Annotated in this window: 42 protein-coding genes (2 of these 42 cut by a window edge); 12 read left to right on the top strand and 30 right to left on the bottom strand. The window is 41.7% G+C overall.

Annotated elements, in window-relative coordinates; genetic code table 11:
* Positions 1-729: the 3' portion of an undecaprenyl-diphosphate phosphatase gene (locus ACFEL9_RS14395; RefSeq protein WP_385891256.1), read on the top strand. It extends 96 nt beyond the left edge of the window; only the last 729 of its 825 coding nucleotides appear in the window; the start codon falls outside the window, past its left edge; the stop codon is at positions 727-729.
* Positions 730-1,010: 281 nt separating this feature from the next.
* Here the strand turns inward: ACFEL9_RS14395 and ACFEL9_RS14390 are convergent, their stop codons facing one another.
* From ACFEL9_RS14390 to ACFEL9_RS14380, 3 genes are all read right to left on the bottom strand, one after another.
* Positions 1,011-1,340 carry a hypothetical protein gene (locus ACFEL9_RS14390; protein WP_385891254.1) on the bottom strand — a complete coding sequence of 110 codons (330 nt, stop codon included), beginning with the start codon at positions 1,338-1,340 and terminating at the stop codon, positions 1,011-1,013.
* Positions 1,341-1,471: 131 nt separating this feature from the next.
* On the bottom strand, positions 1,472-7,153 hold the full coding sequence (locus ACFEL9_RS14385; protein WP_385891252.1) for a beta strand repeat-containing protein: 5,682 nt from the start codon (positions 7,151-7,153) through the stop codon (positions 1,472-1,474).
* A gap of 39 nt (positions 7,154-7,192) precedes the next feature.
* Positions 7,193-7,717 carry a T9SS type A sorting domain-containing protein gene (locus tag ACFEL9_RS14380; protein WP_385891250.1) on the bottom strand — a complete coding sequence of 175 codons (525 nt, stop codon included), beginning with the start codon at positions 7,715-7,717 and terminating at the stop codon, positions 7,193-7,195.
* Between the two features lie 876 nt (positions 7,718-8,593).
* Between ACFEL9_RS14380 and ACFEL9_RS14375 the strand changes: the two genes are divergently transcribed.
* Entirely contained in the window at positions 8,594-10,036 is a 1,443-nt protein-coding gene (locus ACFEL9_RS14375) for an MFS transporter (protein ID WP_385891247.1), read from the top strand.
* A gap of 11 nt (positions 10,037-10,047) precedes the next feature.
* Complete coding sequence (locus ACFEL9_RS14370) at positions 10,048-10,911, top strand: MBL fold metallo-hydrolase (protein ID WP_385891245.1); 864 nt, start codon at positions 10,048-10,050, stop codon at positions 10,909-10,911.
* A 31-nt stretch (positions 10,912-10,942) separates the two neighbouring features.
* Here the strand turns inward: ACFEL9_RS14370 and ACFEL9_RS14365 are convergent, their stop codons facing one another.
* Positions 10,943-11,755 carry a DUF3108 domain-containing protein gene (locus tag ACFEL9_RS14365; protein WP_385891242.1) on the bottom strand — a complete coding sequence of 271 codons (813 nt, stop codon included), beginning with the start codon at positions 11,753-11,755 and terminating at the stop codon, positions 10,943-10,945.
* Between the two features lie 72 nt (positions 11,756-11,827).
* A complete protein-coding gene (locus ACFEL9_RS14360) occupies positions 11,828-12,847 on the bottom strand; it encodes a lysylphosphatidylglycerol synthase domain-containing protein (RefSeq protein WP_385891239.1) in 1,020 nt (339 codons plus the stop codon).
* A gap of 106 nt (positions 12,848-12,953) precedes the next feature.
* On the opposite strand from ACFEL9_RS14360, the gene ruvC reads away from it, so the two are divergent.
* The gene (ruvC, locus tag ACFEL9_RS14355) at positions 12,954-13,520 is read left to right on the top strand and encodes a crossover junction endodeoxyribonuclease RuvC (RefSeq protein ID WP_385891236.1); all 567 of its coding nucleotides are present in this window, start codon (positions 12,954-12,956) and stop codon (positions 13,518-13,520) included.
* A gap of 16 nt (positions 13,521-13,536) precedes the next feature.
* Here ruvC and ACFEL9_RS14350 read toward each other — a convergent pair whose 3' ends face one another.
* The 7 genes from ACFEL9_RS14350 to ACFEL9_RS14320 form a co-directional block, all read right to left on the bottom strand.
* Positions 13,537-13,932: an HIT family protein gene (locus ACFEL9_RS14350; protein WP_385891233.1), complete on the bottom strand. Its 396-nt coding sequence runs from the start codon at positions 13,930-13,932 to the stop codon at positions 13,537-13,539.
* Positions 13,933-14,076: 144 nt separating this feature from the next.
* Entirely contained in the window at positions 14,077-14,547 is a 471-nt protein-coding gene (gene greA, locus ACFEL9_RS14345; RefSeq protein ID WP_385891230.1) for a transcription elongation factor GreA, read from the bottom strand.
* A 142-nt stretch (positions 14,548-14,689) separates the two neighbouring features.
* Positions 14,690-15,694, bottom strand: coding sequence for an NAD(P)-dependent oxidoreductase (locus ACFEL9_RS14340; protein ID WP_385891227.1), 1,005 nt, complete (start codon positions 15,692-15,694; stop codon positions 14,690-14,692).
* A gap of 94 nt (positions 15,695-15,788) precedes the next feature.
* Positions 15,789-16,541 carry a 16S rRNA (adenine(1518)-N(6)/adenine(1519)-N(6))-dimethyltransferase RsmA gene (gene rsmA, locus ACFEL9_RS14335; protein WP_385891224.1) on the bottom strand — a complete coding sequence of 251 codons (753 nt, stop codon included), beginning with the start codon at positions 16,539-16,541 and terminating at the stop codon, positions 15,789-15,791.
* A 167-nt stretch (positions 16,542-16,708) separates the two neighbouring features.
* Positions 16,709-18,712 (bottom strand): T9SS type A sorting domain-containing protein, encoded by a 2,004-nt coding sequence (locus tag ACFEL9_RS14330; protein WP_385891222.1) that lies wholly within the window; start codon positions 18,710-18,712, stop codon positions 16,709-16,711.
* A gap of 94 nt (positions 18,713-18,806) precedes the next feature.
* Positions 18,807-19,229, bottom strand: a complete 423-nt coding sequence (locus ACFEL9_RS14325) for a hypothetical protein (RefSeq protein WP_385891219.1) — start codon at positions 19,227-19,229, stop codon at positions 18,807-18,809.
* A 228-nt stretch (positions 19,230-19,457) separates the two neighbouring features.
* Complete coding sequence (locus ACFEL9_RS14320) at positions 19,458-22,916, bottom strand: PQQ-dependent sugar dehydrogenase (RefSeq protein ID WP_385891216.1); 3,459 nt, start codon at positions 22,914-22,916, stop codon at positions 19,458-19,460.
* A 350-nt stretch (positions 22,917-23,266) separates the two neighbouring features.
* Here ACFEL9_RS14320 and ACFEL9_RS14315 point away from each other — a divergent pair, with 350 nt between their 5' ends.
* A complete protein-coding gene (locus ACFEL9_RS14315; RefSeq protein ID WP_385891213.1) occupies positions 23,267-26,410 on the top strand; it encodes a T9SS type A sorting domain-containing protein in 3,144 nt (1,047 codons plus the stop codon).
* A 92-nt stretch (positions 26,411-26,502) separates the two neighbouring features.
* Positions 26,503-27,591, top strand: a complete 1,089-nt coding sequence (pdxA, locus tag ACFEL9_RS14310) for a 4-hydroxythreonine-4-phosphate dehydrogenase PdxA (RefSeq protein WP_385891210.1) — start codon at positions 26,503-26,505, stop codon at positions 27,589-27,591.
* 128 nt (positions 27,592-27,719) lie between these two features.
* On the opposite strand, the gene ACFEL9_RS14305 is transcribed toward pdxA, so the two are convergent.
* Positions 27,720-30,599 carry a PQQ-dependent sugar dehydrogenase gene (locus ACFEL9_RS14305; RefSeq protein WP_385891207.1) on the bottom strand — a complete coding sequence of 960 codons (2,880 nt, stop codon included), beginning with the start codon at positions 30,597-30,599 and terminating at the stop codon, positions 27,720-27,722.
* 511 nt (positions 30,600-31,110) lie between these two features.
* Between ACFEL9_RS14305 and ACFEL9_RS14300 the strand changes: the two genes are divergently transcribed.
* Positions 31,111-31,494, top strand: coding sequence for a hypothetical protein (locus ACFEL9_RS14300; RefSeq protein ID WP_385891204.1), 384 nt, complete (start codon positions 31,111-31,113; stop codon positions 31,492-31,494).
* Between the two features lie 360 nt (positions 31,495-31,854).
* Here the strand turns inward: ACFEL9_RS14300 and ACFEL9_RS14295 are convergent, their stop codons facing one another.
* From ACFEL9_RS14295 to ACFEL9_RS14240, 12 genes are all read right to left on the bottom strand, one after another.
* Complete coding sequence (locus ACFEL9_RS14295) at positions 31,855-32,145, bottom strand: winged helix-turn-helix domain-containing protein (protein ID WP_385891201.1); 291 nt, start codon at positions 32,143-32,145, stop codon at positions 31,855-31,857.
* Positions 32,146-32,312: 167 nt separating this feature from the next.
* Positions 32,313-32,966: a hypothetical protein gene (locus ACFEL9_RS14290; RefSeq protein ID WP_385891198.1), complete on the bottom strand. Its 654-nt coding sequence runs from the start codon at positions 32,964-32,966 to the stop codon at positions 32,313-32,315.
* 34 nt (positions 32,967-33,000) lie between these two features.
* Positions 33,001-35,256 (bottom strand): TonB-dependent receptor, encoded by a 2,256-nt coding sequence (locus ACFEL9_RS14285; RefSeq protein WP_385891195.1) that lies wholly within the window; start codon positions 35,254-35,256, stop codon positions 33,001-33,003.
* Positions 35,257-35,372: 116 nt separating this feature from the next.
* The gene (locus ACFEL9_RS14280; protein ID WP_385891192.1) at positions 35,373-36,776 is read right to left on the bottom strand and encodes an Ig-like domain-containing protein; all 1,404 of its coding nucleotides are present in this window, start codon (positions 36,774-36,776) and stop codon (positions 35,373-35,375) included.
* A 398-nt stretch (positions 36,777-37,174) separates the two neighbouring features.
* Complete coding sequence (atpA, locus tag ACFEL9_RS14275) at positions 37,175-38,755, bottom strand: F0F1 ATP synthase subunit alpha (protein WP_385891190.1); 1,581 nt, start codon at positions 38,753-38,755, stop codon at positions 37,175-37,177.
* Positions 38,756-38,831: 76 nt separating this feature from the next.
* The gene (atpH, locus tag ACFEL9_RS14270) at positions 38,832-39,395 is read right to left on the bottom strand and encodes an ATP synthase F1 subunit delta (protein WP_385891187.1); all 564 of its coding nucleotides are present in this window, start codon (positions 39,393-39,395) and stop codon (positions 38,832-38,834) included.
* A 74-nt stretch (positions 39,396-39,469) separates the two neighbouring features.
* Positions 39,470-39,964, bottom strand: coding sequence for a F0F1 ATP synthase subunit B (gene atpF, locus ACFEL9_RS14265; RefSeq protein WP_385891184.1), 495 nt, complete (start codon positions 39,962-39,964; stop codon positions 39,470-39,472).
* Between the two features lie 96 nt (positions 39,965-40,060).
* Complete coding sequence (atpE, locus tag ACFEL9_RS14260) at positions 40,061-40,312, bottom strand: ATP synthase F0 subunit C (RefSeq protein ID WP_276503165.1); 252 nt, start codon at positions 40,310-40,312, stop codon at positions 40,061-40,063.
* A 36-nt stretch (positions 40,313-40,348) separates the two neighbouring features.
* Positions 40,349-41,440: a F0F1 ATP synthase subunit A gene (gene atpB / locus ACFEL9_RS14255; RefSeq protein ID WP_385891181.1), complete on the bottom strand. Its 1,092-nt coding sequence runs from the start codon at positions 41,438-41,440 to the stop codon at positions 40,349-40,351.
* A 64-nt stretch (positions 41,441-41,504) separates the two neighbouring features.
* Complete coding sequence (locus ACFEL9_RS14250) at positions 41,505-41,993, bottom strand: hypothetical protein (protein ID WP_385891178.1); 489 nt, start codon at positions 41,991-41,993, stop codon at positions 41,505-41,507.
* A gap of 253 nt (positions 41,994-42,246) precedes the next feature.
* Entirely contained in the window at positions 42,247-44,022 is a 1,776-nt protein-coding gene (locus ACFEL9_RS14245) for an ABC transporter ATP-binding protein (protein ID WP_385891175.1), read from the bottom strand.
* A gap of 100 nt (positions 44,023-44,122) precedes the next feature.
* On the bottom strand, positions 44,123-46,342 hold the full coding sequence (locus tag ACFEL9_RS14240; RefSeq protein WP_385891172.1) for a hypothetical protein: 2,220 nt from the start codon (positions 46,340-46,342) through the stop codon (positions 44,123-44,125).
* Positions 46,343-46,564: 222 nt separating this feature from the next.
* Here ACFEL9_RS14240 and ACFEL9_RS14235 point away from each other — a divergent pair, with 222 nt between their 5' ends.
* Positions 46,565-47,242 carry a response regulator transcription factor gene (locus tag ACFEL9_RS14235; protein WP_385891170.1) on the top strand — a complete coding sequence of 226 codons (678 nt, stop codon included), beginning with the start codon at positions 46,565-46,567 and terminating at the stop codon, positions 47,240-47,242.
* A 115-nt stretch (positions 47,243-47,357) separates the two neighbouring features.
* On the top strand, positions 47,358-48,407 hold the full coding sequence (locus ACFEL9_RS14230; RefSeq protein ID WP_385891168.1) for a sensor histidine kinase: 1,050 nt from the start codon (positions 47,358-47,360) through the stop codon (positions 48,405-48,407).
* 8 nt (positions 48,408-48,415) lie between these two features.
* Here ACFEL9_RS14230 and ACFEL9_RS14225 read toward each other — a convergent pair whose 3' ends face one another.
* Complete coding sequence (locus tag ACFEL9_RS14225) at positions 48,416-49,543, bottom strand: alkaline phosphatase family protein (protein WP_385891165.1); 1,128 nt, start codon at positions 49,541-49,543, stop codon at positions 48,416-48,418.
* 185 nt (positions 49,544-49,728) lie between these two features.
* Between ACFEL9_RS14225 and ACFEL9_RS14220 the strand changes: the two genes are divergently transcribed.
* The gene (locus ACFEL9_RS14220) at positions 49,729-50,580 is read left to right on the top strand and encodes a UDP-2,3-diacylglucosamine diphosphatase (RefSeq protein WP_385891162.1); all 852 of its coding nucleotides are present in this window, start codon (positions 49,729-49,731) and stop codon (positions 50,578-50,580) included.
* 10 nt (positions 50,581-50,590) lie between these two features.
* The gene (locus tag ACFEL9_RS14215; protein ID WP_385891160.1) at positions 50,591-51,613 is read left to right on the top strand and encodes a glycosyltransferase family protein; all 1,023 of its coding nucleotides are present in this window, start codon (positions 50,591-50,593) and stop codon (positions 51,611-51,613) included.
* A 10-nt stretch (positions 51,614-51,623) separates the two neighbouring features.
* On the opposite strand, the gene ACFEL9_RS14210 is transcribed toward ACFEL9_RS14215, so the two are convergent.
* Positions 51,624-51,794, bottom strand: a complete 171-nt coding sequence (locus ACFEL9_RS14210) for a hypothetical protein (RefSeq protein ID WP_385891157.1) — start codon at positions 51,792-51,794, stop codon at positions 51,624-51,626.
* A 276-nt stretch (positions 51,795-52,070) separates the two neighbouring features.
* Between ACFEL9_RS14210 and ACFEL9_RS14205 the strand changes: the two genes are divergently transcribed.
* Positions 52,071-52,337 carry a hypothetical protein gene (locus ACFEL9_RS14205; protein WP_385891154.1) on the top strand — a complete coding sequence of 89 codons (267 nt, stop codon included), beginning with the start codon at positions 52,071-52,073 and terminating at the stop codon, positions 52,335-52,337.
* A gap of 197 nt (positions 52,338-52,534) precedes the next feature.
* Here the strand turns inward: ACFEL9_RS14205 and ACFEL9_RS14200 are convergent, their stop codons facing one another.
* From ACFEL9_RS14200 to ACFEL9_RS14190, 3 genes are all read right to left on the bottom strand, one after another.
* Positions 52,535-54,568 carry a TonB-dependent receptor plug domain-containing protein gene (locus ACFEL9_RS14200; protein WP_385891151.1) on the bottom strand — a complete coding sequence of 678 codons (2,034 nt, stop codon included), beginning with the start codon at positions 54,566-54,568 and terminating at the stop codon, positions 52,535-52,537.
* Positions 54,569-54,574: 6 nt separating this feature from the next.
* Entirely contained in the window at positions 54,575-57,010 is a 2,436-nt protein-coding gene (locus ACFEL9_RS14195; RefSeq protein ID WP_385891149.1) for a bifunctional YncE family protein/alkaline phosphatase family protein, read from the bottom strand.
* Positions 57,011-57,297: 287 nt separating this feature from the next.
* On the bottom strand, positions 57,298-57,671 hold the end of the coding sequence (locus ACFEL9_RS14190; protein WP_385891146.1) for a SusD/RagB family nutrient-binding outer membrane lipoprotein. 1,204 nt of this gene lie beyond the right edge of the window; the window shows 374 of its 1,578 coding nt (coding positions 1,205-1,578); the start codon falls outside the window, past its right edge; it ends in the stop codon at positions 57,298-57,300.

The raw sequence follows: 57,671 nt of genomic DNA, 5'->3' as shown, positions 1-57,671 counted from the left end.
TTTTTAAGCATTCACAAGGAGGAGTTTACGAAACTATTTGAAGTAGCAATACAACTCGGGGCAATATTGGCCGTGGTTGTATTATACTGGAAAAAATTCTTTGACTTTAGCCGGTGGCAGTTTTATATCAAACTGATCATTGGGGTAGTACCTGCTTTGGTGTTGGGTTATATTTTTTCAGACCAGATAGATATCCTGCTCGAAAGCCCGATGATAGTTGCTATCACGATGTTGGCCGGAGGTCTTATTTTACTTTTTATAGACAAAGCATTCAACAAGCCCACCGTTGAATCAGATGATAAAATTACCTACGGCAAAGCTTTTATCACCGGCATCTGGCAAACCGTTGCTATGATCCCCGGGGTAAGCCGCAGCGCCGCTTCCATCATCGGTGGTATGCAGCAAAAATTCACCCGTAACCTCGCTGCAGAGTTTTCTTTTTTCCTGGCCGTACCTACCATGCTTGCCGCTACTGCCTATTCATTATTTATAAAAAAATGGGAGCAAACGGGTGTAGTAAAAAAAGGGTACGAAATCATAATCGCTTCAAAAGAAAACAGCACGGCATTTATAGTAGGAAATATCGTGGCCTTTGTAGTAGCCATTTTAGCGATCCGTTTTTTTATTACCTACCTGAAAGTTTATGGCTTTAAAGTATTTGGCTGGTACCGGATCATTGCCGGTATTATTTTGCTGATACTGCTGCTTACTGGCTTTATAGACAGATAAGCCGCTGAATCCTCCGTCGCAACCTTACTGTATTATAGTCCGGTAAATGGCTCCATCTAAGCTTACTCTTGTAACCCTATTTTCCGGGCATTCCCGCTATTACTTGATTAACGTGAGTTTGGGCCATGGTGAATGATTTGTGATGTGAAGCATTAATGGAAAAAGCACGAGGCGGACGCTGCTGCGGACGTCTCGTGCTTTTATCTATGAGTTGCCAATGAATTCCTGCGGAACGATTAGTAAACTTATTATCTGTGAAAGAGATCCAAAACCCATATTAATTATAACGATTTCTTTGGCGCTCTCATCACCTGTTGAGAAGGTTTTAAATTAGCTGGCACCTGGTTTGCTGCTGCCGGTGCGGAATTTGAAGCTGTGCCTGCGCCGGTATTTATATTCTGATCGGCTGGTCTTTGCGCCTGGTTTTCAGCCGGAGTTGATTGCCGAATTTTATTGATATAATTGTACCGTGCAGCTCTTTTTTCATTTACTTTTTTCATTTCTTCTTCAAATGTTACATCGCTTGCCTTTTTTTGCTGCGCATTAAGAGCTACAGTACCAGCAAGGATCATTGTAGTAAGAAGAAACCATATTTTGATCTGCTTTTTCATTAGTTTATTTTTTATTGTTTTTTACCCAAATGGAATCTTGCCTGTCGGCAGACAGGTTCGCCAAATAAACATCACGATTGGTGACAAGCATTATCATGGCCCATTTCATAAAAAATGATTGATAGTTAAAATTATTTTACGCTGACTAAAACTTTGATCTTTCCCGTTCCTTCACCGTTATAACCCTCCAATGCTTTTCCGATAATTTGCCCGGGTTTTACTTTATCAGGATCTGCTTTCATGGCAATGCCTTTGACAGAAGAAGTAACGATAAGGTCACCCCGTTTAATAGCACCACCTTCCAGGCAGACTTTTGTAGGAATCACACCAATCACACCCATTGGCACCATATCATCTAACCGGTTCTGTTCCGCATTTTTTTCTGTTAGCAGCAGCCCCGGTTTTGTTGCATATACACCTGCAACCAGTGTAGAATAGGCAGTCGACGATTTTTCCACGGTGCGGTCCGACGATTCGGAGATCACCAATACATCACCAGGCTCATATTCTTTTGCGTCACCTTCAACATCAAAATATTCCGCCACATCTGCTCCTCCGACCTGTGTTCCGCCGTTAAAAAATCCTTTACCGGTTTCATCAATCCGTGCCACATTCGCGCCATTTGCCATAAATACTGCAGGATTTCCCGCACCTGGTCCTTCAAGAGCGGCTACCAACGCATTACCGTTGACACGAAAACCACCAAAGCCATCAGGAACGTTAGCCATCGCCAGCACACCTGTTGCGCCATCTGCGTCACCGATGCCTTGTACACCACCAAATGTCCCGGTATTTCTGCCTACGACGGCTGCCGCAGTATTGCTGCCTGTCAGACCGACAATACCTTCACCGCCACCAAAATTATATCCCAACAGTCCGGCAGAAGTTGGACTATAAGTAATACCCCAAATACCGTGACCGTTTTCAGAAATAGCTGAAACACCGGTTCCGGTTCCTACATTATATGCGCTTAAGGCATCATATGAGCTCGAATAATTAGAAATATCAAAATACCCGGCTATATTGTTTGTGCTGGTTCCAAAAACTCCAACTCCATTGGTTGAATTTCCATACACGCCGTTTCCTGAAGTTGAAACGCCGTAGACGCCGTTGCCGGAACCATTGTGCGAGCCCCAGACACCCACGCCATTTACACCTGTTCCATTATTTATTCCGCGAAGACCAGCAGATGAGTTTCCTGCAGCAGCTGAAGATATTCTTCCGATAACGCCGATTGTGTTTGCACCTGTTGAGGTATTGTTACCTTCTAAAGCCGCACCGGCTCCCTGGTTTGATAACGCAAAAAGACTCGAAGCATTGGTGGCTGTGGCAGAATAAGGCAACGTAAGACCGGCATTATCAGCTGCAGGCGCCCATTGTGCGCCATTGTATTTTAATACCTGGCCGCTGGCTGGTGCAGTATTGCTGACTGTGACTCCTTGCAATTTATTTACCGATGGATTAGGATATGTTCCGGCTAAATCGCCGCCTGCGCTTCCATTCGGAGGCAGCGTTGTTGGTATGACACCGGCTGCAAGTTTTACGGAAGTAACAGATGCATCAATAATTTTTGATGTCGATACCGAATTGTCAGCAAGCTTTGCAGTTGTTATTACTCCTGTTCCAATAGTTGGATTAGGATAGGTTCCCGTAAGATCGCCTCCCGCTGCTCCATCTGGTGGTAATGATGTTGGAATAACTCCGGCTGCAAGCTTTGCTGAAGTAACAGATGCATCAACAATTTTCGACGTGCTGACAGAATTATCTGCAAGTTTCACAGAAGTCACCGAAGCATCAGCGATTTTCACTGTGGTGACAGCGTTATCGGCAAGTTTGCCATTGGTAACAGCTCCATTTGTAATAGTTGGGTTTGGATAGCTGCCTGTAAGATCGCCACCCGCTGTTCCGCTCGGTGGCAATGAGCTTGGTATAACGCCGGCTGCAAGCTTCGCTGAAGTGACAGATGCATCAATAATTTTTGATGTCGATACCGAATTATCTGCAAGCTTTGCAGTGGTTACCGCTCCGGATTCAATAGTTGGATTGGGATAAGTTCCCGCTAGATCACCGCCCGCAGTTCCGCTTGGTGGCAATGAGGTTGGAATAACCCCGGCCGCAAGTTTTGCTGATGTCACTGAAGCATCAACAATTTTCGACGTGCTGACAGAATTATCTGCAAGCTTCACAGAAGTCACCGAAGCGTCGGTGATTTTCACAGTTGTAACGGAGTTATCAGCAAGTTTGCCATTGGTTACAGCTCCATTTGTAATAGTAGGGCTTGGATAGCTGCCTGTTAGATCACCTCCCGCAGTTCCACTTGGTGGCAATGTTGTTGGAATAACCCCCACTGCAAGTTTTGCTGATGTCACCGAAGCATCAACAATTTTTGAAGTTGATACCGAATTATCGGCAAGCTTTGCACTTGTGACCGCTCCAGCCTCAATAGTTGGATTGGGATAAGTTCCCGTCAAATCACCACCTGCAGTTCCGTTGGGTGGCAATGAGGTTGGAATAACCCCGGCCGCAAGTTTTGCCGACGTCACAGAAGCATCAACAATTTTCGACGTGCTGACAGAATTATCTGCAAGCTTCACGGAAGTCACCGAAGCGTCGGTAATTTTCACAGTTGTGACAGAGTTATCGGCAAGTTTGCCATTGGTTACAGCTCCATTTGTAATGGTTGGGTTTGGATAGCTGCCTGTAAGGTCGCCACCCGCTGTTCCGCTCGGTGGTAGTGAGGTTGGAATAACCCCCGCTGCAAGCTTTGCTGACGTCACAGAAGCATCAACAATTTTTGAAGTTGTAACAGAGTTATCCGCAAGTTTTGCAGTTGTTATTACCCCTGCTCCAATAGTTGGATTCGGATAGGTTCCTGCTAACTCACCTCCTGCTGTTCCATCCGGTGGCAATGATGTTGGAATGACTCCGGCCGCAAGTTTTGCAGCAGTAACAGAAGCATCGATAATTTTTGAAGTCGATACGGAATTATCTGCAAGTTTATTTGTATTTACTGCGCCATCGGCAATTTTAGGAGTGATGACAGCACCGTTGGCAATTTTTGAGTTAGTTACTGACCCGGCACCAATATTGGGATTCGGATAAGTTCCTGAAAGATCACCACCAGCCGGACCCGTTGGACTACCGCCTGCAAAAACAACATCAGGGCCAAGCTTTGCCATCGTGATAGAACCATCTAATACTTTTGAAGTAGTCACTGCATTATCGGCAAGTTTAGCTGTCGTAATTGCATTGCTTGTAATTGTGGGATTTGGATATATCCCTGTAAGATCACCTCCCGCTGCTCCATCCGGAGGTAATGAAGTTGGAATGACTCCCGCTGCAAGTTTTGATGACGTCACTGAACCATCAGCAAGTTTTGTTGTCGTTACAGTCCCGGGGCCAATAACCGGATTTGGATAGCTGCCTGTAAGATCACCACCCGCTGTTCCGCTTGGTGGCAATGCTGTTGGAATGACCCCTGCTGCAAGTTTTGATGATGTCACTGAAGCATCAACAATTTTTGAAGTGCTAACAGAGTTATCAGCAAGTTTACCATTTGTAACAGCTCCGTTTGTAATTGTTGGATTTGGATATGTTCCTGTAAGATCACCTCCCGCTGCTCCATCCGGAGGTAATGAAGTTGGAATGACTCCCGCTGCAAGTTTGGCTGATGTCACCGAAGCATCAACAATTTTTGAAGTGCTGACAGAGTTATCAGCAAGTTTACCATTTGTAACAGCTCCGTTTGTAATTGTTGGATTTGGATATGTTCCTGTAAGATCGCCACCCGCTGTTCCGCTCGGAGGCAACGATGCTGGAATAACGCCGGCTGCAAGTTTTGCTGAAGTAACTGAAGCATCAACAATTTTTGAAGTGCTAACAGAATTATCTGCAAGCTTTGCAGTTGTTACTACTCCTGTTCCAATAGTTGGATTTGGATAACTACCTGTAAGATCACCTCCCGCTGTTCCGCTCGGAGGCAATGTCGTCGGAATAACTCCCGCTGCAAGTTTTACTGAAGTAACTGAAGCATCAGCGATCTTCAAAGTTGTTACAGCGTTATTGGCAAGTTTACTATTAGTTATAACTCCGTTGTTAATTGTTGGATTTGGATAACTACCTGTAAGATCACCACCCGCTGTTCCGCTCGGAGGCAATGTCGTCGGAATAACTCCCGCTGCAAGTTTCGCGGAAGTCACTGAAGCATCGGCGATCTTCACTGTCGTCACAGAGCTAGTGGCAAGTTTGCCATTGGTAACAGCTCCATTTGTAATTGTTGGATTTGGATAACTACCTGTAAGATCTCCACCTGCTGTTCCGCTTGGTGGTAATGCCGTTGGAATAACGCCGGCTGCAAGTTTCGCTGAAGTCACTGATGCATCGGCGATCTTCAAAGTTGTTACAGCGTTATTGGCAAGTTTACCATTAGTTATAACTCCATTGTTAATTGTTGGATTTGGATAGGAGCCTGTAAGATCGCCTCCCGCTGTTCCGCTTGGTGGCAATGTCGTTGGAATAACACCTGCCGCAAGTTTTGCGGAAGTAACTGAAGCATCAGCGATCTTCAAAGTTGTTACTGAGTTAGTGGCAAGTTTGCCATTGGTAACAGCTCCGTTTGTAATCGTTGGATTGGGATAAGTGCCTGTTAGATCACCACCCGCCGTTCCACTTGGAGGCAATGTTGTTGGAATAACCCCTGCTGCAAGTTTCGCTGAAGTCACTGAAGCATCAGCGATCTTCAAAGTTGTTACTGAGTTAGAGGCAAGTTTACCATTGGTTACTGCTCCATTTGTAATTGTTGGATTGGGATAATTACCTGTAAGATCGCCACCCGCTGTTCCGCTAGGCGGCAACGTCGTTGGAATAACACCTGCTGCAAGTTTCGCCGAGGTCACTGATGCATTGGCGATCTTCGTTGTGGTCACAGAATTATTGGCAAGTTTGCCATTTGTTATAATTCCAGTTTTAATTGTTGGGTTGGGATAAGTGCCTGTAAGATCACCGCCAGCTGCTCCGCCCGGAGGTAATGCTGTTGGAATGACACCGGCAGCAAGTTTTGCACTTGTTATGGATGCATCAGCGATTTTCGAAGTACCGACAGAATTGTCAGCAATCTTATCGCTGGTAATTGCCCCATTTGTAATGGTTGGGTTTGGATAGGTGCCGGTAAGGTCGCCGCCTGCTGTTCCGCTTGGAGGTAATGTTGTCGGAATAACTCCCGCTGCAAGCTTGGCTGAAGTCACAGAAGCGTCAGCAATTTTTGAAGTGCTGATGGAATTATCTGCCAGTTTATTTGTCTCCACTGCGCCATCTGCCAATTTTGAGCTGGTGACGGCGTTGGGTTTGATATCCGGATTGGGGTAAATGCCTGAAAGATCTCCGCCGGCCGAACCAGTCGGCGTACCACTGGCAGCATTTCCTGCAAACAGTGCATAAGGCACGGATAGCAGTTGCCCGGCGCCAAGATCAATAAAGTTCGATCCGCCTTCAGGATCAATTTCGACTTGCAGAAATTTTGCCGCTGAACTCCAGTTGATGCCCGCTATGGTACCCGTCACGTTAACTGCACCAGCACTTCCAATAGCTATACTAAACAGGCCCAGGTTGCTTGTAGTGACGTTTCTTACCTCCCGGTATACCACCGTTCCCGTTGCATTTCCATCACGTATAGACAAACGAATTGCAATGTTTTTACCTGGTATAACATTTCCAACCGCATTTCTTGCAATACCCTGGTAGTTGATCTGGTTGGGTACCTGTGCATTCAGGATCGAAGAATATAAGATCAGCAAAAAGAGTAAAATCTTTTTCATGCAGGTTGTTTTTGGTTCGTAAATAGATTGGATGGTTTATTATTCAATTTTTAAAATTTTATATGCTCCATGTTTTGATAAATATCCGGCGTCCCCCTCAAGATTTATCTGAAGCAGATAGCTTCCACTTGGCAAATTTGCCAGGGGAATACGATGTATAAGATCTACTCCATTACAAGTTATTTGCTGAGCGAAAACCTTCTTGCCAAGCATATCGTAAAACCCGAATGTGACCTGTCCTTTTTGCTTGGTAAAAAAATTTATTTCAATGAAACGGGATGCGGGGTTAGGAAAAATTTTGACCTCCTCTGCTGCAAACTGACCCTGCCCATAAAAAGTTCCGGGAAACAAAAGATAAGGCTGCAGAAACCCATTTGAAACCATCAATCGATCGCCTGATTGCATTTGGCTCACCAATGCCATTTCACCAATACTCCATTCAAATTGATAATAACCGTTTTTAGCTGTGCCGCCATTTACATTGATAACCGAGGAAGAAATGCTTTGAGCATTACAAATGGCGGAAATAAGAATTCCTACGATAATGGTGGTGGCATTTTTCATAGTAGTGGATTCAAATATTTAACTGATACATCCTGAATGTATCAGGACGAAAGTAAATAAATACTTATTGTTGTGAAAGGTAGCTTTCACTACACTTTCCTTTAGTATAATTCCTAATTAACAAGCGCCTAAACCTATATAGTTACTTAGTAAAAACAGTCTCAAAAATTACAAAACCGGAGAAACAGTGTTCACCGGACACTGAATTGAAACAGGCAAAATGATAACTCTTCTTGGCTAATTCTTTTATTGAGGTGCTGGTATGGGCATTCAATACCTCTGCATCTGATTGAAAGACGCTGCCAATATTTGCCGTTCTTACGGAAATTAGCGTAAGTAGCACGATTCCTTATCAACGGACTGAAGTCTCCCGCAAAATGCGGATTATAAGATGAATCGGGGCTACGCCTCTACACGGTAAAATTTCGGCAATTTATTGTAAGCTATTTTGTTCGCAGAGCCGTAGGCTCGGATCATTTTTTTAACAACTGGTTTTAACCAGTTGAAAGTAATCATGATCAGGAAGTGAGAGCCGTAGGCTCGATTCATATTTAGCACCTCAATAAAAGAATTAGCCCTCTTCTTGTTTCATTTAAGTTATTTGATTTAATAGCGATAGCTTCAGGAAAATGTATTGACCTTTTTATTTGTACCGGCTACTGTCTTACAGATTAATTTGGTCAAACCAAGGGTATGTTTTAAGCGCATCGGCAGCTTATGCAAAATAAAAAGCAATTCCATTAAGTCTCTCTCTCTGCTATCAAACCATCATCATTAAAATAATCTCCCTCAGTCCTTATCCCGTTTTGCAAAATGAACCTCCTGTTTATACAGCGTCATCTAAATCCCTATTTTTACCGAAAGCATTTTCTTGTTATGAAGACGGCTCCGAAAAAAGTAGTGAACGGATGGGCCATGTATGATTGGGCTAATTCTGTATACAATCTTGTTATCACTACAACCTTCTTTCCCATATATTTTATTGCGGTGACAAAAAATGATCAGGGACGTGACAAAATAAATTTCCTGGGACGGCAATTTGTCAACTCTTCTCTTTATGACTACATTTTAGCCACGGCCTATCTGTTGATTGCTGTTTCTTACCCTATTCTGACGTCTATTGCAGATACGAGAGGTAATAAGAAAAATTTTATGCAATTCTTTTGCTATATGGGTGCGCTGGGTTGCAGTTTGCTTTTCTTTTTTGATAAAACAAATCTCGGCTTCGGAGTGGTTTGTTTTATGATGGCGGCTATGGGTTATGTGGGAAGTCTGGTTTTTTACAATGCCTATTTACCTGAAATAGCCGCTCCGCCGGACCGTGACAGGATCAGCGCCAAAGGATTTGCTTTCGGTTACATAGGCAGTGTATTAATGCAGCTGATAGGTTTTTGTCTCGTTATATTCATGAAAGGACAGGAAGGAAAGGCCTCGCAGATCACATTTCTACTAGTTGGCATTTGGTGGGTAAGCTTTGCGCAAATCACTTTCAGGCGTTTGCCAAAAGCCGAAATAAGACAAGCCCAAAAAGGAAAGATCTTTAAAGATGGCTTTGCTGAAGTAAAAAAAGTTTTCAATGAGGTAAGACATTTACCCGTATTAAAAAGATTTCTTCGCGGTTTTTTCTTTTACAGCATGGGTGTGCAAACTGTCATGCTGGCCGCCACTTTATTTGGAAGCAAACTATTAAACCTTGAAGACAGCAAGCTGATCATTACAGTAGTGCTGATACAGTTGGTGGCCATTGCCGGTGCAATTGTTATGAGCCGGCTTTCAGCAAAGTTTGGCAATCTCAAAGTATTGATGGGCGTTATTGTTTTTTGGGTACTGGTTTGTCTCGCCGCTTATCGCACCGCTACTTCCGCCGAACCTCTACAGACAATGCATGAAAAAATCAATTTGCTAAAAAAGAAACAAGAGTCAATGATGGCCAGCAGCGACGCTATACAACTCGCATCAATTAATAATGAGATACAGCGGTTGGAAGAAGAACTGGAGCCCAGGCAGCAGCCGATAGAGTATAGTTTTTATGGATTGGCTTTAGCCGTTGGCCTTGTCATGGGCGGTATTCAATCACTGAGCCGGTCTACCTATTCTAAACTAATGCCGGAAACAAAAGACACCGCTTCCTACTTTAGCTACTATGACCTGACGGAAAAAATAGCTTTAGTGATTGGTATATTAAGTTTTGGCTATATCGAAGAGTTTACAGGAAGTATGAAAAATTCTGTTTTATCATTAATCATTTTCTTTGTACTCGGCTTTATCTGGCTTTATAGTGCTTTGACAAAACAAAAGCAAACATCCTTTGACAATTAATGGTTGCATCTATGAATCTTTACACAGTCAATACCGGCTATTTCAAATTAGATGGCGGGGCAATGTTTGGTGTTGTACCCAAAAGCATGTGGAACAAGATCAACCCGGCTGATGAAAACAACATGTGCTCATGGGCTCTTCGTTCGTTATTGATTGAAGACGGAAAAAGATTGATACTTGTAGATAATGGTATGGGTGATAAGCAAGATGCAAAATTTTTCGGCCATTATTATTTGCATGGTGATGATACACTGGATAAATCATTGGCACAATATGGTTTCAACCGCAATGATATTACCGATGTATTTCTTACTCACCTGCATTTCGATCATTGCGGCGGAAGCATTGTAAGAGAAGGTGAAAAATTAGTTCCAGCTTTTAAGAATGCTATATATTGGAGCAATGAAGAACATTGGAACTGGGCCGTAAAGCCCAATGAGAGGGAAAAAGCTTCATTTTTAAAGGAAAACATTCTACCCATCCAGGAAAGTGGTCAATTGAAATTTACTGAAACCGCTAAATCCAATGGGAGCCAGTTAGCCCAGGTTTCATTTACCGATAATTTCTCCATTCGATTTGTAAATGGTCATACACAGGCAATGATGCTGCCTCAGCTAAAGTATAACGGCAAAACAATTGTGTATATGGCTGACCTGCTTCCATCACAGGGACATATTCCTCTTCCTTACGTCATGGCTTATGATATGTTTCCATTGACCACATTGAATGAAAAAAAGGCTTTTTTGACTGAGGCCCTGGAGAATGATTACATATTATTTTTTGAGCATGATCCATTCTATGAATGTTGCAACCTGCAACAGACCGACAGAGGCATTCGCCCTAAAGATTTTTTTAAATTGGGAGAAATGATTTAAGCATCAATGATGCCGTAGCTTGAAAACCTGATTAATCACGTCTGCGGATAAGCGATGAAAGCGGGTAACGAAGATTTTCATGACTCATCATATCAATCTTCACTTTACCCACGGAGATGGGACTTTCAATCCTCACGGGGATGCGGTTCAAATCATTAGTAACCCATACTGTCATTTGCTCACCACCTTCAAAAATTGTTCCCTGGATAAGTAATGGCTTAAACTTGATGGTCCTGAATTTACCATACTTGGTTTTTAGCGTTTCCTGGCCAAGATAGCGGATGTACATATTAAACACCTCGTTGTCAAGAAACATGGAAAAAGCAATCTTATCATTTGGCTGCAACCTCGAAAAGTCTACATTCCGGGCATAAAATACGGCACTCACTACGTCCTGCACACAGGTAGGTACTTTGAACACTCCTTCGTTAGTTATTGCAGTGTTAGCGGTTTTATTAAAAGTAACATTTTGGTATTTCTTATACCCGCCTTCATTCACATTGCGGATAAACTTTAGTGGCTGCATCGTCACAGTGTCAATATACGTTTCATACTTATCTCTTACCTTATACAAAAAGTCATAGGACGAGTTTGTTTTTCCTTCACCTATGATATGATAAACCGGCTTATTATTTAGTGTTTCCAATGTATTGGTAAATGTGGCAGTACCTGCATTAACATACACGCCTGCTACCGCATAGTATACTGTCATCGAAATTCTTTCACCGGCCTTAAAGGCGGTATTTTTAATAGAACACTGGTCCTGGTAATGTGTCTCTGCTTTTGTCGAAAAAGCCATTAATGCAATAACCGGTATAGCAACTAATTTTATTACTCCCTTCATTAGAAAATCAATTTATCAGTTTGATCCGCCTGGTTACTGCCAAACATCTATGCCACTTACATGCCACAATTGCTATTGACCAGCCGAAGCATTATTATTTTTAAATATTTTTTTTATGCTCAAAATTAGCAAACTACCTGCCAGTGCAGGAATTATCAAATTAATAAACCAAATACTCACTGCCGTCAGGCTTATTCCGAGGCTGTTTTTACTAAATAACCCCACCAACAGCAGGCTCACTTTGCCTCTCAAACCCAGGTCAGTAAAAAGAGCGATAGTGGGAATAGCTGCCATTACCAGGAACGATACACTCACAGCCCACCATCCCTGCCACAACGAAACATCAACATCAAACAAGCGGAACAAAAGGTAATACTGAATGATAAATACAATAAACCTAAGTGCAGATAAGGACATTATTTGCAATAGTAAAGTTGCATTAAATTCCTCTAATGTTTCAATCAGCCAGGCGTACTTCCTGCCCGACGGGAGTCTGTCAATCCATCTAACTACCCATGACAGGCGGAAATAAAATACTGTTAAAAAAGCCGTCACAACAATACCGCCATACAATAAGGTGTCAAACCAGAAAGAAGATAGCAACTGCCCATTCTCAATGGGTGCCCGAAGAACGAGCATTCCGGTCAAACCCATATACAGGGTGACTATTAATTGACTGATACTTCCGGTAATCGTTAAAGAAATTGCTTTTAACCGGTTGCCATCACTCATATATAACACTCTTCCGAGATATTCCCCGACCCTGTTGGGTGTAGTAACGGAAAAAGAAACACCGGATAATACGGCTTTGAATGCGGTAAAGAAATTAATCCGCTGTACTTTTTGAACGGCCAATTTCCATTTAAACGTTTCAATGGACCAATTGGTCAGCATCAAAACGAAAACACCGGCAAGATTCCACATCGTTGCGCTGTTGAACGATTGTTTTATATGTTTCCAGGATTGCTCCAATCCCGGCTGCTGTAATATTTGCCTGTATATAGAATAAGAAAGCCAAATAAAAAGAATTGGCCCCAGGAATGAATTGATAAAAATCCGCAGAAACTTTTTTTGCCTGTCTGTTATTTGCATAGGAACCCAAACTTTGCCAAACTATTCACCCTGTTTTTGTAGTTTCGGGCAGAAAATCCTGACATGATCGCAGCATTTAAATAATCCTGTAAAAATAACACCTCACTTGCAAAAGTCTGCTAAAATAATCCTGGGCATTGATCCCGGAACTTTATTGATGGGATATGGCATTATTGAAATAAATGGCCATGCTGTTAAAATGAAAACGATGCATGTATTGAAATTATCCTCTCAAAAAGACAATTACAAACGCCTCCATTTAATACATGAAAAAGTTGATGAGCTGATAAAAAAATATAAGCCTCACGAGTTTGCAATCGAAGCCCCATTTTTTGGTAAAAATGTTCAAAGTATGCTTAAGCTTGGCCGGGCACAGGGTGTAGCCATTGCTGCTGCCATGCGGGCCGGCCTGCCTGTTACCGAGTATTCTCCCAAAAAGGTAAAGCAATCTGTTACCGGTAATGGCAATGCCGATAAAGAACAGGTCTGGAAAATGTTGCAACAATTACTTTCACTCAAAGAAGATCCGCACTCCTATGATGCAACAGATGCGCTGGCAGTAGCTGTTTGCCATCATTTTCAAACCAATGCTATACTAAAAACAGCTAAGCCATTAACAGGATGGGGCGATTTTATTAAAAAAAACCCGGAACGTGTAGTGACAAGAAAATGATAACCGGCAAAAATACTTAGCCAGCCAGGTTATCAACGATCAATTGCTGTATTTGCTTCATCCTTTCCTCAGACACTTTTAATTTAGGTTGCGTAAAATTCAGATCATTTGCCTGGTTGATCGGTATCAAATGCATGTGTGCATGCGGCACCTCCAAACCAATTACAGTAATACCGCAACGGTTGCAATCAAATGATTTTTCGATTGCCTTTGCAATAGGCTGGGCAAAAACAAGCAGTTCATCCAGGTACTCTTTTGGCAAATCAAAAAAATTGTCGGTAGGTATTTTGGGAACCACTAAAACATGTCCTTCCCGCAACGGAAAGATATCGAGGAAAGCAAAGAATTTATCATTCTCAGCAATTTTATAGCTGGGTATTTCTCCCGCAATGATTTTTGAAAATATTGTCATACCACCAAAAAATTTTGATTTAACGGAAAGCAAATAATAATAAATCCGTTTTAGCATATTTGCTATTTCGCTTACAAATCTATTGACTTATAAAATAAAAAACCTCCGCTACCGGAGGTTTAAAATAAAACTTGTTATTAGCTTTTACGCTGTAATATTATCGATCTTAAAACTGATAACACCCGCCGGTGCCTGTACATCGGCTGTATCACCTACTTGTTTTCCTAATATACCTTTCCCGATTGGAGATGTAACCGATATCTTGCCTGCTTTCAGGTCGGCCTCTGTTTCACTCACGATTTGGTAGGTCACCTGTTTTTTTGTTTTCAGGTTGGTCAGTGTAACCTTGGTCAAAATAGAAACTTTACTGGTGTCGATTGCTGATTCATCGATCACCCTGGTGTTGGCCAACTGGCCTTCCAGCAAAGCAATCTTTGCTTCTAATAAGCCTTGTGCTTCTTTCGCAGCATCGTATTCTGCATTTTCTTTCAGGTCACCTTTTTCTCTTGCTTCTGCTATAGCCCTGCTCGCAGCTGGTCTGTCCACACCTTTCATGTGCTGCAGGTCAGCTTTTATTTGCTCAAATGTCTCTTTGGTAACGTATTGAATACCCATACTCGCCTCCTTTGATATAGATAAAAAAAAATAACAACGCCCCAGGGTTTACTGAAGCGTTGCACTATTGAGCAACAAATATAGGAAACATATTTCTAAACAAAAAGCCGGCAGCCGCTTATTTTATCCGGTAACGATGAAATCACTCATTCCCAAATATTTTATCCGTCAATACTTTGGCCATTTTGTACAAGGCTTCGTGGCTATACCCAGCAATATGGGGCGTGATCATCACATTAGGCTGTTCCAGCAGCCAATCCAGGTCTTGCTTTTCCTGCGCGGTGAGGGTATCCAGTTTTTCATTTTCCAACACGTCTAATGCAGCTCCGGCGATTTTTTTGGCTTTTAATGCCTCAATAAGATGGACGGTATGTACTACTTTCCCCCGTGATGTATTTAATAAAAAAGGAGTCTTTTGGAGGGAATTAAAGAAAGACGAATCAGCCGCATGAAAGGTTTCTTCTGTCAGGGGTACATGCCAGCTGATAACATCCGCATAACGACCCAACTGTTCCATGCTGGCTTCTTTTATATATCCTTCGCTGAAGCCAAACTTGTATTTATCATACGCAAGCACTGTTACACCAAAAGGTTCTAACAATCTGGCAAAAGAACTGCCTGTATTTCCAAAGCCGATTATACCTACCGTTTTCCCATTTAATTCAATACCGCGGTTTTCATCTCTTCGCCAAAAACCTTTTTTTACTTCGCTGCAGGAGATATTGATATTGTTCATCAAACTCAACAGCATCCCCAGTGCATGTTCAGCTACTGCATTGGAGTTGCCCTCGGGACTGCTATAGCACTTTATTCCTTTGCTTTTCGCATACACCGTATCGATCAATTCAAGTCCACTTCCCAGGCGCCCGATCCATTTTAAAGCAGTTGCTTTGTCCAATATCGTTTTGTCGATTTTCAGCCGTGTGGTAACAATTAATCCGCTTGCTTCCGAAACCGTATCTGCCAATTCATCATAGCTGATCCTTGGTCTGTTGAGTATTTCATAGCCATGTTTTTGCAAAATGGTAAAAAGATAGTCGTGTACTTTGGCGGTTATAATTACTTTTTTCATCTGTTTATTGTTCATTGCTTTTTGGCCCGATGCCTGCCTGCCGGCAGGCAGGGAATTCACCATAAAAATTTTCATTGCGGTTAATATGATTTTGCCCGAAAATTTTTATGGCTTATTTCATGCCTCCCCAAAGGGGAATTTATTTTATTTGGTTTAAACGAAATATTCTTTACTTCATTCTAAATGTCAGGTCAGCAAATTGCTGAACTGATAGTTGTTCTGCTCTTTTATTAAACAGGTCATCTTTGAGTGTGGTCGCTTCAAACAACCCTTTCACCGCATTTCGCAATGTCTTTCTTCGCTGGTTAAAGGCTGTTTTTACTAAAAGAAAGAATTCTTTTTCACCTTTCATGACAAGTGGTTGCTTCCTGGGCAAAAGCCTGATGACACCACTTTTAACCTTGGGCGGTGGAATAAAACTTTTTTCGTTTACATCAAACAAATACTCTACATCAAAAAACGCCTGCACCAATACACTCAGAACGCCATAGGTTTTATTGCCTTCTTTAGCCGCAGCTCTTTGCGCTACTTCTTTTTGAAACATACCGATCACATATTCCACGCTTTCTTTCCATTCCAGTATTTTAAAAAGTATTTGGGTAGAAATATTATAAGGAAAGTTGCCAATAATAGTAAAGGGCCCATCAAACGGCTTTTCTATCTCCAAAAAACTTTTATGAATGATTTTGTCATTCAGCGCAGGATAAATTTTTAAAAGGAAGTCAACCTTCTCTTCATCCAGTTCTACTGCTTTAAAATCGACGGATTCCATTTGCACCAGGTATTTTGTCAATGCTCCCCCTCCCGGTCCTACTTCCAATAACCTTGAAAAAGGGTGTTGCTGTAAAACTGCTATAATCTTGCGGCAGATGTTTTCATCCTTTAAAAAGTGCTGGCCCAATGATTTCTTGAGGGTATACATAGCAGCAAAAGTAAATTATCCGGCTTTGCCGACAGATAATCAATCAAAAATCAGGTCCTGGCCAATAAAGTCAGAGTGGGGTTAACAGTCTTATATATAAAAAAAGGTGGAAATTTTAGTTTCCACCTTTTGCCTTCTTAAATCGTAACCTTGATTAGCCAGTTAAATTATCTTGTCAGTAATATTTTTTCATGGAAGGTATCATCGCCCACATGTACTTGTGCGAGGTATACACCCCTTGGTTGTTCTTTTAACTGATCGATGGTGATGACGTTATGACCACGTTGTACGGTAGTATTGGCGACATAAATTAGTTTTCCGGACAATTCAAATATCTCCACCCGTATTTTACTGTTGGTCTTAGCATCTACCTGTATTTGAACAACATCTTTTACCGGGTTGGGGAAGATGCTCACTTTACCTTGACCGGCAATTTTAAAGGGTATATTGATGATACCACTATACCTATTGGCACCGGTCACATTCACCAGTTTGATTCTATAATAAACGTTTGGACTGTTTACTTTATCCAGCATGTCTTCGTAATAATAAGGATTGGCCCCCCCGGGATACAGATGTGTTTCGACACGGTCAATCGTCGTAAAGTTGATGCCATCGAAACTTCTTTCTACTTCAAAATATTTTACCTGGCCATCGCTTAAAAGCTTCCAGCTTAGCTTGGTGATGTTATCAGATAACACGCCACGGAAATCAAAAAGATTACTGCTCAACGTAGTGCAGGTGTTAAATGGCAACACCTGAACTGTGTCGGTGGCATATACAGAACAACCAGCCTGTAAATATTGCGTAACGATATAAGTACCCGCATGATCCACGTAAATAGAGGGACCTGTTGGGCTGCTAATGATACTACCATCTGTGGTCGTCCACTGGTAGGTAGATGTTGAAAGCGGATTCGTCACATATATTTCCGCTACCCCCGATCCGTCATCGCAAATCATCGGCGTTTCTGTCAGCGCCAGGGCTCTTGGAGCCAGGAACAAATCAGTAGGCGCCACAAAATCTTTTAATTCCGCTGTAAAGGAGGCGGAAGCACGGGTTTTCACAACAATCCGGTTGAAAGGTGAGCTACATATATCACCGCCAAGCAGGGTTACCGGGTCAAGCCCCAGCTTGGTCAGGTTCACCGAAAATTCTATAAACTGGTTGGCAATATATTTACCATTCAGTGTTGAAGCAGGTCCCGGGTTTGTATAGGCGAGGCTGTTATCCTGTAATACGAGACCAAAAGGCCCGCTCCATGTACTATTAGCACTTCCCAATCCCGTGTAAAAAGCACCTGTTGTATTGGGCGCTATGCTGGCATAACCATAGGTGGCGCCAGAGCCATCTCCATCAAAAAGACCTCCCCAGTTAAAGGAGGTTGGCGTTATAGTTTGCCAGTCCGTTTTATTAACCCATATCCGGGCTTCAATATTGGTCAGCGTACCGCTTTGAAACTCCCCGCTAAAAATGATATCACCAGGTCTCGTTATATTTCCTGCAGCATCAAATAACCAGGCCGTGTGCCCCGCATCCGTTCCGTATCCGTAAAATTTTTTGGAAACCCTGTCGTAGTAAATATCGGTCTGGTACATTTCAAAATCGAAATAACGGTTACCCGTAGTATTATCAAGCGATATGCCACCAAACATCCATAAGGAGTCTGTCGTATTGGGGCCTGCTCTCCTCACATGCACCATCATGTCAAGGATATCGTTTTTGTCAGGAACTCCCTGCACACCTCCTGTCCACAGCGCCGGGCTCATCCCGTTTTTGTCGGAACCCGACACGTACACAGTTGTATCAGTACCATGGTAATCCCTTACAAAGATAGCATCGAGCCAAAGCCTGTTTTGAACCACGCTAAAAGAGGGTTTACTCATGGTGCGGTAAAAAGAACTCATCCGGGCTGGCCATGGGGAAGCATCAGCAAGATATGCCGAAATTATACCCGCAGCGCCGCTCATGTCAATCACATATTCGCCAGTACCGGCCGTTCCATTATTAAACCAGTCATCGTTGCCCGAAGCAACTGCTCCATTGAAATAATTAGCCCGCAGCTCTCCGTCTACGCCAAACCTCGCCTTGATGATAGGAGTAGTTATCTGTGCACTAGCACTTATCCAGCTAATCAGAACCAGTAAAATAATTTGTAAAAATGTTTTCATAGAATGCTGTTTTAATAACAGGATGTTCCCCAACATCTCTCTATAAAAAGAATTATTGCAAAGCCACGGCCCCGCAATAATTCTTTGACTTCGTTTAGTGAGCTACGATGCGTACCGACGTATACTCAGACACAATAGAACTACCATCTGCTTTCATACCCTTTACACGGTAAGTGATATTACCGGGATAAACGCTGTGGTCAGTGGCTTTGTAAGAACGGGCTCCATTGCAAGCTGCTGAAGTTACGTCCTCCCACACTGCATACTCATCGTTAGGATCTTCGTAAGTTTTTTGAAGCAGGAAGGTAATAACTCCCTCGCTGGCGTCAACAGACCAGGAGGTGGTTACACCTTTACCCTGGCGGTGCGATCTAACATTTGAAATGCCATTTGCTGTTGGCTTTGTGGCTGTTGCTACCGTAGCCTTTGTTGAGCCTTCATTAGCAGGTACAGGTGCCGTCCAGGCAGCAGTGAAAAGAATTGCTGTAAATCCAATAATTGAGAATTGCGCTTTCATAAGGTTGTGATTTTTATGAGTTAAAACTAAGGGGCTGGCAGTTCATAAAAAAGGTAAGAACGCCTGCAATTTGTACCATTCTTTTCGGTATCCATTTGCGTTAAACAACATCAGGGCTGAATGGGACTATTACTAGTAAAAAGCCCCTCCGGGCGAGAGGGGCTAAAATTCAAAACTAAACTAAAACTAATAAACCTACTTTAACACATTGATAACGTGTACGATATTCTATAATTTTTGGAGTTTGATATTTTGATCCAGGCCTGCTCCCGAAACTTGCAGGTAGTATAAGCCAGCTGACAGGCCAGCCACCGGAATAAACACATTGTTATTACCCTTTTTGATATGAATAACATTTTGCTTCAATAAGCGGCCACCGTTATCAATAAGTTTCCAGGTAGCCTTTCCACTTTTAGTGGCAATAATGGTCAGTTTTGTTTCATCCGTAGCTGGGTTTGGTGATACAATTATCTTATTAGTAATGTCTGCCAGGGCAATCGTAACAATCGATGAATATTTATACTGACCGTCTGCATCCACCATCTTCAACCGGTAATAAATAATGGTTGAAGAAAGCGTATTGACGTTATTATCTACATGCGAGTATTGAATAGCAGCTGTGCTGTTTCCATTGGCGGACACTTTTCCGATACTTTCAAAATTCCTGTTGTCTGTACTTCTTTCAACTATGAAGTGCGAGGCATTGTTCTCGTTGATGGTTTCCCATTGCAGAACAGCGGAATTGTTTTGTAAAGAACCTTTGAAGTAAACGAGTTCCACTGGTAATGTAATAGCGCTGGTACCAAAATAAAATGAAGAGAAGGAGTTGATATTCGCCTGTAGTACATACCCGTCTGTTCCGTGTGCTTCCGCATAGTCAGGATTGACCAATTGGGTATTGGATGCAATGGCCGAACCACAGGCATCATTGTTCTTCAGAATTTTTAAATCGGTGATCGCTGATACGCCGCTGCCTGCATCAGCATCCATCTCATCAAATTCAGCCTTCGTCATATAAAGTCGTATAGCAACCGCTGAAGAAGGTTGTACTGCAGGGGTGATGGTTATATTTCGATGCAAATAACGTTTTCCAAATTGCTGGCGTAATGCTCCCGATTTGGTGTAAAGGGATGAAGTAACAGTTCCAAGATTATTTCCATTGGCCTTAATCTCGGCCAGGATATTTCCATCAGGACCGGTGATAGGAACCCAAAGATTGTTATTGGAATTATCAATTGTTATCGAGGTACCGCTGGTGCAGTTGTTTAACACCCCTGGCGTTACATCAATTGCGGTAGGAATGGAACTTTTACCACCTGCATCGGCATACCCTAAAAATGTATATTTCTGAACACAGCCGGCACAAGCACTTACCATTGGACTTCCGGATGTAGGACCGGATGTTGTAGAGCTTTTATCTATAATGGTAAATATTGAATGTCCGTCAGGAGAAATAGCCACATCTCTGAAACGGTTTACACTTCTGAAGTAGCCTACAGTATCACTTCCTGCAGTGGAGGCAATAGTAGCACCGGTAGTGCTGAGTTTCAATCTTATTGCTTTACCTCCTTTTAATAAACCTAATAATAAAGAATTTTTCCAGCCAGGAATAAAACTATTTGTATAAATATCCATTCCCGAAGGTGCTTCGGAAGGCCAGTCACCATTAGCTCCATTACCAGAGTTCACCTGGTTATAGATATATTGTATGGTGCCTGTAGTAGTTGTTGTTCCTTTAGGGGCAGAGTAAAATGTAAATATAGGATCCTTATAACTTGAGCCGATAGTGGCGGCATTAGCAGATTCAGAGGTGATCGCAGGCAGACTTCCGTTTGAGGGCCCGGCTTTTGCGCCATCGTAATTTCCATCACTGCTATATCCTATTACTATCGGATGCCCATAGTTTTTGCCTCTTTCAATTATGTTTAATTCATCATCGCTAAATGGTCCATGACTGCTGCCATACAGGTAATCGGTACCATTGATATTGGCGTAAGCAAAGCCTTGATTGTTTCTTATGCCACTACTCCACACTGCACTTTGTGCTGTTCCGTTAAATGGATTGTCATTAGGGATCCATTTATCCAGCGTACCTGCATCTCCATCTGCCTCAAGGTTAAATCTTAATATTTTCCCTTCGTATGAACTCATATTTTGTGCATTAATAGCACGACTAAGATTGGTATATTGTCCCGAACCCATGTCTCCCTCAGCATAAAATAAATAGTATGTTCCACTAACTGGCGCAATAATCATTCTTTGCGAATTATGATCACTGCTACCGGGCAATGTATCACATAATGAAACAGGGCTTTCCAATAGACCGGTAGTAGTATTATAAGTAAAACGCACAAGTCTATTAGTAAAAAAAATGCCCCCGTTATTAGCAGCAGTGCTTACATAAGTATGTATATAAGATAAATACACATAATTTTTTGGCGTGGTTGCATGCATAAAATTTGGATGAAGTGCCAAACCAGCAAGACCACCTTGCGGATTACCCTGGCCGGAAAAGTTAAACTGCAGGTTAAAAGACTGATCAGCAACTGGCAGAAAAGGGCTGTTTTGAGAAATATCTAATACTGTTGATTTTAAACCTGTATTAGGATCCATTTTATAAACTTTATACCCTCTTGATTCCGTAATCCATAAATATCCATCCGGACCATACGCTATTTCCCATGGATTTTCGAAGGTATTTACAGGTGCCAATATTGTTTGTAGAAAAATTTCATTCATTCTGCTGCCGCCTACAGTGGTTGTTGATGCAGTAGATGGAACTGTTACTGCAATACTAAATGCCGAACCGGATGCTACTCCTCCTATAGAGCCAGCGGCGGAAGAGTATACCCGTACATAATACGTACTGCCTATAGACAAACCGGCAGCACTTAAATTGGTATAGCCGCATGCCAAAGAGACAAGCGAACCACAGGAGCCGGAAAAAAGTTGCACTAATGCCCCTGATGAACTAAGGTTAGGCCCAATGCTGCTTAATGTTACGATTGCACTGGTAGAAGTAGCCGTGAATGTATACCAAACATCATCATCGGGAGTGCCGGAAGCGCAACCTGTTGGTATGCCGCTACTGGCCGATGCGGCCCATACAGTGCCGGAACTATTGGTCGTTCCAACGGTTAATGTTGTTGCGCCGGAGCATTCGTCATTTGCCGGAGGCAAAACAGGTGCTACATATGATACACAAACATTAAATGTCCATTTATTGCTGGGGTTGGAAGTTGGAGCAGCACTTGTGAAAACCCGGAAATAATATAATGTAGAAGGACTAAGTCCGGTTAAACTTAATCCTGCACCAATATTATTACAGCCTAATGTATTGCTTATAGTAAGGTCAGCTGTTGTACGTGCATTAAATGCCTCTATAAATGCATTGGTATTATCTAAATTGCTTCCCCCGCTAACGGTTACACTAATCTGAACCGACGTAACATTAGCAGGAGTTGTGAATGTATACCAAACATCATTGGCTGTTCCACAAGAGCTGACAGGGCCACCTGTTGAAGTAGCCTGGTAAAGAGTTTCTCCGGAGGTAGCACCGCAACTCGTTACTGGAGTGATGTTGGTAGCGGCTGAACTCAGATTATTAACTGGTTGTGCAAAAGTGAACTTTGAGACAGGGATAAAGAAAAAGAAAAGAACGGTGGTTCGTTTAAAAACTGATAACATGGTTTTTCTGGTGGATTTAGCCCCAAACTTAGGAATTGTATTTTTTATAGCATAAGTAGTATCGCCCGATTATTACAAGTAAAAACACTTATTAATTTAAAGTGAAAGTTCTATTGCCAATTTCAATTGCTTGTGTTTACTTTGGCGTTTATCCATCATCCAAAAAAAAACCAAACCACCATCTCATGAAACGTTATTTCCCGTTTCAAGCTCTTTCGTCAGCTCTTATTTTTTTTGAGCTTTTAATATTTTCATTACTTAGCTTTTTTAAAAAAGTCAGTCGCACTACTACAGCAACACCCACTCTTCCAACAACTTGTTTAAATAACAAAAACCTAAGAAATGCGGCTATGAGATTCCTATCTCCGATTCGCATTTTCTTTTTTGCATTCCTATTAATTTGTATTCCAACTATCTCATTCGCACAGCCCGCAAATGACAATTGTGGCACTACCACAACTACGAGCCCTATGCTGACATCTTCGTCAGCAGGCACATGCGCTTCCTATAGTAATGGATTGAAGGATGCTACTTCTTCCGGTGTTGCGGTTACCTGTGGAGCAAGTGCTAATGATGTGTGGTTTAGATATACTGGTAAAGGCACTTCTCTGGGCTTAAGCTTATCCAGTCTGGGAAGTAATCTAAGCAATGCCAATACCTACATGCAGGTTTTTAGCGGAACATGTGGTAGCTTAACTTCTTTGGGCTGTTCAGATGCTTCTCAAACACTTACAACGAGCAATCTTACAAATGGTGTAGTATATTACATTCGAATTTATACCACTGTTAGCACCGGAACGAATGGAGCCAACAGATATAATTTTACAGTCTGTTTATATGATCCCCCTGCCAACGATGAATGTGCAGGCGCAATAAGTCTTATTTCTAATACAAGTTGTTCAAATACTACCGGAAGCCTTCTACTCAGCACAGCAAGCGCAGGGCTCCCTGCAGGATGTGAGTCTGCAGGTACTCATTACGATGCCTGGTATTCTTTTGTGGCCGGTTCTACCTACGAACTGATTTCACTAAGTGGTTTAGGTAGTGGTATTACAAACCCGGAATTGCAATTATTTAGTGGAACCTGTGGGTCACTAACTTCCCTTCAATGCGGGACTACATCAATAACTGCAACCGGTTTGACGATAGGAAACACCTATTATATCAGGGTATCCAATGTTGGCTCTGCCATTAGTGGTAATGGTGGTTTCTCTATTTGTGTTTATCATCCTGCCGCATCTACTATCGATTACAGCAGAAGCTATATCAATGTTTCAAAAGGCACAACAGGCGGCACGGTAAGCCCGGGAGATACGTTGGAAATGCGTGCCACTTTCGTGATCACCGGTACTGGTAACAGTGCAGATAGTTTAGCTTTTTATGATACCTTATTTAATACGGCCGGATTAAGATTAGTTCCCGGCTCCATTGCCTGGCGTACCAATGAGGGGAAAATATATGGCGCAAGTGCGTTTACCGATGCGTTTGACAGTGATCCCGGATGGTATTATACCTCAGGCCTGGACACGGTAATTCGTATAAATATTGGTACAGGCTCCTCAGGCACTGCCAGGGGACGTTTAAATTATAATTCAAGACCTTCTGTATTTGGTGGCACCTGTATTATTATGGCCACCTATCGGGTAGTAGTATATGCGCCTTATAACACTACCATCAATTTTAAAACCGGCGCTTTAACCTACCGGGACGTAAATACAGGTATTCTGACTAAAGCCACTTTTAGCCCTAATAATTTAATAGTTTATGAGAGTCCGGGGCTTTGTCCCAATGCCGTTTCTCCAACCAATGCTCTGGGCGCCGAATCCAATGGCACATTCGGCACTCCTTCAGGAGGGGCGCCTCTTGCCAGGAACCGGGGTACTTCTCCTTATACCAGTTATACCTACGCACCTTTTACTGCGGCCGGCGGACCCAATGATTACTATTATGGTATAGCCAACAATACCAGCCAAACCTACACTACTGTTAATACCTGGGACAAACCCGATGGTACAAGCCACAGGCTTTTCTCTCAGTGGGATATTACCGGTGATCATACCAGCGCCAGCAATCCCACATTAGGGAATCCTGCCTGCGATACTACACTACCAGTAAGCCCTTCGAATCCTTGTGGCTATATGCTGATCATCAATTCTGCTTACAGGGCTGACACTGCATTTACTTATAACATCACGAATCTCTGTCCCAATACTTATTACGAGCTATCAGCCTGGATTAAAAATATTTGCTACAAATGTGGTTGCGACTCAACCGGTGCCGGCGCGGGTAGTGTTGGTTATATTCCTACAGCTCCGGGTGATTCATCCGGCGTCCGCCCAAATATTGCGTTTGATGTGAATGGAGTTGATTATTACACCACCGGTGACCTTAGGTACCTGGGTACTACTCCAACAGGTTCAGATGCTAATAATCAATGGGTGAAAAGAGGGTTTACCTATTTAACCGGCGCTGCACAAACATCTTTTACCTTAACACTCAGAAACAATGCACCGGGTGGCGGTGGCAATGACTGGGCATTAGATGATATTGCAGTAGTCACCTGCTTACCTTCAATGAGTTATTCGCCTTCATTAGCTCCTAATGTTTGCGAAGGAGGCACGTTGGCTATTCATGATACTATCCGTACTTATTTTAATAACTATAACCATTATATCTGGCAAAAAAGTGTAAATAATGGTTCTTCATGGTCAGATATTACAGCTCCCACTTCAGCTACCTTGGGTGCCCCGGTAAATGGAGCATATGAATTTGTAACTTCCTATACCATTCCACCGGCTAATACGACGATGGCAGATAGCGGCACTTTATACCGGGTATTGGTGGCAACAGCCGCCGCTAACCTGGGCAATACATCCTGCCAGGTCACGGATGGTATCAGTATTATTAATCTGACGGTTCTGGATGATTGTACGCCAGTCTTGAATGTAGAATTACTTTCTTTCAATGGTAAACTGGTAGATAATAATGCATCCCTTTCCTGGTCTACATCAAAGGAAGATGCACCGCTGATATTCATCATTGAAAAAAGCAGTGACGGTACCAATTTTGTTCCTGCCGGTGAATTATCCGCTTATTACAATAATAATGAAACAAACCGCTATACCTTCCATGACCCAATGGCAACAGGCGATAAAACCTGGTATAGGATCGTGATGATAACACCTACAGGAAAGAAGAAGTATAGCTCAGTAATACAATTACGCAATACAATTCCGGACTTTGCCATTACCAATACTATTAACCCTTTTAGCGGCAACCTTAAATTTGACATCATGACGGCCAATAATTCTTCAGTAATCATTGACCTGATCGATATATCCGGCAAAACAGTTATGACAAGTAAGCAGCAAGTTTATGCTGGTATCAATAGTATGAACTTGACCAATACCCAGTCATTAGCATCAGGTATTTATACATTACGGATTGCAAACAAAGACATGTTTATTACCAAACGGGTTATAAAAAGAAATTAAGAAAAGAATCAACCGGAAGTTTAACGGGAATGCTGGCCAGCATTCCCGTTTGCTTTTAAAACAGTATTTTTACACACTTTAATTATTCATAAATGAACCCAGATTATAAACCGGTTATTGGCATCTCTTGTGGCGATCTGAATGGAATAGGCATTGAACTGATCATAAAAGCTCTTTCAGATAACCGGGTTTTGGACCAATGCGTGCCCGTCGTCTTCGCTTCCAATAAAGTGATTAATTTTTACCGCAAGTCGATAAGCAATTCAACTTTCAACTATCAAAATACAAAGGATTACGAGCGGCTTAATAATAAACAGGTCAACCTTTTTAATTGCTGGGAGGAAGAGGTAGCGGTTGTTCCTGGTCAGCTGACTGAGGTGGCTGGCAAATACGCTGTACTTTCATTACAAACTGCCGTCGCTGCTTTAAAACAAAAACAAATTGATGGGCTGATCACCGCTCCTATACATAAAAAAAATATTCAGTCAGCAGATTTTAACTTTACTGGTCACACTCCTTTCCTCAAAAGTTTTTTTGACGTAAAGGATGTGGTAATGATGCTGTGTGCCGGCAATTTCCGGGTAGCCTTGGTGACAGAACATATACCGGTAAGCGAAGTAGCCAGGCATATTACCAGAGAATCCATCTTAAGTAAGTTAACGATCATTCATAAAAGCCTGCAAAAAGATTTCGGCATAGATAAACCACGTATCGCCGTTTTGGGATTGAACCCGCATGCGGGTGATGAAGGATTAGTCGGCAATGAAGAAGAAATAATCATCAAGCCCGCTATTAAGGAAGCAAGGAATAGTAACATGCTGGTGGTTGGTCCGTTTAGCGCCGATGCTTTTTTTGCAAGAAGCCAGCATCAAAAGTTTGACGCTGTATTGGCCATGTACCACGACCAGGGTCTTATTCCTTTTAAAACCCTGGCAAGCGGCGAAGGGGTAAACTATACTGCAGGTTTGCCCATGGTAAGAACTTCGCCGGATCATGGTGTTGCCTTCGATATCGCCGGGAAAGACAAGGCTGATCCTTCCTCATTTATTACAGCTCTGTTCGAATGCATCGACATTATTAAACAACGTAACGAATACGAGGAAAACAGAAAAAACCCCGTTCGCAAAATTAGTTCTGAAGCATTCGCTAAGCTGGAAGATGAAGAGGTGAAAGAAGGATAAACCAAAAATCGTCGCTATCTACTATAATGATTGGGACCGGCATTGCTTAAGTGACTCTTGTTTATTAAAATAAAGGGGCGGACAAAATTTATTGTCCGCCCCTTGCTTATTATTTTTTACCGGTTAGTCTAGTCTTTCCCGGCTTTTACAAATTTTGCTTGCTTTATGCCATCATTGTTTTTGATAGCCACGGTGTATATACCAGCCGGCCAGTTCGGCAGGTTCTGCATATAAATTACGTTTTGACCCCTATTGACTTTTTCTTTAAGACTATGCAGCAGGCGGCCGGCAATATCCCTAACCTCAACAGCAACTATATCGTTCCGTTGTGAATTATAGATAACCGAGAAGTTTTCCACGATCGGGTTGGGAACAACTTTCAAAGCAAGATCTTCACCTTCCGACATAGTTCTTACAATTACTGAATAACGGATAATTGATCCGTGCTCAACTATTTTCAACCGATAATAGATGAGGCCGGGCGTAATGTCATTATCCGGATAGCTATAGTTACTTGTACCTGCAATGTTACGGGCCTCCTGCCGGTTGATAGGCCGAAAGTTTACACCATCATAGCTTCTTTCCACTTCAAAATATTCAATATTAGACTCAAGTTCTGTTGTCCATTGTACAAGGTTTACCGACGTTTTTTGCGTTACACTGAACGAACGCAACATCAGTGGTAATGCAGCGGCACAATCAGGAGTCAACGTTACACTGGCAGTATCAAAAAGACCCGCATCGTCAGTAACTTTTAATGTTATCAACCATGAATAGGAATCAGCGCCACTACAACCTATCCTTGAAATAACTGCAGAGGTTTCTACTGCAGGATCGATGGGGCCTGGATGAAAATGGTTATTATGAGCCAAGGTTGTTTGCCATGCATAAGTTAATTCCTGCGTTGGATCATCAACAACATCCGCCCGAAGTGTATAGGTAGTGTCTGGCCCTATTTTGTATTTGGTACCCGGTCCCGGCTCGACAATTGTCACCACAGGTGGCACATTATTCAACGACACAATGAATGTCACTTCCTCAGATTGCGCTCCTTCATTGTCCGTTACAATGAGTTTAACAGTATACATCTTTGGTGCACCAGAGGTATTGTTAAACGTATGAGATGGGTTCTCATCGGTGCTCGTATTGTCCGGACTGGTTGGATCACCAAAATTCCAGGAATAGGATACTACCGTTCCATTTTGATCAGATGATGAGCTACCGCTAAAGTTGACAGATAAATTTGACGAAGCGCTATAATATTGGTCAGCCGTTATCTTAGCCTCAGGTGGCACATTTCCACCATACACTATTTTTCTTACAGCGGTACTGGTGAAATATTGCGGAAGACCGACACATACATAAACCAGGGAACCATCAATCGGATTTTCGGCTAGCGAAACCACAGCACCATCAGGGCGTTGATCTTCCTGGCCATCCGGTGTTATAAAAAAATTATTGACGGATGTCACCACGTCAGAATATTCAATGCCAATACGCCTTATCCACCGGCCCCCAAAATCTGACACTAAAAATTTGTCCTTGAACTCCGGAGGGAACATATTACCAGCTCCGGTGTACCAAATACCTCCAGTGGATGCATTTCCTTTAAAGGTTACTGTATCTATTGTTGCTCCCGATTCGGGTGTTCCCACTCGTGGCCAGCTGGCAGTACCGGCACCAATGTCAAACCGGGAAACAAATACATCCCCATCTACGTGTGCCCAATCCAACGCCGGGCGGGCATGTATATAGCGAATTCCTTCCCTGATAAGATCTCCTGAACAGTCGCTATATATCCGGCTATCCTTTGCCATATTATCCTGCCTTATTAATTCGTGAAAAAACAAGGTATCGCGGCCATCGCAGATTGGCCTAAGTTCATCCCTGTTCTTAGTATAAATATATCCCCAGTAACTTTTATTTGGTTCAGCAGATGGCCCATTGCCTTCATATATGGGCCAGCCAAAGTTTTGCCCGGGAGCTTTTACGATATTTAATTCTTCCGATTGGCCAAAGCCAACATCGCCGACAAAAACTTCACCAATATGGCCGTCAGATGGATTTGTCGAACCGGCCCCGGGCCGTACAGAAATGCGAAATGGATTTCTAAAACCGAGGGCCCAAATCCTTGACTTGGCAGATCGGGGAGCGCCGGCATCGTAAAAAGGATTACTTGGCATTCCATCACCCGTCTCCTTATTAAGACGCAGCAATTTCCCACTCAGCGAACTCAACATTTGGCTCCGAAAAGCACCGACATCTTCTTTTGGTGTAATAATACCATCGGCCAGAGCATCTTCAAAATAAGTATTTGAGTGATTAAGCGGATCATTATTAGTAGCAGCTCCGACATCCGTGTCATCATAACTGGCGCCGTCTCCTGTTGAAGCCAGCAAGGTCCCGTCAGCAGCGAATGCAAGACTTCCTACACTATGAGATTTATGAAGAATGGGAACACCGGTGGTAATTGACTCGCCCAATAGTATCTGTCTGCTGTCCAAATCCGCTGTTAAAATGCCTCCGGACACAGTTGTATTATACCGGGTAATACGGCCAATAGTTGCACTATTATAATTATTGGTATTAGGGTCATAGCCATTTGCGGGATCGCCATTTGTCAGCAGGTGATGCCGGTCCACCACATAAAAAAGATAGATATAACCACCGCCACCCGATGTGAAGTCAGGATCCAAAGCAAAGCCAAGAAGCCCCATATCAGACCAGTTGCCAACTTCATCATGAATATCTATAACAGGCACCAACTGCTTATTGTAAATTGAATTACCACCTCCCTGGTCGTATCGGTTGTTTACATATACAATACCCGCTTTGTCCCATACAAATAATTGGTAACCGTCTTCTGAAAAAACAGCTCCAACCGGCTCACTCCAATCCGAAGTGTTTGTCGCATTCGTGGTAAAGAACCCTTCAGGAAGTCCCGCTACCTGGCTATGCACCACCAAACCGATGAATGAGGCGCATACAAAAAGTAATATTCTTTTCATTCAGATAATGTTTATCAGATCAATAAAAAAATAGGGTGGTTACTAATCCAAAGTTGGCTTTATCCTGATGGGTAATTTAAAGGATTGGAGGTACGGTATGTTTTGGCTGCTGGATAAGCGAGCGAATCAGAAGTATTACCGGGATATTCAGAGGAAATGAGGACACGAAAATCTATGCTAAGATAAAAAAAGGACGATAGAAACAGGTTTAATTTAAAAATTTCTTTTTCCGGAGTTTACCGGCACATAGCAAAAGTTGGCGCTTAATGGATTATTGCTGTTTATATGAACGGGAGAAAACACTGTTGGGATTTTCCGACAAACTTTTTTTGGAAAGGCTTGCATTTAAGACAAGTTGTTATTAGGTTTGTGGAGATTCAGCATTATACCACTTCCAATGGGAGTTTTACTATTCTGACTCAACACGACTCCTTCTCCACGCATCCTTTTTTAAACCATCCCCTGACCATCCAATTTTCTGTGGCCCTTTGAATCACTCAAAACCCTGAAAATGAAAACTTTTTACACCTTGCTTATTTGCCTGGTATTATCAGGCTACGCAAACGCCATCATCATCGCACCTTTTGATTCTGCAACAACTTCGTTCAACATTGACGGAGACACTCGTATCAAAAACCTGAATTGCCAGGTGAAAAACGAAAAGCTGGTGATCTCGTGGAGCACCGAAGAAAACGAAAAAACAAATCGCTTCGAATTGGAAAAAAGTAAAGACGGAAAGCAATTTTCACTGGCGGCAATAGTCTTCGGAACGGACAAAAAAGACACGGACAATTATATGTTTTATGAAAAAGCCAGTAAGAAAAAAACATTTTATCGTGTGAAGATTATTCAAAACGATGGAAGTGTTGACTACTCGGCCATCGTAACTCCGTAGCTCTTCGCTGCCAACAAACCTAACCACTATGTCTGAAAAAATCAGGAAAAATCTCCAGGACAGGTATAACCGTTTGAGGAAAGCATTAAAGACTTTATCGCTCAAGAAACAAAAGCAGGTACCATCCTTAGTATTACAACCGGTGAGAAACAGGCAGCAGCTTTACCGATAGCTAAATAAAATCGCAAAACTTTTTTATACAATAGAGCCCAATAGAGAAAAAGCCCTTTTTCCAAAGGGCTTTTATATTTCCGGATGTGTATTGAAATCAACTCTGTCGGAAAATAATTCTCCAGACTACATCACTTCATACAAGTTGATCTGCTAAACAAGCGAGGATAGAATAACCGAAAAATTCTGTCAATGATTCGCTCCGAGATACCCTTGCAGCGCCTTTACATATTGCTCAAAAGCACGGATACCTTGCTTTGTTATTTTACAAACTGTTTGCGGGTAATTGTCTTTAAATTGTTTGGATACATCAATGTATCCTGCATCTTTTAATTTTTGAATTTGCACGCTTAGGTTACCAGCCGTAGCATTTGTTTTTTCTTTTAAAAAAGTAAACTCCGCCTCCTTCACACTAATAAGAAGTGAGATAACCGCCAGGCGCAATTGTGAATGCAGTATAGGGTCAAGATCTTTAAACATTCATTAAGGTTGTTCTAATTTATATAAACGGTGCTCTTTTCCCATTATAAACGAAGTATAAACCGTTCATTTTTGGCTTTATCTTCCATAGTCAGTCATGCTTTTGATTTAATACACAATCAAGAATTTAAGTATAAAACTTATTATTTCCGGGCAGGTGTTTGTGCCTATTTTACCTGGGTTAAAAAATATTGCACCCGGCGTAAACCCCATGAAGGATGAATAGTTGATTCAGGCTTGAAAGCCTCAAATTTTTTAACGGCTTCCTCGAACAATACCTTAGCCTCTGTTTTGCTGCCCCCGAATTGCTCGGGTGTAAATAATTTATCCTGCGCCTCCAATAGCGTTACCCTTGGGTTTGCCGGGTTCAGACTTTTAGCTGTTGCCAGGGCTTCTTCTGCAGAAGGGCCAAACGTCATATACCTGTTTTGAGGATCTCCAATCAGGCGAAGAGAAGCGATCATTTTTTTCACACAATAAATTTCTGAGTTGTCTTTGCTCAATTCATCTGCCTTATTTAAAAGAGCTTCAGCTTTGTCAGCTATGGGGTCAGTTTTATCGGCCATTCCCATTTGCCCCATGCTCATCATATAAGCCGCATTTACATTAGCAAGAGCCGCATAGTAATAAGGAAGCCATTGATTTTTTTCGGCATCAGCAATTCGTTGAAATGCATTGGCGAGGTTATTCAAACCGTCTGGCGTCATGGTAGTATCTACGGCAGGAACGAGTTGTTCCATCGCTTTGGTGTATTTCTCGCTTTGCGAAAAAGATACAAAGGCAATAAAAAGTGTTGCAATCAGAAAAAATTGTCTTTTCATGTTATTCTTTTTTTAAGTTGTTTAATGATCCTTTTTATAAAGCGTTATTAATGATTTCATCACTTCTGTCAACACCAAAACTGATAAAGGCGCCGATAAAAACAAACGTACGGGAAGTTGGTGTAATAGCTTCTTTACGATAACCGTTGTACGAAAATTGGTAACCATAAGTCTGTTTAATATTGAAGATATTACTGACCTGTAACACCCAAACTGCATACGACTTCGGATTTTTCTTACCGATAAACGGCAAATAATTAATGGCGAAGCTTACATTATGATAATCCGGGATGGTTCCCCTGTCATTGAATTTATAATTGGAACCATCATAGCCGATGTTGTAATAAGGACGTCCGCTGGCATAATTATAGGCACCGTTCAGGTTCATTTTCCACTTTTGTATAAATCGTTTCACTACCAATGAGCTTGTATGCCTGGCAGCAAAATTGGGCGTTATTGCAAAAGGAAAATTCAAAAAATCTCTTTTTGTATCGAGATAAGAATAAGAGATCCAGTAGTCAAGATTTTTGATTGTTTTCTTATCACGCCAGAAAAATTCGATACCCTTTGCATCGCCGAAGCCATTATTATTGACAGCCAGTTCCTGGTAGTTACTAAAATCTGTTTTTACCAGGTTATCATATTTTTTATAAAATATTTCCGCCCGAAAGGATTGCTGATTGACGACCCGCTGAAACTGGGCGATGTAATGAGCTGCCTTCATAAACCCAAGTTCATTTACCGAAGGCAGGTATCTTCTCTCGGGGTTTTGGTAAAATATGCCATAAGCAAGCGATGCCTGGGTTCCTTTACTTAATTTATACGCAAGAGATAATCGGGGAGCAAAATTTGTTTTGTTTAATAAGGATGAATGTTCAAAACGTCCACCCAATTTTGCAGCCAGCGCATTCGTGAGATAAATGTCGGTCTCACCAAAGATGGCATTAATATTTTCTTTTAAACTACCCGGATAATCCTGGCTATTGTAATCGGTGTATATTAATTTGTCTTTGCTGAAATTATACTCCGTGCCAAATCGAACAGAACTTAATCCTTTTAGTCTTCTTTCTAAAACCAATTTGACATTGAAATAATTACCCCTGGCATCAATAGCAAATTTTTTAAATTCAAGACCCGACAGTACTACGTCATTTTTATCCTGATCCTGCATCCCACTGTTAATGTCATCTTTATTGTTGGTGTAAGAAAATCCAAGATTGACCTTCCATTTTTTTCCAATATTTTCTTTCCATGCCAGGTTATGATAAATATTGGTATTACGAATACCAAATTTGTCTAAATATCCAAGAGAGTCAATACTATTTGTTGTAAATGCAAGCCTGTTGCTGCTGAAATAGCCATAATATTTTAGCATGCCGGTATTGGATGTTTTAATACGAAAATTAGCGTCTGCATTGTGATAAGCCGGCATCTTCGAGTAATCCTGTTTTTGTTTTATGACGGCAAAGGCGAGGCCAAGATTGGTATATCCATAGTTTACACCCCACGATGACTTTTTATCCTTTGCCAGGTGTTGAAATCCGGCATTACCGCTTAGCACTGTTATACCGACATTAGCTGAAGATCGTTCCGGCAGATCTATGGATTCAAGGATTAAGGCAGAAGATAACGCCTGGCCATATAAGGCTGAGTAGCCCCCGGTGCTAAAAACTGTGCCTTTGAAAATAAAAGGAGAGAACCGGCTGAACTGAGCGATATTGGGTACGCCACTATAAAAAAAGTTGTTGACCAGGGTTCCATCAATAAATGTTTTTGTTTCTGCAGCAGTTCCTCCCCGCACATATAGCCCCTCACTCTCACCTACCTGCTGGGCGCCAGGCAATGTTTTGAGAGCGCCGGTGATATCGCCATTAGCACTGGCTGTAGTCACGATATCGAGAGGATCTAATACCGCCGAAGCCCTTTTTCTGTCACTCGCTTCAAACGTACCTGCTGATAGAGTGACCGCCTCCAGTTCCGTAATTTCTTCTTTTAGTTCAATGGTAAGATTGAGGTCAGCATTCAATTTTATTTTTTGTTCATGGGGTTTAAAACCTACCACGGTGACGACTAAGATTTGTTCACCTTTTTCCAGTGTTATAAAGGAAAACCGGCCAGCAGAATCAGAAGTGGCTCCATCATAAGAGTCTTTTATACTTATGCTTGCCGCATGGACACCTTTCGCTTTTGTGTTTTTGACAGTTCCTTTTATGGTGATTTGGGCGAGGGCAAACTGGCTCATCAGGCAGCCGAATAGCAAAAGAAAATAAACAGAATTAGCCGGCTTCATTAGCAGGTTTGGTTTATATGGTCATTCAAATGTAAATTAGTTTATAATATAAACCAAATGTAGAAAAAGAAGGCCGGGCACTCTCCTACCCGGCCGGAACCCCCTGGTGGTAAATATTATTGTTTGATAATTGACTGGCTCGCTGTTTGACCCCCGCAACTAACTTTTATTATGTAAAATCCTTTTGACAGTTTGGTTAGTTGCAAAGCTTCGGTTTGGCCTGCTGATGATGCGATATTCCTGAAAGCAACCTGGCCCATATTGTTATATACCTCATAGCTTACCTTTTTGTTTTGCCAACTAGCGGGAATAGTTATACGAAGCTCATTGATTACTGGATTCGGATAAGCTGCCATGCTTATCTTTTGTTCTTCAGTTTTGCCAAACCTGATCGACCTTACATATGACAACTCACTCTTACCATCGATATCTACAGAACGAAGGCGATAATAAATGACGGCTTGTTTGCCGGCGTCAATGTCTTTATCGGAAAACGAATAGTTTTTTGTCTCATTCGTGTTTCCCGCTGCAAATACTATCCCAGCCTCTGAATATATCTCACCGTCGATACTTTTTTCAATTACAAAATGACTTACGTTTTTCTCAGAAGAAGTGGCCCATTTAAGATTAATATCATTTCCGTTTAGCATAGCGGTAAATGAAACAAGCTTAACAGGCAACAAAACAGGATTTGAAAAATTGATAGTAACAAGGGCAGTATTTGAAGTGAGCGGATCAAATCCATTGTCTGTTAAGTTATAGCTGAAAGTAGTTGATGAACCTGTAAACCCGGGATTGGGTGTAAAGGAGAAACTTCCATTTTCATTCAATACAACTACACCATCAATGGAAGTAATTGTCATTGCCGATTTCAAAGCCTCACCGTTTGGATCACTATCGTTCGTCATGACATTACCATAAAAAGGTAAACCAGCGGCACCATTGAAAATATCATTTACGGCAAGGGGCGCAGTGTTACAGGTGCCTGAACCATATAACGCATTTGCACCAGCATACAAATCATCAAATATTAAACGGGAATTTCCATCTCCGGTAGCACCACCCAGCCGAAGCACCAATTTTCTTAAACCTGTTGAAGCCAGGGTGAATGTCTGATTAAAGGTAAAAACGGAAGTAGCGGAATTCTTATCCATAGTAATAATGTGCAAAGAAGTAAAATTTCCTGCCACATCAATCAATCCGATTTCGATAGTCCTGGTTGCATTACCGTTTAGCTTGCTGCTGACTTTATATTTAAACGAGACCGGAAAAGAAGTTGAAGTAATATTTAATGCAGGTGTTGCAATATCTCTTGTGCCCGAGCCGCTTGTCGGTGGATTGGTGTACATACTACCTGTTCCGGCAATTATATCCGCTGCAGCCGAGGTGGAATAAACATTAGTCAATGTCCAGCAGTTGCCGGTTAAACTGGCTTCTGTGCCATCGAAGTTTTGAGAAAATTGCGCTGTTGCAATTGAGATACTTAAGCTTGCAAAAATGGAGAGTAAAATTGTTTTCATCGAGTCTGTTTTAGGGTTCCAGATTAAAGGGTTGTGTTATTGAAACCTTCAGACGTCTATGAAAACCGGTACGATAAATAACGTGACTATGAGTAGTTGTACGGCTTATTTCACGATCGGATTTTCTTAGTTTACTTAGGGTTTCTTCGAATTCCAACACAAAATATAATGAGGATTTTACCCATGCAAGTTTTCCGAGTACTTTTTCTCAATAATTACCGTATTTTATGTAGTATAATTACTACTTCCATTTGTAATACATTGGTAATAAGTAATTTTAAAAAAATCCTTTTTAAGATTATTTTTTCCAATGGCTGCTATCATGAGACAATAAAACCCACAAAAAAAGCCTATTGTTTTGAAACAATAGGCTTTCCAGAAACTATTAAACGGAAAAACTACGCTTTGTACTGTGGTATCAGCTCACGTGATAATTCTACCATTTTCTTCAAACCACTGTCAGGCAGGTTTCCTTTTTTAAACTCAGCCAAAACATCGGGCAGTTTATTCTCCATTTCCATCAGGAAATGTTCTTCAAATTCTTTTACTCTTTTTACTGCCACATCTTTAATCAAACCATTTGTACCCAGGTAAATGATAGCTACCTGTTTTTCAACCGGGAAGGGAGAATACTGAGGCTGCTTAAGAACTTCCACGTTACGGGCTCCTTTGTCAATTACGGATTTAGTGGCCGCATCCAAATCACCACCAAACTTTGAGAAGGCTTCCATTTCACGATACAGTGCCTGGTCAAGTTTTAATGTACCTGCTACTTTCTTCATGGATTTGATCTGCGCATTACCACCTACACGGCTTACCGAAATACCTACGTTGATAGCAGGACGGATACCCGATAAGAACAGGTTTGTTTCCAGGAATATCTGTCCGTCAGTAATGGAAATCACGTTGGTAGGAATATAAGCGGATACATCGCCAGCTTGTGTTTCAATCACCGGTAACGCTGTTAGTGAACCTCCACCTTTTACCAGATGCCTGATACTGTCAGGTACATCATTCATATTTTTTGCAACGTTGTCATCGCTGATAATTTTCGCAGCTCTTTCCAGCAAACGGCTGTGCAGGTAGAATACATCACCGGGATACGCCTCACGACCAGGAGGACGACGCAGCAAAAGAGATACTTCACGATAAGCCACTGCCTGTTTTGAAAGATCATCATAAATGATCAACGCTGGTCGACCAGTGTCGCGGAAGAATTCGCCTATCGCAGCTCCGGCAAAAGGAGCATAGAATTGCAACGGAGCCGGATCAGAAGCGGAAGCCGCAACAATCGTGGTGTATTCCATCGCACCCGCATCTGTCAGCGTTTGCATTACACCCGCAATGGTAGATGCTTTCTGTCCAATTGCCACGTATATGCAATAAACAGGTTTTCCCGCTTTGTAAAATTCTCTTTGATTAATGATAGTATCAATAGCTATCGCCGTTTTACCAGTTTGACGGTCACCAATGATCAACTCCCGTTGTCCACGGCCGATCGGGATCATAGCATCAATCGCTTTGATACCGGTCTGCAATGGCTCCTTTACAGGCTCACGGAATATTACCCCCGGGGCTTTTCGTTCCAGCGGCATTTCATAGCGTTCCCCGGTAATCGGGCCTTTTCCATCAATAGGCTCACCCAGGGTGTTCACCACACGACCTGCCATTCCTTCACCCACTTTAATAGATGCGATCTGGCCCGTACGGCGAACTTTTGCTCCTTCTTTTACATCTCCACTTTCACCCATCAATACCACACCCACATTATCTTCCTCCAGATTCAGGGCAATAGCACGGACACCGTTTTCAAATTCTACCAGTTCACCATAACGCACATTGCCCAGGCCATAAACGCGGGCAATACCATCACCAATTTGCAATACGTTACCAACTTCTTCCAGGTCGGCGCTGGCGTTAAAATTGCTTAACTGCTGGCGCAGTATCGCACTTATTTCATCCGGTTTAATATCAGCCATCTTGAAACGTTTATTGTTTGTTATTTATAGTTTTTGTTTCCAGTTTTCGGTTCCCCTATTCACGACTCGCCGCACCCTATCTTATCTTATAGATAAAGTCATTATTCTCAAACTGGCGGGCTATTGTTTTCAGGTCGTATGCAATGCTCGCATCAACCAGTTTGTCTCCAACCTGTAACACAAATCCACCTATGATATCCTGATCCACTTTTTCTTCTAATTCAATATTATCATAACCACTGGCTTTTCTAACCTGGTCAGCGATTACCCTCCTTACTTCATCTGTAAGTGGTACCGCTGTGGTCAGTTTTACCGGGTGAATATCCTTGTGCTCTTTATATTGGCTGATAAAAGCCGTAGTGATCTCAGGTAAATTGCTTTCTCTTCCTTTATTGATCAATAATGAATTAAAAGCAGCAGTTATTTCAGAGATCCTCCCTTTAGTAACTGCCTCAACAATTTTCTTTTTTGTGTCCGACTTTACCACCGGACTTTTCAGCAAGCTCACAAAATCAGGATTGTTTTTGCAGATCTGTTGCAACAATTCCATATCTGCGTATACCTGCTCCAGCTTACCTTTTTCAATAGCCAGGTCAAGTATTGATTTTGCGTAACGGGACGCTAAACGTGGATTCGGCATATTTTTAAAAAGTTTCAGCTACAAGGTGCAAGGTACAAGTTGATGCCTGTGCCTTGTACCTTGCGCCTTGTTCCTTAATTCAATTTTACTTCGTCAACGAGCCCTTTAATATGAGCTTCCTGTGATTCTTTGCCACCTAATTCTCTTCTTAAGACTTTCTCACTTACTTCGATTACAAGTTTACCAACCTGGTTTTTTACGTCGGTGATGGCCGCCATTTTTTGGGTTTCAATGGCAGCTTGTGCCTCTACGATAATCTTATTTGCCTCAACCTTTGCCTGGTCTTTTGCCTCGTTAATAATCTTATCCTTTGTTTCTCTTGCCTCTTTCAGCATCTGCGCTCTTTCCTCACGGGCTTTTGCTAATAAAGCTTCATTTTCACTCTTCATTTGAGCCATCTCCGCTTTAACTTGTTCGGCGGCTGCAATTGAGTTGGCGATATTGCTTTCTCTTTCATTCAATGATTTAAGAATGGGCTTCCACGCAAATTTTTTCAACAATAACAGCACTACCACAAAGGCTACTATTGTCCAGACAAAAAAACCAAGATGGGGAGTTAACAAACTCATAGAAGTAAATATTATAAATCTTTAATTCAAAAACTTTTAAGTAACTGCACCCTCCGCCCTGTGCTTCAGGTACAGTACTGATTTTGGGAAGTATGATTACTTCAGAACCGCCAATAAACCAGCGATTACCGCAAACAGCGCCACACCTTCTACGAAGGCAGCTGTCAGGATCATACCACCACGGATGTCGTTTGCAGCTTCTGGCTGACGGGCAATAGCTTCAGTAGCACCTTTACCGATCTGACCGATACCGATTCCAGCACCAATGGCAGCTAAACCAGCACCAACGGCACCACCAAAGTGAGACCAGCTTCCAGAAACTTCCAACAGAATGTTCATTAAATCCATGACTCTGATTTTATAATTAATAAAAAACTTATGCTATTAATGATGCGGGTCCTCTTCAAAATGAGGGTCACCGATTGCCTGGCTGATAAACACCGCTGTCAGATTAGTGAATATATATGCCTGGATAAAGGCCACCAAAATTTCAATCACGTAAATAAATACCGCAAAGGCAATAGACACTGGCGCAAAGGCCACGCCGGCGGTTTTGGTCATTTCTGCAAAAATGAAGATCAAACTCACGAAGCTCAATATAATGATGTGCCCGGCCGTCATGTTGGCGAACAACCTGATAATAAGCGCAAAAGGTTTAGTAAACACACCCAACAGCTCTACCGGTAACATCAATATTTTGACCGGTACCGGCACACCAGGAAACCAAAATATATGACCCCAAAAATGACTGTTGGTGCTGAAAAGAATCACTACCAGTGAAATCAGACCCAGCACAGCGGTGAAGGCAATATTGCCCGTAACATTCGCACTACCCGGGATCAACCCAAATAAGTTGTTGATCAGGATGAAAAAGAAAACAGTGAGCAGGTAGGGTAAATATTTTTTGTATTTGTGACTAAGGTTCGGTTTGGCTATATCATCTCTTACAAACATGATCACAGGCTCGATGGCATTTTGTAAGCCTTTTGGTGCTGAAGTAACACCTTGCCCCGATTTATATTTCTTAGCCATGTTGGTGAGAATTAAAAACAGTACCAGCAAAGCCAGGAACATCTGCACCACATTCTTGGTCAACGAAAAATCATACACTTTTACAGCCTCATCCACTGTACCATCTTCTTTCACTGCAGCAATATCATGTCCTTCCAACTTATAGCCATTGTGAATTTCCTCACCATGGTGAAATTTTGACGACATGAAAAAGTCCAGACCTCTTTGAGGAGAATAAAGGATCACCGGCAGAGGTAATGTAGCGTGAAAGTCATGCCCATCCTCTTTTTTTATGGTAAAAAAGTGAAATTCGTGGGCATCGGCTATGTGATCCAGCATTTCCTTACCTGGGTCAAATTTGGCCTCCGCTCCCTCTCCTTCACCAGCCAAAGCTGTATTAGAAAAAAGAACAAGAAACAGACTGAAAACCGCTACTGATAAGGATTTGAAAGGTCTGAATGCCATACGGGGTCCTGAAATTTGGCGCAAAGATAAGGGCGGGTAGGTGAAAAACCTTGATTTAAGAAAATTACTCCCTGCCTTTTTCTTCCAGGTATTTTTTAATCTTTTCAAGCTCTAAAACGTCAAGTTGGTCCTTTGGTCGTCCGACTGCTTTTTTATTGGTTAACAGGTCGTTTAGGTGAAGGAACGGGACCCTTACGCCATCTAAGTCAGCTATTCTTGCCTGAGCCAGGCATTCTTCAAAAGTTTTATTTTCCAATCCTTTCATGGAGGTCATTATATCTAATACAAGTCCTCCGGAAATGTAAAATTGTGTCCATCCGGGTACAAAGTCCATCGTTTCAAATGATTCAAAATCGCCATATCCTAATTCGGCGTAAGCCCTTCTGAAGTTTTTGCGGTTTTCCAGGGTATCATGCAACCAAATGTCCGAGTTTTTTGTGGCCCTGATATAGCCATTCATGTTAACCGCAAAGCCACCGACCATTATATATTGAACATGATGATTATTCAGGACTTTCCAAAACTCCAGCAAACCTTCATCCATCACATCCATAAAATAAAATAGGATTATTTAACAATTTTTGCAGAGGCGAGCATCTTGCCGATCCTCATCATGCGACAAAAAAGCCGGAATTTCTCCATATCACTGAGCTCAATATTTTGAATCATGTTGAACTTTTCAGCGTCTTCCTGGGAAGAAAAATGCCTCATATATGGAATAGAGGATTCTTCAACTTTTGAAGGCTGACTATGGTTATTATCGTTGTACTTTTTCACCCACGCAAAATACTAAAAATATTAGATTTTTATAGCTTTACCGGGTGCTTTTCGAATTGCATTTCATGTAATTGACTATAAAAGCCGCCTTTTTGTAAAAGCTCTTCATGGCTGCCCATTTCTTTAATTTCACCTTTATCCAGAACGATAATTTTATCTGCTTTTCGTATGGTGGATAGCCGGTGAGCAATGACGATAGCAGTTCTGCCCTGGATCAATGTATCGATAGCATGCTGAATGAGTTGTTCACTTTCCGTATCGACGGAGGAAGTAGCTTCATCCAGGATCAATATAGCAGGATTGTACAACAAGGCACGGATAAAAGACAATAATTGCCGTTGTCCCATAGAAAGTGTAGCCCCTCTTTCCATCACATTGTAATCATACCCCCCGGGCAGTTGCATGATAAAATCATGCATATCGATCAGTTTTGCCGCCTCAATCACTTTTTCTTTCGGAATGTCGGGATTGCGCAGCGTAATATTGTCCATCACCGAACCAGAAAAAAGAAATACATCCTGTAACACCACCCCGATATTTTTTCTTAGAAAGTCAAGGTCATATTTTTCAATATTTACATCGTCAATCCGAATAGCTCCTTTTTGAATATGGTATAGCCGGTTCAGCAAACTGATGATTGTTGTCTTTCCACTACCTGTGTGACCTACAATGGCAACCGTTTCCCCGGGTTTTATCAGGAAACTAATGTCTTTTAATACGTAGTGTTCATCTTTATAGGCAAACCAAACTTTGTCCAACTCTACCTTGCCTTCAACGGCAGTGTCTGGTTTATAAGCAGGCTCATGTGATTCAGGAATAAAGTCATCATTATCCAATATTTTAAAAACCCGTTCGCTCGCTACCACTCCCATTTGCAATACATTAAACTTATCGGCCAACACCCGTAAAGGACGGAACAGCAGGTTCAAACAAAGAATAAATGAAATGACAACCCCTTGCTGGCTCTGCTGAAGCGACAAGGCTTCTCTTGCGGTCCACCATACCACGAGCCCGATAGAAAGGGCCAGTACAATTTCCACTACAGGGAAAAAAACGGAATAAGCAAATATGGCTTTGATGTTAGCATTGCGATGCTGGCGGTTTATTTTCCTGAATTTTTGAAACTCTCTCTCTTCGGAGGCAAAAGACTGCACCACCTGCATGCCAGTCAGGTGTTCCTGCACAAATGCATTCAGGCTCGCCACTGCATTACGCACTTTAAAGAAAGATACATTGATACTTTCTTTAAAATAATAAGTAGCGATAATTATAATGGGAAACGGAATCAGTGCAATAAGTGTCAACTGCCAGTCGGCCCAAAACATATAGGCTAATACACAGGCTATTGATAAAAGATCAGCAATGATAGGAACAAGGCCTTCGGCAAAGATATCGTTGATGGACTCGATATCATTGATGGTTCGGGTGGTCAGCGTACCGATCGGCGTTTTATCAAACTGCGAAAGATTTAACCCCAGTATCTTTTTATAAACAGCAATCCGCATATCTTTTACTACCGATTGGCCAAGCCATGCAGTGGCAAAAGAGAAGAAAAAACGCATGGCGGTTTCCAGCAGTATCAGTCCAACCTGGATTAGCGTAATGGTAACCACCATATCTGCTATCGAGTCAGCGATATATTTATTTACCGTTAATTGTATCAGCAGGGGCCTTACCGGTGTAATGAAGGCCAGGAGAATAGCAAGAATAACGGATATATATAATTTTCGCTTATAAGGAGCAGCGTATCCGAATACCCGTCGCAATACAGCGATATCAAATTTTTTTGGCGAAGTTTCTGACAAGACGTTCAATTATAGAAACAGCAAATGTAGGAATAAACCTATGAGCTAACAGGCTGAAATGATGAGTGACATGTTAAAATATACAACCGGTATTTGTCTTTTATAAATCACCTGTTTCTTCTCCTGCAGCTTTGCGATATGCTTTAATAAAGATAGCGCCAAGGTTTTTATAAGGCGGAATGTAATCTTCAAAACCTTCTACGGCAGTTTTTGATTTGAATTCTTTCCAGAATGGCAACCAATCTATGCCATTACCATTTCTCAGTTTTTCTGTCAGCAATTGGAAGAAGGGCTTGTTAATGGCTGTTTTACCAATTTGCTTGGAAGCGATAATATGTGCATCGGATGACTTATGCAGAATAGAATCGATCAAATGAAAACCACCGCATGATCCCATGAAAACAATGCGGGATGCAGGATCCATATAGCCGATTGTTGAATTGGCAAAATAGCTATGTCCGCGATGGATAGTAACAGTTGGGTGAAGATTATTTTTTTCAAGGTATTCTCCCAATGCCTGCTGCGCCCTATCGTCCTCACCCGTTTCTTCAGGAAGAGGCTTATTGGCATAGATGAGCACCGGTTTACCTTTTATAGATTTAATTACGATCCATTGCGGGTTGCTGCGATCGATGGTCCAGTTGCCACCGGCAAACATACTTTGAAAGCCACTGAATATACTCTGCCCGTCTTTATCACCATAAAAAAAGACTTGCGCAATTACTTCTCCTTTGTCATTGGTAAGTGAAGAAAAAGGCACATTATAAACCGGTGGAATTCCCAGTTCTTTTGTCAGGTCAATATTTTTGGTAGAATCTGCCGACAGAAACAATTTATTGAGGATATTATAGATCACAATACCCTTTGTGTTGTTCTCATCCTGGTTACGTTTATAATTCTCCTGCACCAGCGACAAAACTTCGGATGCCAGTTTTTTATTGGTTTCAATAATGCTGGCGTACGAATCTGCTACATCTACTCCATCTTCCAATCCTTCGGACTTTTCCAATCTGCCTACAAATGCTTTCATCAGGTTGGTGGCGTCATCATGACTGGGAAAAGTAGAAAGAAAATTGCCCAATGTATTATACGCTGCCGCCTGGCTTATGAATTTTCGATAATGATCGAACCTCACACTTAATAATAAAGAATCGCCCTTATTGCCAATTTTTTTCATCATCAACGGATAGACACCATTGGTATAACTGGAAGTATAAATCAGTCCGTCTGTCAATACTGCGAGGTAATATAATTCCTGGGCATTAAGCGGCTGCAGACACCGGAAACGAACAGCATCGGGTTCATTGTGCAAGCCGTTGATCGTTGTAACAAAAATGTCCTTGGCTTTCTTTTCCAGTTTTGCCGTCAGATCTTTGAAAGCAACGGCTGTATCTTTATTCAGAAACCTGTCCATGTAATCCAGTTGTGTTTTTACCAACAACCTGTAATACTGAACCGAATCGCTTTCTGCCGCATCAACTTCCTCAAAGGTCATTTTGCCTTTTACAATATTATCCAGGAAAGGAAAATACTGCTGCCCGCTTTTACTTCTCGACATCCGCGTCACTGCTTTTACAAACTCATCATCGTTGATATTGCGGATAATAGCACCGAGTTTATTCCCCGCCTGTGCATAGGTATACAATTGACCGGGGTATTTTTTACCCATTACTTTTATCAGGCTATCTGCAAAAGGCACATTTGGATTGTCTTTAAGCGTAATAAAAGTTTCGGCGGGCCGAAGGGTACAATATTTCAATATCAATAAATCTTTGGTAGATTGATAGCCCGGATTTTTGTCAAATATTCCTGACGCAAGGATGGCAGTACCTACATCATAAGGAAGCGGTTTTAATACAGGCTCTATGCTCTGGCCGGTCCTATCTTGCCGGAAACTTTTTTCGTAAGCATCTATAACAACAGGCAGGTTTAAAACATTCAGTTTCCTGTTCCGGAAGTTTTGCCTGATGTATTTTAAGATATTCGAAGTACCCGTCAGGTAATTTACTTTCAACCGGTGATCCAATAACGAATCTGTTTCTATCTTATATTGAAATTCATCAATCTCATTGGTGATCACCTTTGTCAGGCGCATATTTATTTCCTCGTTGGTAGAAATAACAAACTGGTTGTCAGTCTTTCCATCCGCTGCCAGTAAAGATTTTTGTTCTTTATCGATGGCCTCATGATTGATGAGCCTGCGAAATTCGGGCTTAAAATTTTTGAGATAGGCGGTATCCATTTGCGCCTGCGCTGTAAGGCTGGAGGAAAGAAAATGGAGTACAAGAAGAGATAGTATATATTTTGTCAGTTTTGCCATAAGAACAGATTGCAAAATTAATAACCAAACCTGAGATTAGCCAGCCCATTGCCTGCCAACATTTTAAAGACGTCAATATATACTAAAGGTTGGCATAGTCAGCCGGTAATTTATCCTCAAAATCATGCCTGAGATTAACTTATCATTAAGTCTGTATGAACAAACCTCCTAAATTTTCCGGTGCTATAAAATCCAAGTAGGTTTGCGCAAATTTTCAAAGGCATGGAAAATAAAACAGGCAAAGTGCTGATCGCTGATGACGAACCGGATATATTAGAAATACTAAAATACAATTTGGTCAATGAAGGATATGAGGTCATCACAGCAAAGGATGGGGATGAAGCGCTGGAAAAAGCGAGACGTAATATGCCGGATTTGGTGGTACTTGATGTAATGATGCCTAAAAAAACGGGGGTGGAAGTATGTCAACTTTTACGGGCACAGCCTGCTTTTAAGGATACATTAATCATTTTCCTGACGGCTGTCAATGACGAAAGTACGCAAATCAAAGGCCTGGAAACAGGCGCTGACGATTATGTAAGCAAACCCATTAGTCCGAAAGTATTTTTGAGCAGGGTGAACGCATTGTTTCGCCGGTTGAATAAAAAGGAAGCCAAGACGCTCGAAATAGGCAACCTTACCATTGATCCTGAACGTTTCATGACCCAGGTCGATAAACAGGATGTGGTACTGGCAAAAAAAGAATTTGAGCTTTTGTACCTGTTGGCGCAGAAGCCCGGCCGTGTATTTCTTCGCAATGAAATACTCAACCAGGTTTGGGGAAATGATGTCATTGTTGGCGACAGAACCATTGATGTGCATATCCGTAAGATCAGGCAAAAATTAGGCATTGATTGTATTACTACGGTGAAGGGTGTAGGATACAAATTTGAACTATAGTTACCGGTTACCAATTCCTGGTTACTGGTTATTTAATTGCTGCTTATTTCTATAAAACAGGGATAGTCGCTACGGCTGACCGGTAACTTGTAACCAGCAACCAGTAAATTGCAACATGTTTTCCATAAAAAATATTTCACCGCGACAACTTTCGGCATTTACGGCATTGGCACTGGCCGTACCTATCGGTTTATTTCTTTGGTATGTGGAAAAAGACTGGATCATTGCGCTGATCTGCTTTGCGGTTATTTTTATTGGCAGCTATTTCCTGATCTCTTTTGTACTGGAACGCTTTATTTATCGAAAGATAAAACTCATCTATAAGTTTATCTACCAGACAAAGGCCACTAAACGGGAAGAAACTTATTACAAATACATTTTGCCCAAAAAAAGCATTGATGAAGTAAGAGAAGATGTAGAAGCCTGGGCCAGCGAAAAAAAGGAAGAAATTGAATTGCTGCAAACCAACGAGCGGTTTCGCAAAGAGTTTTTACAAAACCTTTCGCATGAATTTAAAACACCCATTTTTGCGATACAAGGCTATGTGGACACTTTACTGCAGGGAGCGTTGGAAAACCCTGCAGTGAATAAGCGTTTTTTGGAAAAAGCTGCCACCAATGTGGAGCGTCTTACCAACCTGTTGGCCGACCTGGATGAGATTTCCAAACTGGAAAGAGGCGAATTGCATTTGCTGAAACAAAATTTTATTATCCAGGACCTGGTCAGAGAAACGTTTGAAAGCATCTCCATTGTTGCCGAACAAAAAAATATTCGTTGCTCTATCAAAAAAGGTTGCGAGTCGCCTTTGATGGTTTTTGCCGACAAAGAAAAAATCAGGCAGGTATTATTAAACCTTGTTGAGAATTCTATTAAATACGGCAAACAAAATGGAACCATAGTTGCCAGCATGTATAAAACCGATGAAAAACATGTTCTGGTTGAAATAAGTGACGATGGCATCGGCATTCCTGAAAAGTTCCTTCCACGCATTTTCGAACGATTCTACCGCACTGACAAAGGAAGAAGTATGGACGTAACGGGTAGCGGTCTTGGTCTTGCTATCTGCAAACACATTGTCGAAGCCCACGGGCAAACCATTCATGTGCGTAGCAGAGAAGATGTGGGTACTACAATCGGGTTTACGCTGGAAAGAAGGAAGGATTAAATCGCTTTCTATTTTCTTGACACAATGTTCTGATCACGGATACCACCCCGAAACTTTTCTCCTACCAACTCTGCTATCAGTCCAGCAATCTGTTGCTGATATAATTGCTGCTCATCTTTTATTTCTCCTAATGGTTCAATAGATGGGCCAAGTAATGCTAACCAGGTTTGTGAAGAACCGCGAATAAAACTACTGTGGGACGACCATTTATCCGTGCGGCTGCCGCGTCCATGGTCCGTAGTGATAAGTATCGTCGTATTGTCTTTATAGCCCGGCGTGGTTTGTATCCAATGCCAAAGCTCAGCAAGCATGCGGTCTACCTTATTAGCCTGTTCGAGATACAGATCGTATCGGCAGCTGTGTGCATACTCATCGGTTTCACCCAGGCCAAGAAATAAAACCCTCGGCTGATGTTGCTGCAAATATTCCTTTGCTGTTAAAAATGTAAGCTGATCATGGCGGGTACCACCTTTATTGTAAACAGCTTCTGTTTGCACTTTGTCAATGAGCTGTTGTTTATCAGAAGTATTATCGGTCCCCATGTTTTCATAACCACTATTGACCAGCATACCGCTTCGTTCTTCATTCAATATAAAAGGAAATACATCCCATGATGTAAAGGCCACCACTTTGCCTTTGAACGCCTCTTTTGTGTTCAGGTATTCAAGGACGTTGATATTGCTATTCAGCTTTCGCTTGTTGGATGCCACCAGCAGATCGGTATTGCCGGTTAGTATTTCATTGTAACCGGGATAAGAGAAATTATAAATATTAGCTGTGTTCACTTTATTGCCTTCCTGCCTGTTTCCATATAGCTGTCCTTTTTTAGCAAGGATACTCCATAAAAAAGGCATCAGTTTCTGACGCCGTTCTTTTACGTTATCCGACCAGTACAACATTTTCATCGTGGCAGTATCAGGCGTATAGTTTGTGTTGCTAATGAGAGAAGGATCAGCCCCGGTATAAATTTCCTGCCAGCGAAACCCATCGATTGTAATGACGACGAGGTTGGGGGCTGACTGTTTGTTTGCGGAGTCTTTTATAGGTGGGGTAGTTGTTGCTGCTGATAAATATTTTTCCGGCTTCAGCAAAGGCAAAACAGAAAGTAGAAATACAGAAGCTAAGATGTTTTTCACTTTACGGAGGTTTTGCAAAGAAAGAAAGCAGCTATGAACAGCATGTTAAAGAACCATCACTATTTTGTTAAGAAAGAATCCCATCGTTTATAAGCTCATTTTTCCATCCTTAACTAATCACAATTGCATAATACTTCGGTAATACTGCGTTTAAACAAAATGGCAATCTTTGCCAAACCCCTGAAATGCAAAAACGCCCCGTTGATGTTGCAGTAGTATCCGACCTCCATCTCGGCACCTATGCCAGCCGTGCCAGGGAATTCGTCACTTATCTCAAAAGTATTTCTCCACGCCTGCTGATCTTAAACGGTGACATTATTGATGGCTGGCAGTTCAGCAAACATTATTTTCCCACCGTTCATATGGCGGTGATACAGGAAATCTTTACACTTCTTTCCAGTGGTACAAGAGTGATCTATATCACCGGCAATCATGATGAAGTGCTGCGCCGCTATTCTGACATTCATCTCGGCAATTTTCAACTGACCGATAAAGTTGTCATCGGGATCAATGGCAAGATGACCTGGATCTTTCATGGCGATGTGTTCGATCATACTACCAAAGGACAGGCAAAATTGTGGACAAAACTGGGCAGTAACGGTTATGCCTCACTACTAGCCTTTAATGGCTTTGTCAATTGGGTGATGAAGCTCATGGGAAAGAAAAAATTATCGTTATCGAAAAGGATCATGGAGCAGTTTCATAAACGAATGGTGAATATTGATGCATTTGAAACGCTGATCGGTGAACTGGCCATTGAAAAAAATTACGACAGCGTTATCTGCGGTCATATTCACCAGCCGCAGAAAAGAATAATCACCAATGATAAAGGCAGTGTTACGTATATGAACTCCGGCGACTGGGTGGAACATCTAACCGCTTTGGAATACCATGATGACGACTGGCATATTTATAACTATGATGCCGCTGTCATGAAAACGGTGGAAGTGCTGCAGGCAAAACCCCAACCCGAAGTGATGACCAATGAAATAGCTATTTATCTCCATTCACTGGCGTTGCAAAAAACAGCGATGTAAATAAACAATTATGAAAATTTTTTATGCAGTACAAGCAACAGGCAACGGTCATATCAGCAGGGCTATGGAACTGTTACCTCACCTGCAACAATATGGCAGCGTTGATATATTTCTAAGTGGCGACAATAGTAACCTGGCATTGGATGCACCTATTAAATACCGTAGCAAGGGATTGAGCTTATATTATAATTGCAACGGCGGACTGGATTTCTGGCAATTGTTTAAAGAATTTCAACCGTTGCGTTTAAAACAGGAGATCAGGGATCTGCCCGTTGAAAAATATGATCTTATCATCAATGACTTTGATTATATAACGGCAGCGGCCTGTGCCAAAAAGAAAATTCCATCCGTCAATTTCGGGCACCAGGCCAGCTTTCTATCAACGCATACACCACGCCCTGCAATAAAAAGCAAGGCCGGTGAATGGGTGCTGAAAAATTATGCAAAGGCCCCTCATAATATCGGCCTCCATTTTAAAGCCTATGATGATTTTATTTTCACCCCGGTTATTAAAAGGGAAATACTGAATGCGGAACCGGCCGATGCCGGTTATATCACCGTATATCTTCCCTCCTATTGCGAACCACAGCTTCTCTCGATCTTTGGCCCGTTTACAGATACCCGGTTCGAGATCTTTTGTTCTCAAACAAGGCAGCCAAAAACACAAGGACATATTACCCTGCTTCCGGTCAACAAGGCTTTATTCAACAAAAGCTTTATCCATTGTTCCGGCATTATCACCGGCGGAGGTTTTGAAACGCCAGCGGAAGCATTGCATATGGGCAAAAAAATTATCAGTGTGCCAATACGCAGTCAATACGAACAACAGTGCAATGCAGCAGCGTTGAAACAGCTGGGCATATTAACGTTGAAAAACCTTGATGCCGAATTCAGCAATCATTTTACTAAATGGATGAATGAACGAAAAAGTTTAAAGATGGATTATAGCAAGACAGTGCCGCAGTGCCTGGATTATCTTTTTAATAATGTCTACTCTTCGCTGAAGAGGGAAAAACTGGAGTTGCATTTATAAAATTATTCCGCTACTTCATTACCTGGTCAATCTCGGCATCGCCTTCCTCATCTTTGGTTTTGTGATAATCCTGCTTTAGTTGGTCTTCAAATTGTTTCTCATCTTTTACATTTCGCCAAACCAGGAAAAGAATGAATGCAATGGCGACAATACCAATGATAATTATTACCGGCCAGTTCATGGTTGAAATTTTAAGCAAAGTTATTTCACTATTCCGGCCGGCTGTATTAAATTTTTAGCTGCAGAAAGCGGCCCTTGTTACTCTCCATATAAAAGTTGCGAAGCCCCTCCATATCGGCGGGGCTTCGCATTGGATACAACTAAAAAATGCAGGAAAGTTTTCTTTCCTTAATCGAGTAAATCTTGCACATATACTTACAAGCAGCTCCCGACTCTTAAAACTTAACATTGGATGACGCTCCTTTGCGTTATTTTTAAGTTATCAAATTGTAAACACATGGCTGGCGGTAAAAAAAAGAAAGACAAAAGCACTTCAATGAAGAAAGAAATATTCCTGCAGGTATTTAATCAATTATCCAGCAATATGGAATGGCTAAAGATCCATGTGGGAGAAAAAAAATGGGGTAACCGGATAAAAAAAGCATCAAAGTTGCTGAGCCAGGGAGTAAGAGAAAATAAATCAAAACCAGTCAAGGCAACAAAAATCAAATCTGTTAAGGAAGATACTTCCAATCCACCCCAACTCCAACCGCAGAGCAATTAACTTAGAGATGGTAATATAAAATAAAAATAGTGGCAGGAAACGGTATGCACCTTCGGTTAACATACCATTCCTGCGCTTTGATTATAAGAAGTTGCCGGCATTCAACTGTTCATAAAGCCCAAAACTCAACGTCTGCTGCTTCTCCGGTATTAGACCTTCACCATCCCTGCTTTTCGGCAAGTTGGCCACGCATCTAATTAAAAATTTAAGTTTACAGATAACCAGGCACTTCTTCCAACTGCATTGATACCTGATCCATGTGTTCTATAATCCTCATTAAAAATATTTTGCACTCCTGCATTTAATTGAACTATAGAAAATTTATATCCGCCAAATAAATTAAACACTTTCCAGCCCGGCGTACCGCCTGCCGGAATACGGTTATCATCCTTATCTCCTTGCGCCAATCTCTTTTGATGAGAAGCAAACTGGAATTCTGCCGCCGCCAACCATTTAGTATTTCTATAAGAACTCATCAGTCTGCCATTAAATGGTGGTACCCTGCGTAATGGTTCCTTCCTGCTTAAACTTTGCCCATATGCATAAGCTATACTGCCCGCAACATTCAAATTTTTGAGTACATTCCAATTCATTTCTGTTTCAAACCCCTTTATAAACGCAGATTCTGTATTTTCCTTTTGATACACCTGGTAACCGTTGATAACCTGCCCATCCATCTTTACTCTTGTGATCAGGTTGGTCAAATGCATATAATAAGCGGCCGCCGTTCCGCTTAAACGCTTTGCCTGAAATTTATACCCCAGCTCTGTATGCTGTGATTTCTCCGGTTTCAGACCGGAAGTTGGCACCTCGTGACGGAAATCAACAATACCCAATGTGCCCATATCATCCACATTCGGTGCCCGGTAACCACTGCTGAAGGCCGCATAAACAGTTTGGCTTTTGTTAAGCTGGTACATCAATGCTGCGTTACCTACCCATGCGGAAGGAGAAATTTTTACATTGCCTAATGTTGTATCGCTGATCCTGATATTAAATGTATTGAACCGCAATCCGGCATCCACGATCCATTTGCCAAAACCAAAATGATGCAACGAATACAAAGAATAATTGCCATACCGGGAATCATCAGGATACAATCCACGCATGTTTGATGACATTCCGGTTTGTGTATTGATGTCTTTCCTTGTACTGCCGACATTATCATAATAGAGTTCAACACCCGAATTGGCTGTCCATGTTTTGTTAAATTCAGAAAAAATATCGGCAGTAAATCCAATGGTACTGATCACATCTCTTTCTTTGCGCAAACTGCTGCTTCCATTCTTACGGCTGTTGCGACCTTCAATGTTTTGCTGATAGGAGAATGTTATTTCTGTTTCTTTAAAAAAAGAAGATTTGCCCTGCATATTTATTCTCGCATAACTCAGCAACCGCTGCTGCGGGTCCATTTCATTTACTGCAAAATTTTCCAAAACAACTTTATGATAAACCGGAACATTTTTTTGCCGCAGAAACTGGTTGGCCAGGGTTAGCTGAATGTTTTTCTTCAGCAAAATTTTTGCCTTCATATCCCATGACCATTCATCATAACCGGAGGGAGATTGTCTGCCTGTTGTATCTCCGCCCACCAGGTCGCCAAAATTCTTTTTTACAATCCCTGTGATCAGGGCAAACTTTTTGCCCGAATACATTGCTTCGCCCCGGATCGTTTTTTCCATATCATCTGTCATGTATCTACCAACCACTCTTCCGTGCAATGCGGACTCTCCAGTTGCAAACTGCGGATCAATTGTAAGAATATGTACCACTCCTCCTATTGCGTCCGTTCCATATTGTACCGAGCCGGTACCCTTTGCCACTTCAATACGTTTGATGGTAAAAGGATCAATGGTATTCAGGTATTGATTAGGCCCATACCGGAAAGTAGAATTGTTTAAACGGATACCGTCAACCAAAATAAGTGTTTGATTACCGGTAACACCTCTTACAAAAGGAGAGCCTCCACCATGATTTGTTTTTTGTACAAAAACCCCGTTCATACCCATCAATGTTTCAGGCGTAGTTCGGGAATTTCTCTCAGCAATAGACTGCTGCGACATTGTACTGACTGAATAGGGAACCAGTAAGCTTTGCTGCTGATGCCGCTGAGCTGTCACTACCACTTCATCTAATGAACGGATGGCTGTATCTTTTTTTTCATCAGCCTGCTGGGCTGAAACAATAACGGCAGGAAACAGCGATGCTATAACAATTAATTTCTTTTTCATCATTTCCTATTTATCCTCATCGTCGTCTTCAACCATCTTTATAAAAGCACTTCTTCTGGGTGCCGGCATGACGCTGCCTTCACCTTTTACTGCTTTCCAGATCACTTCGCTAAAAACAAGATCGGGAATGCGGTCTTCTTTACTGAAATCAAAAGTTTCGCTTAATCTTGCTCCGGCAGTATTTTTTGTATTCTTTTCATTCAGATCAACATTAGCAGCTACCGATTGAAAGGGTGAAAGGTCAGAATCAGATGTAAAACATCTCCACATTGGTTCTGCCGCTGCATCATACTGACTCATCGGAGGCAAACCAAGTATCAACTCAATTGTCCGTAACATAGAACTGGTGGAATACATGGTGTGATCCACAAACTTTCTTTTTACAAATCCACCTGCTACATACGCTGTACTTCTGTGCGCATCTACATGGTCGGGGCCATTCTGTGCATCATCTTCGATTATAAAAATGGCGGTCTCTTTCCAAATCGGGCTTTTGGATAAATATTCTACAAATAACCCGCAGGCCAAATCATTGTCGGCCACATGGGCAAATGGAGTCGGCCGGTCAACTCTTGCTCCTTCAGTATGATCATTAATGAATCGTAACGAATTGAAACGCGGAACTGCATTAACAGCCAACAACGAATCAAATTCTCTTTTCCATTGATAAAATCTTGTAGTGTCTCTTACCGACTCATCCCAACTGGTGTAGTAAGGACAAAAATGATCTTCCAATACTTTGATGTTGGCTTTATAATCATCTGCAAATTCACCGTATGTTCTATAGCTGACACCGGCCCGCTTGCAATAGTCCCAGATAAAACCCCGGTCGGGATTTGCGATTTCACGATTGCCTTCAGCATCATAATTGCCGCCTCTGCCACCATAACTGGTTTGCCATGTTTTCTCCAAATAATCATTTGCATTTGCAGAAGTGCTCCAGTTATGTCCATCGGCGCTTACTTCTCCATCCACATAAAAATTATCAAGCAATACAAATTCCCTGGCAAGCTTATGTTGATTGGGCGTTATTTTTTCTCCAAATAAAACAAGGCTGGTATCTCCGTTGCCTTCCGGCATATCGCCTAATACCTGGTCGTAGGTCCTGTTTTCCTTGATAACATAAAATACATATTTGATCGGCGATGGATCGCCTACTTTCATTGGGATGGGATTTCCAGGTTCACCTTTGGCACTCATTTCTTTTTCTTTGGAATAAGGCGTGTTCTCGTAAACTGTTTTGGACCAGGCAGCCAGTTGCGAAATGTTTGGTTCATCAATAATGCTAAGTGTTCCCTTAAACAAACCACCGATGTATTCGATCTTACTTTGTTGTTTCCTGTAATCACCATGCTGGTAATTTACTTCCTGGTCGGTCTTTGAAGGGTCCGGACCTTTTTTGTTCGGTTTCGACGACAGGCCTTTGCCATTGCTTACAAATATTTTTTTACCGATCACTTTTACATTGGTAGGATACCAGCCTGTTGGAATAAATCCTTTTGATTTACTAAATCCAGGATTACTTACATCAAATACAGCGAGGCAATTATTATCAGCATTGGCTACATATAATGTTTTTTGATCTTCACTTAACGCAAGTCCATTGCTGGCAGAGCCGGTTGGAGCATCAGGATATAAAGCCGCATTCAAAACTTCCAGCACTTTTCTTTGTGTGATATCTATGACTGAAACAGCATTATCACCGGCATTAGCAACATAAAGATGTCTGCCGTTTTTTGACAACAGTAATTCATTCGGATTTTCTCCCACGGCAATTTCCGAAACAATGGTTTTGGCAGCAATATCAAATACAAGCACTTTTTTTCCTCCCCATAGTGAAATGTAAAGCTCTTTTTTATTAGCAGCTAACAAGCAGGTATAAGCCGCTTCACCGAGTGATTGCTGGTAAGTGATCTTTTTTGTACTGAGATCAATGATGTATAAAGAATTATTCTCTTTGGTAACAATGAACATTTTTTTTGCCAGGTCATCTATCTCTATCCCTGCCGGTGAAATTTTCTCCGGCCATTTTTCTCCCAACCTAATACTATCCACCAACCGAAGCTTTTTGTTGGACAAGGCATATTTCAAAATCCAGTTATCATTGCCACCACTGGCATACAGATATTTTTCGTCCCCGCTGAATCTTAGTCCATACCACGATTTGGGAACTGTAACAATATCCAGGATCTTTTCAGTAACGGGGTTAATCAACTGAATACTTTGTACGCTTTGTCCATTATTGGTAACGGCCATTAATTTTTTTGTTTTCGAAACAGCAATATTCAATGGCAAATCACCTAATGGCAATGAACGGCCGGCAGGCGATAATGTCCAGCCATTGGGTAGAGTTACTTTTTTAGGAAGAGTGGTTTGCTTAGTCTGTGCGTTTGATAAAATCGCAGATAACAAACAGGTAATGATTGCAAGTGAGTATTTCATATTTAAGCTTATTGAAGAAATTTAGTTTTCTTTTTTATAATGAGCTGCCCTCTGTTCATCCTCAACATCCGACACAGCGCCCAATAAAACAGCGAAAATCTTTTCTAAAGCTACGACTGTGGAATTATTTTTGATTTGAAAAGCCAGAAAAGAAAACGGAGCTATATACGCTCCGCTTCTTTTATCGTTATTTCATGATTGGTTGCGTGGTTTTATCCCACATTTTCTTAACCACGGTATTTCTTCAAATAAAGAATAATAATAAAATCGCTTTGTACTTCTTTCTATTATTTAATCAACCACATTTCCCCGTTTATATCATTTGTACCACCAAACTGTGATTGAAGAGTTGCTTGCAAGTTGTCTGCATTTCTTTGCTGCTCGGATGAAGGATAGGCCCATCTTTTAGGTATTTGTCCATTATTTCCTATTCCAACACCTGTTGAAAAAGCAGGGATACCTGTACGGCGAAAATTATAATAAGCTTCCCATCCTGAGTTTTGGAAAAAAGCAAGATACTTTTGTAACAATATTTTGTTCAACCCGGCTGCACCTGTTTCATATTTTACAGCAGCCTGGTTATAATAGGCAGTAAAATCAAAATTGAAAGGCGCAGTAGTCCACTCACCCAATGATTTTCCTATTGATAAATAATAACCGG

The sequence above is a fragment of the Terrimonas alba genome (assembly GCF_042434975.1).
GTDB classification, from domain to species: domain Bacteria; phylum Bacteroidota; class Bacteroidia; order Chitinophagales; family Chitinophagaceae; genus Terrimonas_B; species Terrimonas_B alba.
The sequence above is the reverse complement of the archived record's forward strand: the minus strand, read 5'-3'. Positions and strand labels throughout refer to the sequence as shown.

Excerpts from the sequence above, each read along its gene's own strand:
- ACFEL9_RS14365 (WP_385891242.1), bottom strand. The coding sequence starts at position 11,755 with ATGAAGGGAGTAATAAAATTAGTTGCTATACCGGTTATTGCATTAATG.
- atpF (WP_385891184.1), bottom strand. The coding sequence starts at position 39,964 with ATGAGTTTGTTAACTCCCCATCTTGGTTTTTTTGTCTGGACAATAGTA.
- ACFEL9_RS14295 (WP_385891201.1), bottom strand. The coding sequence starts at position 32,145 with ATGTTTAAAGATCTTGACCCTATACTGCATTCACAATTGCGCCTGGCG.
- ACFEL9_RS14235 (WP_385891170.1), top strand. The coding sequence starts at position 46,565 with ATGGAAAATAAAACAGGCAAAGTGCTGATCGCTGATGACGAACCGGAT.
- greA (WP_385891230.1), bottom strand. The coding sequence starts at position 14,547 with ATGGGTATTCAATACGTTACCAAAGAGACATTTGAGCAAATAAAAGCT.
- ACFEL9_RS14315 (WP_385891213.1), top strand. The coding sequence starts at position 23,267 with ATGAGATTCCTATCTCCGATTCGCATTTTCTTTTTTGCATTCCTATTA.
- ACFEL9_RS14200 (WP_385891151.1), bottom strand. The coding sequence starts at position 54,568 with ATGAAAAAGAAATTAATTGTTATAGCATCGCTGTTTCCTGCCGTTATT.
- ACFEL9_RS14360 (WP_385891239.1), bottom strand. The coding sequence starts at position 12,847 with ATGCAAATAACAGACAGGCAAAAAAAGTTTCTGCGGATTTTTATCAAT.
- ACFEL9_RS14290 (WP_385891198.1), bottom strand. The coding sequence starts at position 32,966 with ATGAAAAGACAATTTTTTCTGATTGCAACACTTTTTATTGCCTTTGTA.
- ACFEL9_RS14280 (WP_385891192.1), bottom strand. The coding sequence starts at position 36,776 with ATGAAAACAATTTTACTCTCCATTTTTGCAAGCTTAAGTATCTCAATT.
- ACFEL9_RS14370 (WP_385891245.1), top strand. The coding sequence starts at position 10,048 with ATGAATCTTTACACAGTCAATACCGGCTATTTCAAATTAGATGGCGGG.
- pdxA (WP_385891210.1), top strand. The coding sequence starts at position 26,503 with ATGAACCCAGATTATAAACCGGTTATTGGCATCTCTTGTGGCGATCTG.
- atpE (WP_276503165.1), bottom strand. The coding sequence starts at position 40,312 with ATGGATTTAATGAACATTCTGTTGGAAGTTTCTGGAAGCTGGTCTCAC.
- atpH (WP_385891187.1), bottom strand. The coding sequence starts at position 39,395 with ATGCCGAATCCACGTTTAGCGTCCCGTTACGCAAAATCAATACTTGAC.
- atpB (WP_385891181.1), bottom strand. The coding sequence starts at position 41,440 with ATGGCATTCAGACCTTTCAAATCCTTATCAGTAGCGGTTTTCAGTCTG.
- atpA (WP_385891190.1), bottom strand. The coding sequence starts at position 38,755 with ATGGCTGATATTAAACCGGATGAAATAAGTGCGATACTGCGCCAGCAG.
- ACFEL9_RS14330 (WP_385891222.1), bottom strand. The coding sequence starts at position 18,712 with ATGAAAACATTTTTACAAATTATTTTACTGGTTCTGATTAGCTGGATA.
- ACFEL9_RS14350 (WP_385891233.1), bottom strand. The coding sequence starts at position 13,932 with ATGACAATATTTTCAAAAATCATTGCGGGAGAAATACCCAGCTATAAA.
- ACFEL9_RS14250 (WP_385891178.1), bottom strand. The coding sequence starts at position 41,993 with ATGGATGTGATGGATGAAGGTTTGCTGGAGTTTTGGAAAGTCCTGAAT.
- ACFEL9_RS14305 (WP_385891207.1), bottom strand. The coding sequence starts at position 30,599 with ATGAAAAGAATATTACTTTTTGTATGCGCCTCATTCATCGGTTTGGTG.
- ACFEL9_RS14325 (WP_385891219.1), bottom strand. The coding sequence starts at position 19,229 with ATGAAAGCGCAATTCTCAATTATTGGATTTACAGCAATTCTTTTCACT.
- rsmA (WP_385891224.1), bottom strand. The coding sequence starts at position 16,541 with ATGTATACCCTCAAGAAATCATTGGGCCAGCACTTTTTAAAGGATGAA.
- ACFEL9_RS14285 (WP_385891195.1), bottom strand. The coding sequence starts at position 35,256 with ATGAAGCCGGCTAATTCTGTTTATTTTCTTTTGCTATTCGGCTGCCTG.
- ACFEL9_RS14230 (WP_385891168.1), top strand. The coding sequence starts at position 47,358 with ATGTTTTCCATAAAAAATATTTCACCGCGACAACTTTCGGCATTTACG.
- ACFEL9_RS14320 (WP_385891216.1), bottom strand. The coding sequence starts at position 22,916 with ATGTTATCAGTTTTTAAACGAACCACCGTTCTTTTCTTTTTCTTTATC.
- ACFEL9_RS14390 (WP_385891254.1), bottom strand. The coding sequence starts at position 1,340 with ATGAAAAAGCAGATCAAAATATGGTTTCTTCTTACTACAATGATCCTT.
- ACFEL9_RS14340 (WP_385891227.1), bottom strand. The coding sequence starts at position 15,694 with ATGAAAATTTTTATGGTGAATTCCCTGCCTGCCGGCAGGCAGGCATCG.
- ACFEL9_RS14215 (WP_385891160.1), top strand. The coding sequence starts at position 50,591 with ATGAAAATTTTTTATGCAGTACAAGCAACAGGCAACGGTCATATCAGC.
- ACFEL9_RS14205 (WP_385891154.1), top strand. The coding sequence starts at position 52,071 with ATGGCTGGCGGTAAAAAAAAGAAAGACAAAAGCACTTCAATGAAGAAA.
- ACFEL9_RS14210 (WP_385891157.1), bottom strand. The coding sequence starts at position 51,794 with ATGAACTGGCCGGTAATAATTATCATTGGTATTGTCGCCATTGCATTC.
- ACFEL9_RS14195 (WP_385891149.1), bottom strand. The coding sequence starts at position 57,010 with ATGAAATACTCACTTGCAATCATTACCTGTTTGTTATCTGCGATTTTA.
- ACFEL9_RS14380 (WP_385891250.1), bottom strand. The coding sequence starts at position 7,717 with ATGAAAAATGCCACCACCATTATCGTAGGAATTCTTATTTCCGCCATT.
- ACFEL9_RS14300 (WP_385891204.1), top strand. The coding sequence starts at position 31,111 with ATGAAAACTTTTTACACCTTGCTTATTTGCCTGGTATTATCAGGCTAC.
- ACFEL9_RS14385 (WP_385891252.1), bottom strand. The coding sequence starts at position 7,153 with ATGAAAAAGATTTTACTCTTTTTGCTGATCTTATATTCTTCGATCCTG.
- ACFEL9_RS14375 (WP_385891247.1), top strand. The coding sequence starts at position 8,594 with ATGAAGACGGCTCCGAAAAAAGTAGTGAACGGATGGGCCATGTATGAT.
- ACFEL9_RS14240 (WP_385891172.1), bottom strand. The coding sequence starts at position 46,342 with ATGGCAAAACTGACAAAATATATACTATCTCTTCTTGTACTCCATTTT.
- ACFEL9_RS14220 (WP_385891162.1), top strand. The coding sequence starts at position 49,729 with ATGCAAAAACGCCCCGTTGATGTTGCAGTAGTATCCGACCTCCATCTC.